The organism is Roseomonas sp. AR75 (genome assembly GCF_005222815.1).
Lineage (GTDB): Bacteria > Pseudomonadota > Alphaproteobacteria > Acetobacterales > Acetobacteraceae > Falsiroseomonas.
The window spans coordinates 1-57,098 of the sequence record NZ_STGB01000004.1; the positions used below are offsets into that span (position 1 = coordinate 1).

The 57,098-nt window shown below is 72.3% G+C and carries 46 protein-coding genes and 2 pseudogenes (1 of these 48 running past the window's edge); 24 read left to right on the top strand and 24 right to left on the bottom strand.

Annotated elements, in window-relative coordinates; all coding sequences use genetic code 11:
* Positions 1–142: 142 nt before the first annotated feature.
* From infB to E4T13_RS13945, 7 genes and pseudogenes are all read right to left on the bottom strand, one after another.
* Positions 143–2,747: pseudogene (infB, locus tag E4T13_RS13920) on the bottom strand (translation initiation factor IF-2); the annotation flags it as partial.
* A 347-nt stretch (positions 2,748–3,094) separates the two neighbouring features.
* Positions 3,095–3,295 (bottom strand): annotated as a pseudogene (locus tag E4T13_RS31050) (translation initiation factor IF-2 associated domain-containing protein); the annotation flags it as partial.
* Positions 3,270–3,977 (bottom strand): RNA-binding protein, encoded by a 708-nt coding sequence (locus tag E4T13_RS13925; RefSeq protein WP_240791205.1) that lies wholly within the window; start codon positions 3,975–3,977, stop codon positions 3,270–3,272. The pseudogene E4T13_RS31050 and the gene E4T13_RS13925, both read right to left, overlap by 26 nt.
* A gap of 1 nt (position 3,978) precedes the next feature.
* Positions 3,979–5,592, bottom strand: a complete 1,614-nt coding sequence (gene nusA / locus E4T13_RS13930) for a transcription termination factor NusA (RefSeq protein WP_137178926.1) — start codon at positions 5,590–5,592, stop codon at positions 3,979–3,981.
* Between the two features lies 1 nt (position 5,593).
* The gene (gene rimP, locus E4T13_RS13935; RefSeq protein WP_137178927.1) at positions 5,594–6,202 is read right to left on the bottom strand and encodes a ribosome maturation factor RimP; all 609 of its coding nucleotides are present in this window, start codon (positions 6,200–6,202) and stop codon (positions 5,594–5,596) included.
* A 126-nt stretch (positions 6,203–6,328) separates the two neighbouring features.
* Entirely contained in the window at positions 6,329–6,844 is a 516-nt protein-coding gene (locus E4T13_RS13940) for a hypothetical protein (protein WP_137178928.1), read from the bottom strand.
* Between the two features lie 51 nt (positions 6,845–6,895).
* On the bottom strand, positions 6,896–8,368 hold the full coding sequence (locus E4T13_RS13945) for a TonB family protein (protein WP_137178929.1): 1,473 nt from the start codon (positions 8,366–8,368) through the stop codon (positions 6,896–6,898).
* Between the two features lie 168 nt (positions 8,369–8,536).
* Between E4T13_RS13945 and E4T13_RS13955 the strand changes: the two genes are divergently transcribed.
* Both E4T13_RS13955 and E4T13_RS13960 read left to right on the top strand, forming a co-directional pair.
* Positions 8,537–10,477 (top strand): alpha/beta hydrolase domain-containing protein, encoded by a 1,941-nt coding sequence (locus tag E4T13_RS13955; RefSeq protein ID WP_137178930.1) that lies wholly within the window; start codon positions 8,537–8,539, stop codon positions 10,475–10,477.
* A 13-nt stretch (positions 10,478–10,490) separates the two neighbouring features.
* Positions 10,491–12,440: an alpha/beta hydrolase domain-containing protein gene (locus E4T13_RS13960; protein ID WP_137178931.1), complete on the top strand. Its 1,950-nt coding sequence runs from the start codon at positions 10,491–10,493 to the stop codon at positions 12,438–12,440.
* Positions 12,441–12,472: 32 nt separating this feature from the next.
* Here the strand turns inward: E4T13_RS13960 and E4T13_RS13965 are convergent, their stop codons facing one another.
* The 4 genes from E4T13_RS13965 to E4T13_RS13980 all read right to left on the bottom strand — a co-directional run bounded on the left by E4T13_RS13965 (position 12,473) and on the right by E4T13_RS13980 (position 16,981).
* Positions 12,473–13,933 (bottom strand): M20/M25/M40 family metallo-hydrolase, encoded by a 1,461-nt coding sequence (locus E4T13_RS13965; RefSeq protein WP_170984991.1) that lies wholly within the window; start codon positions 13,931–13,933, stop codon positions 12,473–12,475.
* Positions 13,934–14,007: 74 nt separating this feature from the next.
* Positions 14,008–14,814 carry an IclR family transcriptional regulator gene (locus E4T13_RS13970; RefSeq protein ID WP_137178933.1) on the bottom strand — a complete coding sequence of 269 codons (807 nt, stop codon included), beginning with the start codon at positions 14,812–14,814 and terminating at the stop codon, positions 14,008–14,010.
* Complete coding sequence (locus tag E4T13_RS13975; protein ID WP_137178934.1) at positions 14,811–16,025, bottom strand: CaiB/BaiF CoA-transferase family protein; 1,215 nt, start codon at positions 16,023–16,025, stop codon at positions 14,811–14,813. The genes E4T13_RS13970 and E4T13_RS13975 overlap by 4 nt, the downstream gene beginning before the upstream one ends.
* Positions 16,022–16,981, bottom strand: a complete 960-nt coding sequence (locus tag E4T13_RS13980) for a MaoC family dehydratase N-terminal domain-containing protein (RefSeq protein ID WP_240791132.1) — start codon at positions 16,979–16,981, stop codon at positions 16,022–16,024. The genes E4T13_RS13975 and E4T13_RS13980 overlap by 4 nt, the downstream gene beginning before the upstream one ends.
* 81 nt (positions 16,982–17,062) lie before the next feature.
* Here E4T13_RS13980 and E4T13_RS13985 point away from each other — a divergent pair, with 81 nt between their 5' ends.
* A complete protein-coding gene (locus E4T13_RS13985) occupies positions 17,063–18,070 on the top strand; it encodes a tripartite tricarboxylate transporter substrate binding protein (protein WP_137178935.1) in 1,008 nt (335 codons plus the stop codon).
* A 3-nt stretch (positions 18,071–18,073) separates the two neighbouring features.
* Here E4T13_RS13985 and maiA read toward each other — a convergent pair whose 3' ends face one another.
* Entirely contained in the window at positions 18,074–18,754 is a 681-nt protein-coding gene (maiA, locus tag E4T13_RS13990; RefSeq protein ID WP_240791133.1) for a maleylacetoacetate isomerase, read from the bottom strand.
* 168 nt (positions 18,755–18,922) lie between these two features.
* Here maiA and E4T13_RS13995 point away from each other — a divergent pair, with 168 nt between their 5' ends.
* From E4T13_RS13995 to E4T13_RS14020, 6 genes are read left to right on the top strand one after another with little or no spacing between them, the layout of a single operon-like run.
* Positions 18,923–20,035, top strand: a complete 1,113-nt coding sequence (locus tag E4T13_RS13995; protein ID WP_206030179.1) for an ATP-NAD kinase family protein — start codon at positions 18,923–18,925, stop codon at positions 20,033–20,035.
* A 20-nt stretch (positions 20,036–20,055) separates the two neighbouring features.
* The gene (gene gcvPA, locus E4T13_RS14000) at positions 20,056–21,447 is read left to right on the top strand and encodes an aminomethyl-transferring glycine dehydrogenase subunit GcvPA (protein ID WP_206030180.1); all 1,392 of its coding nucleotides are present in this window, start codon (positions 20,056–20,058) and stop codon (positions 21,445–21,447) included.
* Entirely contained in the window at positions 21,444–23,006 is a 1,563-nt protein-coding gene (gcvPB, locus tag E4T13_RS14005; protein ID WP_137178937.1) for an aminomethyl-transferring glycine dehydrogenase subunit GcvPB, read from the top strand. Before gcvPA ends, gcvPB begins: the two co-directional genes overlap by 4 nt.
* Entirely contained in the window at positions 23,003–23,887 is an 885-nt protein-coding gene (locus E4T13_RS14010; protein WP_240791134.1) for a polysaccharide deacetylase, read from the top strand. The genes gcvPB and E4T13_RS14010 overlap by 4 nt, the downstream gene beginning before the upstream one ends.
* Complete coding sequence (locus tag E4T13_RS14015; RefSeq protein ID WP_170984992.1) at positions 23,880–25,601, top strand: FAD-dependent oxidoreductase; 1,722 nt, start codon at positions 23,880–23,882, stop codon at positions 25,599–25,601. Before E4T13_RS14010 ends, E4T13_RS14015 begins: the two co-directional genes overlap by 8 nt.
* Entirely contained in the window at positions 25,598–26,764 is a 1,167-nt protein-coding gene (locus E4T13_RS14020; protein WP_170984993.1) for an FAD-binding oxidoreductase, read from the top strand. Before E4T13_RS14015 ends, E4T13_RS14020 begins: the two co-directional genes overlap by 4 nt.
* Before the next feature lie 140 nt (positions 26,765–26,904).
* Here E4T13_RS14020 and E4T13_RS14025 read toward each other — a convergent pair whose 3' ends face one another.
* The gene (locus tag E4T13_RS14025; protein WP_137178941.1) at positions 26,905–27,741 is read right to left on the bottom strand and encodes an IclR family transcriptional regulator C-terminal domain-containing protein; all 837 of its coding nucleotides are present in this window, start codon (positions 27,739–27,741) and stop codon (positions 26,905–26,907) included.
* A 184-nt stretch (positions 27,742–27,925) separates the two neighbouring features.
* Here E4T13_RS14025 and E4T13_RS14030 point away from each other — a divergent pair, with 184 nt between their 5' ends.
* Genes E4T13_RS14030 through E4T13_RS14060 form a run of 7 tightly spaced genes read left to right on the top strand, consistent with a single transcriptional unit; the run spans position 27,926 to position 34,590 of the window.
* On the top strand, positions 27,926–29,254 hold the full coding sequence (locus E4T13_RS14030; protein WP_137178942.1) for an ABC transporter substrate-binding protein: 1,329 nt from the start codon (positions 27,926–27,928) through the stop codon (positions 29,252–29,254).
* 57 nt (positions 29,255–29,311) lie between these two features.
* The gene (locus E4T13_RS14035) at positions 29,312–30,241 is read left to right on the top strand and encodes a carbohydrate ABC transporter permease (RefSeq protein WP_170984994.1); all 930 of its coding nucleotides are present in this window, start codon (positions 29,312–29,314) and stop codon (positions 30,239–30,241) included.
* Entirely contained in the window at positions 30,238–31,068 is an 831-nt protein-coding gene (locus E4T13_RS14040; protein ID WP_137178944.1) for a carbohydrate ABC transporter permease, read from the top strand. The genes E4T13_RS14035 and E4T13_RS14040 overlap by 4 nt, the downstream gene beginning before the upstream one ends.
* Entirely contained in the window at positions 31,065–32,168 is a 1,104-nt protein-coding gene (locus E4T13_RS30785; protein ID WP_137178945.1) for an ABC transporter ATP-binding protein, read from the top strand. The genes E4T13_RS14040 and E4T13_RS30785 overlap by 4 nt, the downstream gene beginning before the upstream one ends.
* 10 nt (positions 32,169–32,178) lie before the next feature.
* Entirely contained in the window at positions 32,179–33,084 is a 906-nt protein-coding gene (locus tag E4T13_RS14050; RefSeq protein ID WP_170984995.1) for a dihydrodipicolinate synthase family protein, read from the top strand.
* 1 nt (position 33,085) lies between these two features.
* Complete coding sequence (locus tag E4T13_RS14055; protein ID WP_137178947.1) at positions 33,086–33,868, top strand: SDR family oxidoreductase; 783 nt, start codon at positions 33,086–33,088, stop codon at positions 33,866–33,868.
* Positions 33,868–34,590, top strand: coding sequence for an SDR family oxidoreductase (locus E4T13_RS14060; protein ID WP_240791135.1), 723 nt, complete (start codon positions 33,868–33,870; stop codon positions 34,588–34,590). The genes E4T13_RS14055 and E4T13_RS14060 overlap by 1 nt, the downstream gene beginning before the upstream one ends.
* Before the next feature lie 11 nt (positions 34,591–34,601).
* Here E4T13_RS14060 and E4T13_RS14065 read toward each other — a convergent pair whose 3' ends face one another.
* A complete protein-coding gene (locus tag E4T13_RS14065; protein WP_170984996.1) occupies positions 34,602–35,759 on the bottom strand; it encodes an FAD-binding oxidoreductase in 1,158 nt (385 codons plus the stop codon).
* A gap of 28 nt (positions 35,760–35,787) precedes the next feature.
* On the opposite strand from E4T13_RS14065, the gene E4T13_RS14070 reads away from it, so the two are divergent.
* Both E4T13_RS14070 and E4T13_RS14075 read left to right on the top strand, forming a co-directional pair.
* Positions 35,788–36,636, top strand: a complete 849-nt coding sequence (locus tag E4T13_RS14070) for a sugar phosphate isomerase/epimerase (RefSeq protein ID WP_170984997.1) — start codon at positions 35,788–35,790, stop codon at positions 36,634–36,636.
* Positions 36,637–36,648: 12 nt separating this feature from the next.
* Positions 36,649–37,593, top strand: coding sequence for a dihydrodipicolinate synthase family protein (locus E4T13_RS14075; RefSeq protein WP_137178950.1), 945 nt, complete (start codon positions 36,649–36,651; stop codon positions 37,591–37,593).
* Between the two features lie 9 nt (positions 37,594–37,602).
* Here E4T13_RS14075 and E4T13_RS14080 read toward each other — a convergent pair whose 3' ends face one another.
* Complete coding sequence (locus tag E4T13_RS14080; protein WP_170984998.1) at positions 37,603–38,355, bottom strand: SDR family NAD(P)-dependent oxidoreductase; 753 nt, start codon at positions 38,353–38,355, stop codon at positions 37,603–37,605.
* 126 nt (positions 38,356–38,481) lie between these two features.
* Here E4T13_RS14080 and E4T13_RS14085 point away from each other — a divergent pair, with 126 nt between their 5' ends.
* Genes E4T13_RS14085 through E4T13_RS14095 form a run of 3 tightly spaced genes read left to right on the top strand, consistent with a single transcriptional unit; the run spans position 38,482 to position 41,303 of the window.
* Entirely contained in the window at positions 38,482–39,003 is a 522-nt protein-coding gene (locus tag E4T13_RS14085) for a TRAP transporter small permease (protein WP_240791207.1), read from the top strand.
* Positions 39,004–39,006: 3 nt separating this feature from the next.
* Positions 39,007–40,278, top strand: a complete 1,272-nt coding sequence (locus tag E4T13_RS14090; protein WP_137178953.1) for a TRAP transporter large permease — start codon at positions 39,007–39,009, stop codon at positions 40,276–40,278.
* A 29-nt stretch (positions 40,279–40,307) separates the two neighbouring features.
* Positions 40,308–41,303: a TRAP transporter substrate-binding protein gene (locus tag E4T13_RS14095; RefSeq protein ID WP_137178954.1), complete on the top strand. Its 996-nt coding sequence runs from the start codon at positions 40,308–40,310 to the stop codon at positions 41,301–41,303.
* 40 nt (positions 41,304–41,343) lie between these two features.
* Here the strand turns inward: E4T13_RS14095 and E4T13_RS14100 are convergent, their stop codons facing one another.
* From E4T13_RS14100 to E4T13_RS14135, 8 genes are all read right to left on the bottom strand, one after another.
* Complete coding sequence (locus E4T13_RS14100; RefSeq protein ID WP_137178955.1) at positions 41,344–42,108, bottom strand: SDR family NAD(P)-dependent oxidoreductase; 765 nt, start codon at positions 42,106–42,108, stop codon at positions 41,344–41,346.
* A 108-nt stretch (positions 42,109–42,216) separates the two neighbouring features.
* Positions 42,217–42,933, bottom strand: a complete 717-nt coding sequence (locus E4T13_RS14105) for a cytochrome c biogenesis protein CcdA (protein WP_137178956.1) — start codon at positions 42,931–42,933, stop codon at positions 42,217–42,219.
* A gap of 1 nt (position 42,934) precedes the next feature.
* The gene (locus E4T13_RS14110; RefSeq protein WP_137178957.1) at positions 42,935–43,327 is read right to left on the bottom strand and encodes a thioredoxin family protein; all 393 of its coding nucleotides are present in this window, start codon (positions 43,325–43,327) and stop codon (positions 42,935–42,937) included.
* A gap of 210 nt (positions 43,328–43,537) precedes the next feature.
* A complete protein-coding gene (locus tag E4T13_RS14115) occupies positions 43,538–44,137 on the bottom strand; it encodes an NADPH-dependent FMN reductase (protein WP_137178958.1) in 600 nt (199 codons plus the stop codon).
* Positions 44,138–44,139: 2 nt separating this feature from the next.
* Positions 44,140–45,318 carry a JmjC domain-containing protein gene (locus E4T13_RS14120; protein WP_137178959.1) on the bottom strand — a complete coding sequence of 393 codons (1,179 nt, stop codon included), beginning with the start codon at positions 45,316–45,318 and terminating at the stop codon, positions 44,140–44,142.
* 30 nt (positions 45,319–45,348) lie between these two features.
* Positions 45,349–46,038, bottom strand: coding sequence for a hypothetical protein (locus E4T13_RS14125; RefSeq protein WP_137178960.1), 690 nt, complete (start codon positions 46,036–46,038; stop codon positions 45,349–45,351).
* Between the two features lie 89 nt (positions 46,039–46,127).
* Positions 46,128–46,562: an OmpA family protein gene (locus E4T13_RS14130; protein ID WP_170984999.1), complete on the bottom strand. Its 435-nt coding sequence runs from the start codon at positions 46,560–46,562 to the stop codon at positions 46,128–46,130.
* Complete coding sequence (locus E4T13_RS14135) at positions 46,559–47,785, bottom strand: JmjC domain-containing protein (protein ID WP_137178962.1); 1,227 nt, start codon at positions 47,783–47,785, stop codon at positions 46,559–46,561. The genes E4T13_RS14130 and E4T13_RS14135 overlap by 4 nt, the downstream gene beginning before the upstream one ends.
* A 99-nt stretch (positions 47,786–47,884) precedes the next feature.
* On the opposite strand from E4T13_RS14135, the gene E4T13_RS14140 reads away from it, so the two are divergent.
* Complete coding sequence (locus E4T13_RS14140) at positions 47,885–52,597, top strand: NAD-glutamate dehydrogenase (RefSeq protein WP_240791136.1); 4,713 nt, start codon at positions 47,885–47,887, stop codon at positions 52,595–52,597.
* 138 nt (positions 52,598–52,735) lie between these two features.
* A complete protein-coding gene (locus tag E4T13_RS14145) occupies positions 52,736–53,977 on the top strand; it encodes an MFS transporter (protein WP_137178963.1) in 1,242 nt (413 codons plus the stop codon).
* 17 nt (positions 53,978–53,994) lie between these two features.
* On the opposite strand, the gene E4T13_RS14150 is transcribed toward E4T13_RS14145, so the two are convergent.
* Positions 53,995–56,088 carry a calcium-binding protein gene (locus tag E4T13_RS14150; protein ID WP_137178964.1) on the bottom strand — a complete coding sequence of 698 codons (2,094 nt, stop codon included), beginning with the start codon at positions 56,086–56,088 and terminating at the stop codon, positions 53,995–53,997.
* A gap of 255 nt (positions 56,089–56,343) precedes the next feature.
* On the opposite strand from E4T13_RS14150, the gene E4T13_RS14155 reads away from it, so the two are divergent.
* Positions 56,344–57,098, top strand: partial view of a beta-glucosidase gene (locus E4T13_RS14155; RefSeq protein ID WP_240791137.1) — the 5' portion only. 394 nt of this gene lie beyond the right edge of the window; the window shows 755 of its 1,149 coding nt (coding positions 1–755); the start codon lies at positions 56,344–56,346; its stop codon lies beyond the right edge, outside the window.

A 57,098-nucleotide genomic window follows, 5' to 3' on the forward strand; every position in this document is an offset into this window, starting at 1 on the left:
CCATATCCCCCTCATGGGGGAGAGGGTTGGGTGAGGGGGACGCGCAGGCTGCGGAACGCGCTCCGCAACCGGCACGCCCCCCTCACCCCGGCCCTCTCCCCCCTGCGGGTGGAGAGGGAGTGTCGGTCCCGGGTGGCGCGGGTTAAAGCTCCGCGGCCACCGTCTCCGTCTCGTAGCACTCGATCTGGTCGTCCACGCGGATGTCGTTGTAGTTCGCGAAGGACATGCCGCATTCGTAGCCGCTGGTCACTTCCTTCACGTCATCCTTGAAGCGGCGCAGCGTGCTGAGCTCGCCCTGGTGGATGACCACGCCGTCGCGCAGCAGGCGCACGCCGCAGCCGCGGCGTACCACGCCTTCCGTCACGCGGCAGCCGGCGATGTTGCCGAGGCGCTTGACCTCGAACACCTGCAGGATCTGCGCGTAGCCCAGGAACTTCTCGCGCTGCACCGGCGCCAGCTTGCCGCGCACCAGCGTCTCGATGTCGTCCGCCACCTGGTAGATGATCGAGTAGTAGCGGATGTCCACGCCCTCGCGCTGCGCCAGCTCCCGCGCCTGGGTGGTGGCGCGGACGTTGAAGGCGACGATCACGGCATCCGACGCCTTGGCGAGCTGCACGTCGGATTCGGTGATCTGGCCCACCGCGCTGAGCAGCACGCGGACCTTCACCTCGTCATTGCCGATCTTGCCGAGGGTGACGGCGATGGCTTCGGACGAGCCCTGCACGTCCGCCTTGACCACGACGGCCACTTCCTTCTGCGCGCCGGCCTGGATGCGGGCGAGCATGTCGGTCAGGTTGCCGCGCAGCGCCGCGCTGGCGGCGACCTGCTTCTCCCGCAGCTTGCGCTGGCGGAATTCGCTGATCTCGCGGGCGCGGGCCTCGTCGTCGACGACCACGAAGGTCTCGCCGGCGCCGGGCACGCCCGACAGGCCGAGGATCTCCACCGGGGTGGAGGGGTCGGCTTCCTTCAGTTGCCGGCCCTTGTCGTCGAGCATGGCGCGGATGCGGCCCCATTCGGCGCCGGCCACGACGATGTCGCCCTGGCGCAGCGTGCCGCGCTGGACCAGCACCGTCGCCACCGGGCCGCGGCCGCGATCGAGCTTGGACTCGATCACCGTGCCCTCGCCCTGGCGCTCGGGGTTGGCGCGCAGGTCCAGGATCTCCGCCTGCAGCGTGATCGCCTCGAGCAGCTTGTCGAGGTTGATCTTCTGCGTGGCCGAGACCTCGATCTCCTGCGTCTCGCCGCCCAGGCTCTCGACCACGATCTCGTGCTGCAGCAGTTCCTGCCGCACGCGGTCGGGCTTCACGCCCTGCTTGTCGATCTTGTTGATCGCCACGATCAGCGGGACGTTGGCCGCCTTGGCGTGGCTGATCGCCTCGATCGTCTGCGGCATCACGCCGTCATCGGCGGCGACGACCAGCACGACCATGTCGGTCACGCTGGCGCCGCGGGCGCGCATGGCGGTGAAGGCGGCGTGGCCGGGCGTGTCGATGAAGGTCACGCGGTTGCCGTCCGGCATCGCCACCTGGTAGGCGCCGATGTGCTGAGTGATGCCGCCGGCCTCGTGGGCGGCGACATCGGCCTTGCGCAGCGCATCGAGCAGGCTGGTCTTGCCGTGGTCGACATGGCCCATGATGGTCACCACGGGGGGCCGCGACAGCAGCTCCTCCTCGGTGTCCTCCACCCCTTCCAGGCCCATCTCGACGTCGCCTTCCGCCACGCGGCGGACGCGGTGGCCGAATTCCTGCACGACGAGTTCCGCCGTGTCGGCGTCGATGGACTGGGTCAGGGTCGCCATCACGCCCATGCGGAACAGCGCCTTCACCACCTCGCCGCCACGGGCGGCCATGCGGTTGGCGAGTTCCTGCACGGTGATGCTTTCCGGCACCACCACGTCGCGGACCACGCGCTCAGCGCCGGAGCGCAGGCGGGCGAGTTCCTGCTGCCGCCGCTCACGCTCACGGGCACGGCGGATGGAGGCGATGGAGCGCGTGCGCTCGTCCTCGCCCTCGATCGCGGCGCCGATATCGATACGGCCTTCGCGGCGGCCAGGGCCGGTGAGCGTGTTCTTCTTGGCCGGAACCGGCGTGCCGCCCTTCTTCGCGTCGGGACCGAGGCGACGATCATCGTCACGTCCGGTGCGCGGGCGAAGGGTGAGCTTGGACGGCGTGTCGGCCGAGGGCGGCGCCATCGGCGCGCCGGGGCCGCCGGGGCGACGTGGACCGCTGAAGCCGGTCGGCACCGGGCCGGGGCGGCCGCTGCGCAGCGGCGCACCCCCGCCGGGGCCGGCCGGGCGCGGGCCCATGCCGGGGCCGCCGGCGGGACGGCCATAGCCGCCACCGCCACCGGCCGGGCGCGGACCATCGCCATAGCGCGGCGCGCCACCCGGGCCGTCGCGGCGGGGGGCGCCGGCCGGGCCGTCGCGGCGCGGGCCGTAATCGCTGCGCGGGGCACCGCCGGGGCCGTCGCGACGCGGCGCGTAATCGCCGCGCGGCGCGCCGCCGGGCGCGCCGGCATCACGCCGCGGCGCGTAGTCGCCGCGCTGCTGGTAGTCGCCGCGCGGCGGATAGTCGCCTCGGGCGGGTGGGGCGGCCGGGCGCGGCGGCGGGGCCTGCGGCGCCGGGCGCGGCGGGGCCTCGGCGGCGGGCTGCGCCACCGGCGCCGGCGGCGGCTCGGCGGCACGGGGCGCTTCCGGCGCGTCGGCCTGGGGTGCGGCGGGCGGGGGAGCGGAACGCGCTTCGGCCGCGGCGCGACGCGCCTCGGCGGCGGCACGCGCCTCCTCCTCGGCCTGCTCGGCGCGGCGGCGATCCTCCTCCTCCGCGCGGCGCGCGGCTTCCTCGGCGGCGGAGCGCACCATCAGCGCCTGGCGCTCGCGCTCCTCGCGCTCGCGCTGGGCCTGGGCCTTGCGCTGCTCGTCGAGCACGCGCTGGCGCGTGGCGATCTCGGCCTGGGTCAGCGGGCGTCCCGCCGTGGCTCCCTTGCCTTGCTGGGCAGGCGCGCCGCCGGGCTTCGCCCCGGGCGCGGCCGGCTTCGCAGCCGGCGCGGGTGCGCCGGGCTTGGCGGCCGGCGCGCCGGGTGTCGCGCGCTTCTTCAGCACCTCCACCTGCACGACCTTGCTGCGGCCGTGACTGAAGGACTGACGCACGCTACCCGCATCCACTGTCTTGCCCAGGTCGAGGCGTCCGCCCGGCCGGAGCGAGAGCCGGCCCTTGCCTGCATCCTGGTCGTTCTGGTCGCTCATCCGCCGATCCGAACCCGATCTCTTCCAATCAACCCGTTGCGCCGGCCGCGCCATCGCGACCGTCGTCTCTCGCGTCCGGTCGGGCGCGATCCTCCGCCGGATCCCCGCCCGGCTTGCGGGAACCGCGCGAGGGCGCGGTGCCCGAGCGGAGGGTGACCCCCTCCAGCCTCGCGGCCTCGGCCGCGATCCTTTCCGCCAGCCGCCCGGGGGCGACGGCGACATGGACGGCCCGGTCGCGGCCGAAGAGCACCCCCAGCGCGGCCGCGTCGAGCGGCCCCACAACGGGCACCGTGCGGTGGCCGACCAGCCGGGCCTTCTCGGCCGGGCTGCCATCCGCCGCCTGCACCAGCAGACCGGCGCGGCCGGCCTGCAGCCATTCCCTGGCCGCCTGCCACCCGCTGACCGCCTGCCCCGCGCGCCGCGCGAAGCCGACAAGGTCCCGGATGCGCCCCCGCAGGCCATCCTCGATCGTCGCGCGAAGGTCGGGGGGCACATGCACCTCGCCGCGGGCAGCCTTCGCAAAGGCCCCGCGGCGCGCGGCCTGTTCTAACACATCGGCCCTCGCGCTCAACCACATTCCCCGCCCCGGCAGTTTTTCCGCCAGATCGGCGATCACCGTGCGGTCCGGGCCGAGCACGAAGCGGATCATCGCCGCCTTCGGCTGGCTTTCGCGCGTGACGAGGCAGCGCCGGAACGGCCCGCGTTCCGGCTCATCCTCCTCCGCCTCGGGGAGCAGTTCAGCCGGCGCGCTCGTTGTCCGTCTCCCCTTCGCCCGCCTCGGCGCCTGCCTCGGTCTCGGTCTCGGCCTCCGTCTCGGCATCCTCGACGACCGGCTCGTCGCCGAACCAGCCCGCCGACTGGCGCGCGGCCATGATGATGGCGTTGGCGCTTTCCTCGTCCACCGCCTCGGTGCCGAGGATCTCGACCAGCTCGTCGCCGGCGAGGTCCGCCAGGTCCTCGAGCGATTTCACGCCCTTCTCGCCGAGCTGGACCATCATCTGCGGCGAGAAGCCGCCGACCTCGGCCAGCACGTCCTCCACGCCCATCTCGCGGCGCTTCTCGTCGAGCTCGCCGTCGCGCTTCTCGATGAAGGCGCTGGCGCGGCGCTTGAGCTCGGCGGCGATGTTCTCGTCGAAGCCCTCGATGCCGGCGAGCTCCTCGTCGTCCACGGCCACGATCTCCTCGATCGAGCCGAAGCCCTCGGTCACCAGCAGGCCGGCGATGACGTCGTCCACGTCCAGGCCCTCGACGAAGAGGCCGCTGCGCTTGCGGAAATCCTCCTGCCGGCGCTCGCTCTCTTCGGCCTCCGTGAGGATGTCGATATCGTAGCGCGTGAGCTGCGATGCAAGGCGCACATTCTGGCCGCGGCGGCCGATGGCCAGCGAGAGCTGGTCGTCGGGCACCACCACCTCGCAGCGGCGGCCATCCTCGTCGAGCACCACCTTGGTGACCTCGGCCGGGGCGAGGCCGTTGACGATGAAGGTGGCGCTGTCGGGCGACCAGTTGATGATGTCGATCTTCTCGCCCTGCAGCTCCTGCACCACGGCCTGCACGCGGGAACCGCGCATGCCGACGCAGGCGCCGACCGGGTCGATGCTGCTGTCGCGGCTGATCACCGCCATCTTGGCGCGGCTGCCGGGATCGCGCGCCACCGCCTTGATCTCGATGATGCCGTCGTAGATCTCCGGCACTTCCTGCGCGAAGAGCTTGGCCAGGAAGCCGGGATGCGTGCGGGAGAGGAAGATCTGCGGGCCGCGCGGCTCCTCGCGCACGTCGTAGATGTAGGCGCGGACGCGGTCGCCGTTCTTGAAGGCCTCGCGCGGGATGGTCTCGTCGCGGCGCAGCAGCGCCTCGGCGCGGCCGAGATCCACCATCAGGTTGCCGTACTCGGTGCGCTTGACGATGCCGTTGATGATCTCGCCGACGCGATCCTTGTATTCGTGGAACTGCTTGCTGCGCTCCACCTCGCGCACGCGCTGCACGATCACCTGCTTGGCGGTCTGGGCTGCGATGCGGCCGAAATCGATCGGCGGCAGCGGGTCCACGATGAACTCACCGATGCCGATGCCCGGCTTGATCTTCTGCGCGATGCGGACGGGGATCTGGGTGGCCTCGTTCTCCACCGGCTCCTGTTCCACCACCTCGGTCCAGCGCGAGAGCTTCACCTCGCCGGACTTGCGGTCGATGACGGCGCGGATGTCCTTCTCGTGGCCGTATTTCGCGCGGCCGGCCTTCTGGATGGCCTGCTCCATCGCCTCGAGCACTTCCTCGCGCTCGATCATCTTCTCGCGCGCGACGGCGTCGGCGACCTGCAGCAGCTCCGGGCGTGCGATGGCGACGTCGAGGGCCATGTCAGTGTTCCCTGGGTCTTGTTGGCCCATCGGATTCACGCTCCGCGCCCTCGGCGCCGAGCGATCCGCTGGGGGCGGCGGTCGCCGCGATCAGTTCATCGGTGAGCACGAGCTGCGCCTTGCGGATGTTGCCGCGCGGGAACTTCTCCTCCGTGCCGTCTTCCAGCCGGAGCGTGGCGGTCTCGGCGTCGGCGCCAAGGGCGATGCCCCGGAAACGCTTGCGGCCGTTCTGCGGCACGACGAGTTCCACGCGCGCCTCATGCCCGGCGTAGCGGTTCCAGTCCTTGGCGCGGGTCAGCGGGCGGTCGATGCCGGGGGAGGAAACCTCCAGCGTCCACTCGCCGCGGATCGGATCCTCGACGTCCAGCACCGCGCCGATCACGTGGCTGATCGCCTCGCAATCCTCGACGCGGAACGGGGCCTCGTCGGCGCGGTCGGCCATGATCTGCACGACCGGCCGTTCCTTGCCGCTGACCTGCACGCGCACGAGCTCGTAGCCGAGCTGGCGCAGGCTGGGCAGGATGGTGGCGGCGATGCGGGCCTCCAGCCCTTCGAGGTGAGGGAGGTCGTCGTCGGTCGGCAGGGTCTGGGCGGTGTCGCGTTCGGTCATGCGCTCTGTCTCGCAGTACCAGCCAACAAAAAAGGTGGCCCTTTCGGGCCACCTTCCGTCAAGCTCGGAAAGCGATCTCTGCGCTCATATAGCCTCGTGCCGCGGCGGCTGCAAGCAGCGCGGCGGCTATCCCGCGCCGGGCGGCGCGGGCACGCGCGCCAGATGCGTCACCCTGCGCCGGCCATGCGCGCGGGCAGAGAGCGGGGCGGCGTGCAGGCGGTTGTCGAAGACCCGCGCCGCGCCGCAGCGCGCCACGTCCAGCAGGCAGAAATGGTCGGTGACGCGGGCGAGCCACCAGCCCTCCGGCAAGCCCTGCCGCACCGCCTGGCAGAGCGTGGGATTCCCTTCGACGGCGCGCGGCTCCGCGGCGAGGCCGAGCGCATCCAGCGCGCCGATCAGGTCGCGCCACCAGGCGGTGACGATCTCCTGGCCCGCCGGGTAGCGCTGCGGCGCGACGCGGCTCAGCAGGGCGCAGGCGCTGGCATAGGAAAGCCCGGCGGCGGTGGCGAGCACCGTCGGTCCGCACCAGGGCGCGGCGCCGGCGCGCTCGCCGGCGAAGTCGGCGGGGCGGCGCAGGCGGGGCAATCGGTCGTTGGCGGGAGGCAGCATCGCGATACCACGGGCGGGAAGAGCGTCGCTCACGATACCGTGATGTATACGATAGAACAACCCTGCCGGTCCCCCCGGCGACGGTCAGCGCCGCATGATCAGGATGTAGTTCACCGTCAGGTCGATGGTGACACTCGGCTCCGCCGGCGGCGGGAAGGCCGGAAGCTGCGCGCCGGAGAAGGGGAAGGTCGTCCCGGTGTTCAGCGAGGGCGAGGCCGAGGGCCCGACCAGCCGCACTTCCCGCACCCGCCCGTCCGGTCCCGCGATGATCTGCACGCGGACGGTGCCCATCTCCCGGTTCTCGATGGCGCGGCGGGGGTACTGGATGTTCTGGTCCAGCCAGCGCCGGAACGCCGCGCGCCAATCCGCGCCGACATTGGCGCCGGAGACCCGGACATTGGGGTCCGCCGCGGCGCGGCCCTCCGACAGGCGCGGATCGACGCGCAGGTCCATGCCCTGCGATTGCGGCCGCCCGGAAGGCAGCGGCGAGGAGGGGGAGGGCGCGGCCGGGCGGGACGGCCTGCCGCCGAGCTGCACGCCGCCGGGCAGGAAGACGGTGCCGGGCGGGAAGGCGGGCGCCGCCTCCTGCTGGCGCGGGCTGGGCACCGGCTGCGGCGGACGCGCGGGCGCGGCCTGGCGACGCGGCGGCTCGCGCGGGGGTTCCGGGGCGGGCGCTGGGGGCGGCGGCACGGGCAGCGCGGCGATGGGCGGTGGCGGGGCCGGTGGCGGCGGCTCCGGCAGGAGTTCGGGCGGCGGCTCCTCGCTCGGCCGCGGCGCGGCGGGCGGGGAGGGTGCGGCGAGTTCGGGCAGCGGCGGGCGCGGTGCGGCCGGGGCGTCGGGCGGCGGCTCCGGCCGGGGAGGCGGGGCGGCGAGACGCGGCGTGTCCGGCGTCGGCTGCGGCGCATCCGGCGCGGCGACGGCCGGCGGGCGGGGCGCAAGCGCCGGCGCGGCGGGCGGCGGTGCGGGCACGGGCGGGACCGGCGCGGGGCGCGGCACAGCCAGGGGCGGCGCGGTGGAGGCGAGCGGCGGCGGGGTGGGCTGCGGCGGCGGCGCATCCGGCGCGGGCGGCGGCGGTGGCAGCGCCTCGGACGCCGGCGGCAGGGGCGGGGCGCTGGCCTGCGGCGGCTGCGGCACCAGGCTGGGCACGGGCGGCGCGGGGGGCGGCGCCGGCGAGCTGGTGGCCTCCGGCAGGGACGGCTGCGGCGGGGCCGGCGCGACCTCCAGCCCCTCCGGCGGCTCGGCCAGGGCGCGTTCGGGCTGCCCGCCCTCGAAGACGATATCGAAGGAGGGGGGCGGCAGATCCTCCGGCGCCGGCGGATGCCGCCCGGCCCACCACAGAGCGGCGAGCAGGATCGCGAGATGCGCCGCGATGGAGACCGGCACCCAGGGGCGGCTGCCCCCGCGGCGGTCCACCGGCCAGCGCTGCGCCGCCAGCGGCGGGGCGGGCGGCAGGCGCGTGGGCGGCAGCGAAGGCTCCCGGCGCGTCGTCGCGCGGCGTCGCGCCAGCAGGCGGGACGGTGTGCGCGGGCGCGGATTGGGGCGGAGGGTCTCGGTCACGTGACGCAGGCGGGATAGACGATCCCGCGCGCCCCGGCGAGCGCTTCCAGGGCGCCGTTGCATTCCGCAAACCCGCGCGATCCAACACGGGAATCGCGCCGGCGCGCCGCACCCTCCGATTGAACCGCGCCGGGATTCGCGCAAGCCTCCCTGGCGGAGGGAACATCCATGCGACGCACAGCCATCCTGGCGGGGGCCATCGCCCTCGCGCAGCCGGCCGCGGCCGAGGTCACGCGCTTCGAGCCGGCGGGGCCGCCACGGCCGGCGCTGGAAGGCCGGAGCTTCGGTACGGTCGGCCCCTATGTGGAAATCCGCGGCAAGGCGACCATCGCGCTCGACCCCGCCGATCCGCGCAACGCGGTGATCGCCGACATCGACCGCGCGCCGCGCAACGCGCAAGGCCGCGTGGAGGCGGTGGCGGATGTGGTGATCCTGCGGCCGGCCGATCCCGCGCGCGGCAACGGCACGCTGCTGGTGGAGCCGCCGAATCGCGGGCGGCGCATCATCACCCAGTTGCTGAACGACACCAGCGCGGCGCAGACGCCGCGGCTGGAACGCGCGGAGGATGCCGGCAACGGATGGACCTTCCGCCAGGGCTACACGCTGGCCTGGATCGGCTGGCAGGGCGACTGGACGCCGGGGCAGGGGCTGCGCGTGCAGGTGCCGCGGATCGAAGGCGTCACCGGTCCCTCGCGCGAGGAATTCGTCTTCGACAACACGACGAACCCCGCCATCGGGCGCCTGACCTATCCCGTCGCCGATCCCGCCAGCATCGTGCTGACGGTGCGCAACCGGCAGGAGGATGCGCGGCAGCGGCCCGCGGGGCTGACATTCCGGCTGCTGGACGGCGACCGCATCGAGATCACGCGGCCTGCCGGCTTCGATGCCGGCGCGGTCTACGAACTCACCTACACCGCGCGCGACCCGCTGGTGCTGGGCATGGGCTTCGCCGCGGTGCGCGACGTCACCGCCTTCCTGCGGCGCGACGGCACCGACGCCAATCCACTGGCGCAGGGCGGGCGCAGCACGGTGCGCATGGCGACCTCGCTCGGCGTGTCGCAATCCGGCCGATTCCTGCGCGACTTCCTATACCAGGGCTTCAACGAGGACACGCGCGGCCGCCAGGTCTTCGACGCGCTGGTGCCGCACATACCGGGCGCGCGGCGCACCTTCCTCAATGCGCGCTGGGCGCAGCCGGGGCGCAACCCGTCCGACCACAGCGACCGGCTGTTCCCCGCCGACCAGTTCCCCTTCGCCTATGCGATCTCGACCGATCCGCTGACCGGCGCGCGCGACGGGCTGCTGCGCGCCTGCCGCATCAGCGCGACCTGCCCCAGGATCTTCCAGACCGACAGCGAGTTCGAGTTCTTCGGCGCCCGCGGGTCGCTGACCTACACGGATGCCGCAGGGCGGCACCTGGATCTGCCGCCGGAAGTGCGCGGCTTCATGATGACGGGCCATCCGCACTACGCGACGGCGCAGGCCACCGCGACGCAGGGCGCGCTGTGCCAGGCGCCGACGAATCCGTTGCAGGCCGGCGCGCCGATGCGCGCGCTGATGGTCGCGCTGGAGGCCTGGGTGCGCGAGGGCGTGGAGCCGCCCGCTTCCCGCGCGCCGATGGTCGCGCATGGCACGCTGGTGCCGGCGGCGTCCTATGCGGCGATCCCGGGCCTGCCGGCCTTCACCTCCTGGACGCCGGCGCCGCTGCTCGACCTCGCGAAGAACCCGCCCGAGGTGACGGGGCGCTACACGATCCTGTTCCCGCGCGTGGACCATGACGGGCTGGCGATTGCCGGCATCCGCCTGCCGGTGATCGAGGCGGCGCGTGCCACCTACACCGGCTGGAACCCGCGCAAGGCCGGCTTCGGCGAAGGCGCGCTCTGCACCAACCAGGGCGGCGTGGTGCCCTTCGCGGCGACACGGGCGGCGCGCATGGCGGCGAACGACCCGCGGCCCTCGATCGAGGAGCGCTGGCCGGACCAGGCGGCCTATGTCGCCGCGGTGCGCGAGAGCGCGGCGCGGCTGGTCGCCGAGCGCCTGCTGCTGGCGGAGGACGCCGCGGCGATGGAAGCCGCCGCCGCGGCCAACACCCTTGCCCGCCTGCCTTGAGGAGAGACGACCCATGCGCCTCGCCGCAGCCCTGCTTGCCAGCGCCATCGCGCTGCCCGCCGCCGCCCAGGTGACCCGCTTCGAGATCACCGAGGACGTGCCCGCCTTCGAAGGCCGCAGCTTCGGGCAGGCGGGAACCTATCGCCGCATCACCGCGCGCGCGACCATCGCGCTGGATCCGGCCGATCCGCGCAACGCGGTGATCGCCGACATCGACCGTGCGCCGCGCAACGCCGAGGGGCGGGTGGAGGCGGTGGCCGACGTGGTGATCCTGCGCCCGACCGATCCCGCGCGCGGCAACGGCACCCTGCTGCTGGACGTGCCGAATCGCGGCCGCAAGCTGATGCCGGTGCTGTTCGACGATTCGCCCGCGCCGGGATCGAACAATGCCACGGCCGCGGCGGATGCGGGCCGGGGCTTCCTGCATGGCCGCGGCATGACGATGCTGTGGGTGGGCTGGCAGGCCGACATCCCCTCCCGCCCCGGGCAGCTTGCCTTGCAGGCGCCGGTGCTGCGCGGCGTGACGGGACCGGTGCGCGCCGAATTCGTGTTCGACAACACGCGCAACCCGGTCACCGCCACCCTGCCCTACGAGATCGCCGATCCCGCGAGCCTGTCCATCACGGTGCGCCAGGCCTGGCCGGATGAGCGCCAGCAGCCGCCGGGGCTGGCCGTGCGCGCGGTGGATGCGGAGCGGATCGAGGTGACGCGGCCGGCGCAGGGCTTCGACGCCGGAGCGCTCTATGAGGTGACCTACACCGCGCGCGACCCGATCGTGCTGGGCATGGGTTTCGCCGCGACGCGCGACGTCGTCGCCTTCCTCCGCCGCGACGGCAGCGCGCAGAATCCGCTGGCGGTTAACGGGCGCAGCACGATCCATCGCGCGATCGGCTTCGGCATCTCGCAATCCGGGCGCTACCTGCGCGACTTCCTCTATCTCGGCTTCAATGAGGACCTCTCGGGCCGCGTCGTGTTCGACGGGCTGATGCCGCATGTCGCGGGCGCGCGGCGCATGCCGACGAATGCGCGCTTCGGCCAGACCGGGCGCAATGCGCGGCATCCGCAGGACCCGTCCTGGCTGGCCGACGCCTTCCCCTTCACCTATGCCGTGATGGACGACCCGCTCTCCGGCCGCCGGGACGGGCTGCTGCTGCGCTGCCGCCTGTCGAACACCTGCCCGAAGGTGATGCAGACCGACAGCGAGCATGAATGGTGGGCGTCGCGCGCCTCGCTGGTGGTGACCGACGTGGCGGGCAATCACATCGACCTGCCGCAGGATGTGCGCATCTACATGCTGGCCGGCACGCCGCATGACGAGCAGCCGACCGCCGTGCAGCGCCGCATCCAAGCCGCCGCCTTTCCGACCAACCCGACGCATAACGGCCCGCCGATGCGCGCGCTGCTGGCGGCGATGGAAGCCTGGATCGCGGAAGGCGTGGAGCCGCCGGCCTCCCGCGCGCCGATGCGGGCGCATGGCACGCTGGTGCCGGCGGAGCAGGCGATGCCGGTTGCCATTCCCGGCCTGCCCTATCGCGCGCTGCACACGCCGGCCGCGTTCTCCGATCAGACGGTGATGCCGCCCCGGCAGATCGGCACCTATCCGGTCTTCGTCCCGCGGCTGGACAAGGACGGCAACGCCATCGCCGGCATCCGCGCGGTGCAGATCGCGGTGCCGCGCGCGACCTACACGGGCTGGAATCCGCGCGCGGAGGGCTTCGGGCCGGCGGTGCTGTATCCGCTGCAAGGGACGGTGCTGCCCTTCGCACCGACGCGGGAGGCACGGCTGGCGGCGGGCGATCCGCGGCTGTCGATCGCCGAACGCTATGCGGATGATGCGGCCTATGTCGCGGCGGTGCGCGCGGCGGCGGCGCAGATGGTGGCGGAGCGGCTGCTGCTGGAGGAGGATGCCGCGGCGCTGGTCGCGCAGGCGGAGGCGGGCAGGCTGGGCGCGCTCACGCGCTGAAGGCGAGGGGCGCGGTGGCGGCGCACCGCGCCCTACGCCGCCCCGGTCTCCGCCACGGCCTGCAGCAGGTCCACGAAGTAGAGCTCGAGGCCAAGCAGCCCCGCGACGGCCTCGGTGCCCTGCAGCACGAAATACTCGTCGCTGGCCGTGGCGCGCGCGCCATGGCCGGGCGCGGCGCCGAACAGGGTGGGGATGCCGAGCGTGCGGGCGTAATGCGCCCAGGGGCCGCCGAAGGGCTGCATCGGCCAGATCGTCGCCTCGCAGCCATGCGCCGCCAGCGTTTCCAGCGTGGCGCGGACCAGGCCTGCGTCGATGGCGGTCTGGTTCCAGTCATAGGCGCAGGCCGTCTCGATCGCGATGTCGGCGAAGCCCTGTGCATCCAGATGCGCGCGGATCATCTGCAGAAGCTGCGTGCCCGGGACCTCGCTGATCACGCGCATGTCGATGGTGGCCGTCGCTTCCTCGGGCAGCAGGAAGGTGCGGCTGCCGGGGCCGGTGTAGCCGGCGCGAAGGCCGGAGATGTTGAAGGAGGGTCCGTAGAGATAGTCCTCCAGCAGCGCGCGGCCTTCGGCGCCATCGCGGAACCGCGCGACCTTGGCCTGCGGCGAGAGGCCGGGCAGCACCGCATCCGGGCCGGCCTTGGCCATGCGGGCGGCGATGGCGCCGAGCAGCGGCTCTTCCCACGCCGCGATCGGCTTGCGGGCGGCCAGGGCCTGTTGCAGCGCGGGCACTCTCGGTCCCGCGGTACCGCCCAGGCAGGCGAGCGCCTCGATCAGGCGCCAGGCCGGGCTGTCCACCGCCGCCTGGCTCGCGCTGTGCAGCGCCGCGCCCTGCGGGCCGCGCCCCCAGGCCGTGCCGCGCGCGACCAGTTCGAAGAGCGCGAGGCCCTTGTAGCCCAGGGTGACCAGCACCCGGCCCTGCGCATCCTGCGTCGCGCGCGGGCCGTAGATGGCGGTGCAGCGGTCGAGATCCGCCTGGTGCGCGGCGGCGAGGGCGGGGAAGTTCGGGCTGCCGAGGATCTCCGCGCCCTCGATGAGGAACACCAGGTTGACCGGCAGGCGGCGCAACCCGTGCAGCGCCTGCACGGCGTTCAGGAAGGCGAGCAGCGGCCCCTTTGTCGCCGCGCCGCGACCGAAGACGACCTGCGGGAAGTCGCCAGCGGTGCCGATCTCGGCGCCGAAGGGGTCGCGGGTCCAGCGTTCGGGCCCGGCGGGGCGCACGTCGTAATGGCCGTAGATCAGCAGCGTCTCCGCCGCGCCGACATCAAGCTTGCCCCAGACGCCGGGGAAGCCGTCCTTCAGGTCGAGGATCGCCGCCTCGTCGCAGCCGCAGCCGCGCAGCGCGTCCAGCACGAAGGCGGCAGCGCCTTCCAGGCCGCGCCGTTCCGGGCTGACGCTCGGTTCCCGCACGAAGTCACGGATGCGCGCGACATGCGCGTCCTGCCGTTCGGCGAGCCAGGCTTCGGCGGATCGGCGGAGCGATGCATCGGGCAAGGTGGCGTCTCCGGCTGCGTGGCGCAGGCTCGATCATGCACGGCCTGCGCGTCAATGGCACGCCACGTCGCGGCTCATTGCTGCTGCCGCGCCAGCGCCTCGCAGGTGGCACGCAGGGCGGCGATCATCTCGGCGCGGGCGCGCCGCACGGCCTCCTGCCGGCCGCCGAGCCCGACCGCGAGCGGCGGGTGCCCGCGCAAGGCGGGGAGCGGCATGGCGATCACGCTGGCGCCGGGCACCACGCGGCCGCAGCTCTCGACCCAGCCGCGGGCGCGGCCTTCCGCGAGTTCGTCCAGGAGGGCCGGGATGGAGACGCGCAGCGACGGGTCGCGCTCCTCGGCATTCGCGCGGCGCGCCAGGCGCGCCACGTCGGCATCCGGCAGGCCGAGCAGCAGCGCCAGGCCGACCGCCGCGCGGCAGAGCGGCTTCAGCAGGCCCGCGCGCTGTTCCTGCGGCACCATGCCGCGCGGCGAGCGGAGCGTGAGGATGTACTGCACATGCGCCTGCTGCCGCATCCCCAGCAGCACGGCGAAGCCGCTGCGCCGCCGCAGCTCCTCCAGCAGGCGCAGCAGGTGCGTGTCGCCGAACAGCGCCTCCTGCTGCCAGGCGCCGAGCAGCAGCACGCGCAGCGTCGGCCGGTAGCTGCGTGCCGCCGCGTCGAATTCGAGATAGCCGAGCCGCGTGAGCCCGCCGAGCAGGACGGAGGTGCTGGATTGCGGATAGCCGAGCGCGCGGGCCACCTCCATCACCGTCGCGGGGCGGTGGGTGACGGCGAAGAACTCCAGGACTTCCAGCGTGCGCTTCGCCGACTTGATCCGCCGCTCCGCCGCCTCCGCCACCGGCACTGCTGCCCCCTCCCGCGGCGCCGCCTCCGTCGTCACGCCGGCGGCAAGGATGCCTCGCGCGCCGCGCCGGCGTCGAGCAGCGCGGCAATCGCGGCGTCGTCGTAGCCGGCCTCGTGCAGCACCTCGCGCGTCTGGGCGCCAAGGCGCGGGGCGGGCAGCGCATCCGCGCGCTCGCCGCCGCCGAAGCGGTTCGGGTTGGCGGTACGATGCAGGCGGCCTTCCGTCGGGTGGTCCTCCGGCACGATGAAGCCGACATCGCGCAGGTGCGGGTCCTGCGCCAGGTCGTCGATGCGGTTATAGGCCGCCACCGGCACGTCGGCGGCTTCCAGGATCGCCAGCCATTCCATGGTGCCGCGCTGCGCCAGGCCTTGCGCGCGCACCTCGAAATAGGCGGCGGCATTCGCCGTGCGGGCCTGCGCACTGCTGAAGCGCGGATCGTCGCGCAGTTCCGGCCGGCCGATCGCGTCGAAGAAGGCGAAGGCCTGCGCATCGGTGTTGGGCGAGACGGTGATCCAACCGTCCTTCGTGGGCAATGGCCGGTAGAAGGGGCTGAGCTGGCGCAGGTCGCCGCTCGGCCCCGCCGGCGGGTCGAAGCTGGCGGCGCCGAGATGTTCCGTCATGACGAAGCTCGCCATGTTCTCGAACATCGGCACCTCGATCGCCTCGCCACGGCCGGTGCGTTCGCGGCGATAGAGCGCGAAGCCGATGCATTGCGCGGCGATCAGGCCGGTGGTGTGGTCGGTCATCACCATCGGCACGAAGCGCGGTTCGCCCGTCGCGCGCTCGAAGGTGCCGGCGATGCCCGAGAGGCTCTGGATGATCGGGTCGTAGGCCGGCCGGTTCGCGTAGCGGCCGCCGGTGCCGAAGGCGAGGATGGCGCAATGGATCAGCCGCGGGTTGCGCGCCGCCAGGCTCGCCGCGTCGAGCCCCAGCCGTGCCAGCGCGGCGGGGCGGATGTTGCTGACGAAGATGTCGGCGCCGTCGAGCAGGCGGTGCATCGCGGCCATCGCCGCGGGCTGCTTCAGGTCCAGGCAGATGGAGCGCTTGTTGCGGTTGAACTGGATGAACTTGCCGGGCATGCCGGGGCTGCGCGCGCCGACCGCGAGGTTGCGCAGCAGGTCGCCTTCCGGCGGTTCCACCTTGATCACGTCGGCGCCCTGGTCGGCGAGGACCCGCGTGCAGATCGGCCCGACCACGACGGAGCTGAGATCCACCACCCGCACGCCGTCCAGCGGTCCGCCCGTCATGCCGCGAACTCCAGCGTCATCGCGGCGGCCTGCGCGCCATGCGTGTCGATCACCCAGGCCTGCATGCGGCCCTCCGCCATGGCGCTGCCGCAGAACCGCGCGGTGTCGCCGACGAAGAGCGGGCGCATCAGCCGCGTCTCGTAGCCGACCAGCCGCCCGCGCGCGTGGCGCAGCGCGGCGTCGAGCAGCAGGTGCATGGTGAGCCCGCCATTCATCACCGCCGCCGGGTAGCCCTCCTCCCCGCGCGCATAGTCGGCGTCGTAGTGGATGCGGTGGGCGTTCCAGGTGATGGCGCCGTAGCGGAACACCTGCGTCGGATCGAGCGGCCGCGCCTCCTGCCAGGCGTGTTCGGCCGGCGGTGCGGTGGGCGCGGTGGCGACGGTGGCCGCACCGGGTGCGACGGCGGCGCGGTAGATCGCATCGAACTCCTCCACCGCCAGCACCGCGCCGCGCGCGGCGATGCTGCTGCGCATGGTCAGGACGCAGATCGGTCCGGTGCGGGCCGCCTTCGGCTGGATGGCGGCGACCTCCGTGCGCTTCGTCGCCGCGTCGCCCACGCGCAGCGCGCCATGCAGCCGCACGCGCCGTCCCGCGCCCATGCGGCGCGGCAGCGGGATCGGCGGCAGGAACTCGCCCTTGCGTGGATGGCCATCCGGGCCGAGCGCCGACTGTTGCGCGATGTCCGCGAAGAACAGGTTGAACCAGTGCGGGGGCAGGGCGCTGCCCACGACGAAGTCCCACGGATCGAGGTCGAAGGTCGCGGCGATGCGGCGCACGGCGCCGAGCGCGATCGCCTCCTCCGCCACGCGCGCGCGGCCGATCCAGCCTTGCAGCGCGGGCATCGCCGCATCGAGCGCGGCGGCGGCATCCTCCAACACGCGGTCCTCCCCTGGCATCGCGCCCAGCCTAGCGCGGCGCCGCGGCCGGCAGCCCATCACCCCGGTGATATTCGGCATCGCGCGCGATCCCGGCGGTGACGCGCATGCGCGGGCTGTGATCTGGTCGGCGCGATCAGAACGCGCAGGGAGGAAGTCCGCATGCAGGAGAGCACGAACCGCAGGTCGCGGCTGCCATTGGCCGTCGGGCGGCGGGCCATGCTGGGCGGCGCGCTGTCCGTGCTTGCGGCACCGTCGCTGCGGGCGCAGGGGGAATGGCCGGGCGACCGCGTGACCATCATCGTCTCGCTGCCGGCGGGCGCGACGACGGACATCACGACGCGCATCTATGCCGACCAGCTCGCGCGCGTCTGGGGCCAGCCCGTGGTGGTGGACAATCGCGGCGGGGCGAATGGCGTGCTGGCGGCGCAGGCCGTGGCGCGTGCAAGGCCGGACGGGCTGACGCTGCTCGGCACCTCCGCGATGACGCATGCGGCGAATCCGTGGCTCGTCGCGCGCCTGCCCTACGACCCCATCGCCGATTTCGACGCGGTGGCGATGTTCAGCGCCTCGCCCTTCGTGGTGATCGCCAACAAGGCGCTCGGCACGCCGACGCTCGCGGCGTTGACGGAGCGGCTGAAGGCGGAGCCCGGGCGGCACAATTTCGGCACCGGCACCGTGCCGGGCCGGATGGTCGCGGCGCTCTACCAGCAGCTTGCCGGCGTGGACGCCGTTTCCATCGCCTATCGCGGCAACCAGGCGGGCTTTCCCGACCTGCTTCAGGGCCGCATCTCCTTCATGGCGCTGGATGCGCAGGCAGGGAAGGTCCTGATCGACCGGGGCGACGTGCTGGCGCTGGCGGTGACGGACGACCAGCGGCATCACGGCCTGCCGCAGGTGCCGACCGGCGCGGAGGCGGGCCTGCCGGGCTTCCGCTTCACCACCTGGTCCGGGATCTACGCGCCGAAGGGCACGCCGCGCGAGATCGTCACGCGCATCCATGCCGACATGGTCCGCATCTACGAGATGCCGGAGGTGCGCGCGCGCATCATGGCCAATGGCGGCGCCCGCCAGCCGCCGGCCGGGCCGGACGCGTTCCAGGCGACCACCGCCGCGACCAAGGCGGCGTGGGGCGAGATCATCCGCCAGGCCGGGCTGAAGCTGGACTGAGCCTCACGCGCCGCGCACCGCATCGGGGTGCGCGGCGCGGAAGGCCGGCAGCGCCGCGCAGGCGGCCTCGGCGCGCAGCAGCCTTGGATAGGGATCGAGCGGCGCGCCCCACAGCCTTGCATTGAACAGCTGCGGCACCAGGCAGATCTCGGCGATGCCCGGGTCGTCGCCGACCAGGAAGGGGCCGCGCGGATCGGCCAGCGCCTCGAGTGCCGCGAGCCCCTCGCCGAGCCAGTGATGCTGCCAGGCGGCGTGGCCCGCCGGCTCGGCGCCGAAGCGGTCGGTCAGTTCCGCCACCACCGTCTGCTTGCACAGCGGATGCATGTCGCAGGCGACGATGTTGGCCATCGCCAGCGCGCGGGCGCGCGGCAGATCGGCCTCGGGGATCAGGCGCGGCTGCGGGAAGCGGCGATCCAGCCAGTCGATGATGACGAGGCTCTGCATCAGCGCCATCCCGTCCACCTCCAGCGTCGGCACGCGCCCCTGCGGGTTCACCGCGCGATAGGCGGCCGCGTGCTGCATGCGCTGCCGGAGATCGACCGCCATGCGGCGATAGGCGACGCCCTTCAGGGCCAGCGCGATGCGGACGCGCCACGCCGCGGAGGAGGTGGGATGGTCGTGCAGCGCGATGTCCATCGAGGGCATGCTGGAATGGTGCGGCAGCGCCGGCAAGGCGACAGCCATGCGCCGGCCTTGGCCGGAACCGGCAGCGTCGGCTCCGACTTTCCAGGGTGGTGCGGAGGCGCGGCTTTCGCCTAGAATGGGCGCAGGGCGATCCGAAGTTCGGATGGCGCACAATCGATGTCGGGACGGATGCGGCGGGAGGCTCGGCGGCAGAGGCTCGGGGTAGTGGTGAACCCGATCGCGGGGCTTGGCGGGCGCGTCGGCCTCAAGGGCACCGACGGGCCGGAAGCGCTCGCCCGGGCGCGCGCCCTGGGCGCGGTGCCGACCGCCGTGCCGCGCTGCGCGCTCGCCCTGCAATCCCTGCTGCCGCTCGCCGACCGCATTGAGGTGCTGGCGCCGCCCGGGCCGATGGGGGCTGACGCCGCGACCGATGCCGGCCTTCGGCCACGCCTTCTCGCGGGGCTGCCGCCGCTTCTCGGCGATGGCACCGACACAAGCCGCGCCGCCGCCAGGATGCTGGAGGAAGAGGTGGACCTGCTGCTCTTCGCCGGCGGGGACGGCACGGCGCGCGACGTCGTCGGCGTGATCGGCACGCGCATCCCGGTCCTTGGCGTGCCGACAGGGGTGAAGATGCACTCCGCCGTCTTCGGCACCAGCCCGCGCGCCGCCGGGCAGATCGCCGCAAGGCTGCTGGGCGGCGACGCCGCGGTGCGGCTGCGCGAGGCGGAGGTGATGGACCTCGACGAGGCGGCGCTGCGGGAGGGCCGCGTCAGCGCCAGCCTGTTCGGCGTGGCGCATGTCCCGCATGTCCGTGGCCTGGTGCAGGCCAGCAAGGCCGGCGCGCGGCCGGATGACGAGGCGGCGCTGGATGCGCTGGCGCGCGTGATCCTGCGGGAGTGGCCTGCCGACCGGCTGATGATCCTGGGCTGCGGCACCACGACGCGGCGCATCAAGCGCGCCATGGGGTTCGACGGCACGCTGCTCGGCGTGGACGTCGCGCTGGGCGGGCGGCTGATCGCGGCGGATGTGAACGAGGCGCAGCTTCTGCGCCTGCTGGACCGCGCCGGGCCGGGCGGCGCGGGCATCCTTGCTTCCGTCACGGGCGGCCAGGGGTTCCTGTTCGGCCGTGGCAACCAGCAGATCAGCGCCGCGGTGATCCGCCGCGTCGGGCGGGGCAACATCCAGGTGGTCACGGGCGCGGCGAAGCTCGCCACCCTCGATCCCGCCGTGCTGCATGTGGACACCGGCGAAGCCGATGTGGACGCGATGCTGGCCGGCTACATGCAGGTACACACCGCGCCGGGGCAGCGCATGGTCATGCGCGTCGCGGCGCCCCACTGAACAGCGAACGGGAGAGGCGTATGGGACATCCCTGGATGGCGAATGCGACGCCGGAGGCGAAGGCGGCGATGCTGCGCGCCATCGGCGCGCCCGATATCGAATCGCTCTTTGCGCAGATCCCCGCGGAGCATCGCTTCCGCAGCAAGCTCGACCTGCCGCCGGCGCTGTCCAGCGAGGTCGCGCTGAAGCGGCACATGCTGTCCCTGCTGAAGAAGAACCGGGATTGCGAGCAGACCCTGTCCTTCCTCGGTTCCGGCATCTGGCAGCATCATGTGCCGGCGATCGTGGACGAGGTGGTGGGGCGCACGGAATTCCTCACCAGCGTCTGGGGCACGCCGATGTCGGACCATGGCCGCAACCAGGCCTGGTTCGAGTTCTGCTCGATGCTGGGCGAGCTGGTCGGCATGGAGTTCGTCGGCCTGCCCGTCTATTCCTGGGGCTGCGCCCTCGGCAATGCGGTGCGCATGGCCGCGCGGCTGAACGGGCGGCGCGAGGTGCTGGTGCCGGCCGGCGTGGACCCTGAGCGCCTCGATGTGCTGCGCCAGTATTGCGAGCCGGAAGGCAGCCAGGGCCACATCGCCGTGGTGCCGGTGGCCTGGGAGGCGGCGAGCGGCTTCCTCGACCTCGATGACCTGAAGGCGAAGCTCAGCGAGAAGACCGCCGCGGTCTACATCGAGAATCCCGGCAGCTTCGGCGTGATCGAGGCGCGCAGCGCGGAGATCGGCAAGCTGGCGCGGGCGAAGGGCGCCGAGTTCATCGTGGGCGTCGATCCGATCTCGCTCGGCGTGCTGGCGCCGCCGGGTGAGTATGGGGCGGACATCGTCGTGGGCACGATCCAGACGCTGGGCGCGCATATGCTGGCAGGCGGCGGCGCGGGCGGCTTCATCGCCAGCCGCGACGAGGAACGCTATGCGCGCGAATACCCGACGCTCAACATCTCCATCGCGCCGACGGAGAAGCCCGGCGAGCACGGCTTCGCGCTGTCGCTCGCGCACCAGTCCAGCTACGGCATGCGGGAGGAAGGCAAGGACTGGACCGGCAACTCGGTCTACCTGACCACGATCGGCTGCGCCGCCTATATGGCGCTGCTCGGCCCGAAGGGTTTTGCCGAGATCGGCGAGGTGATCGTGCAGCGGAGCCACCATGCGGCGAAGTCGCTGGCGGCGATCGAAGGGCTGCGCATCGGCTTCCCCTGCGGCTTCTTCAAGGAGTTCGTTGTCAACTTCGATGGCACCGGGAAGACCGTGGCGGCGGTGAACGCGGCGCTGCTGACGAAAGAAATATTCGGCGGGCGTGACCTGTCGGCGGACTTCCCCGCGCTCGGCCAGAGCGCGCTCTACGCCGTGACGGAAGTGCACACCGCGGAGGACATCGCCCGGCTTGCCGGCGCGCTGAAGGAGATCGTGGCATGAGCGACGTGACGCCCCGCGAATACCACCAGGCCCGCTGGAACGAGCCTGTGGTGATGGAACTCGGCGCGCCGGGACGCCGCGGCATCACCTTCGCCGCGCCGGACAGTGCATCCGCGGTCGGCGCGGCGGCCGACCTGCTGCCGCAGGCCATGCGCCGCAGGACGGCGCCGGTGCTACCGGAGATGACGGAGCACGACACGCTGCGCCACTACGTGCGCCTGTCGCAGCAGGTGCTGGGCATGGTCGGCATCAGCCTGTTCGGCACCTGCACCATGAAGTACAACCCCCGCCTCAGCGAGGCGCTGTCGCTGCGGCCGCAAATGGCGGAGATCCACCCGCTGCAGGACCCCTCCACGCTGCAGGGCCTGCTCGAGATCGTCTGGAACTTCGAGCAGATCCTGAAGGCGCTGTCCGGCATGGACCGCTTCACCTTCCAGGCGGCGGGCGGCGCCGACGCGGCCTATACCCATGTCTGCGTCACGCGCGGCTGGCTGGAGGCGACGGGGCAGCTTGGCCAGCGCGACGAGATCGTCACCTCGATCCAGGCGCATCCCTGCAATCCCGCCACCGCCGCGGCCGGCGGTTTCAAGGTGATCACCCTGCCGCTGGAAGAGGGCGGCTATCCCTCCGTCGAGGCGCTGAAGGCGGCGATCGGGCCGCGCACCGCGGCGCTGATGATCAACAACCCCGACGACATGGGCATCTACAACCCGCACATGAAGGAATGGGTGCGGCTGGTGAAGGAGGCGGGCGCGCTCGCCTTCTACGACCACGCCAACTTCAACGGCGTGATGGGCAAGATCCGCGCGCGCGACCTCGGCTTCGACGCCTGCATGTTCATGCTGCACAAGACCTTCGGCGGTCCGAAGGGCGGCGGCGGTCCCGCCACCGGCGCCTATGGCTGCACGGAGGAGCTGGCGCGCTTCCTGCCGAAGCCGATGGTGCAGAAGACCGCGTCCGGCTTCACGCTCGACGTGCCGGCGAACAGCGTCGGCAAGGTGCGGGAGTTCATGGGCAATTTGCACATCGTCATGCGCGCCTATGCCTGGGCGCGGGGCATGGGCGCGGAGGGCATCCACGAGGCCTCCGACATCTCCGTCCTGGCGAACAACTACATGGAGAAGGGCCTGCTCGCGATCCGCGGCGTGTCGAAGTCGCATCCCGACATCGGCGGGCCGCGCATGGAGATGACGCGCTACTCCCTCGGCACGCTGAAGGAGGAAACGGGCATCGGCGTCGGCGAGGTCGCGAACCGCATGACCGATTACGGCGTGGACGCGCCCTGGCTGGCGCATGAGCCCTGGCTGTTCCCGGAACCCTTCACGCCGGAAGCCGGCGAGCTGTGGTCGAAGGAGGACATCGACACCTGGGTCGCCGTGGTGCGCAAGGTCTGCGAGGAAGCCTATGCGAACCCCGAGCTGGTGAAGTCGGCGCCGCACAACGCCGCCATCGCCAAGGTGGACGGCGCGGGCTGCGAGGACCCGGCGCGCTGGGCGACCACATGGCGGGCCTATCTGCGCAAGCATCGCGGCGGCGCGGCGCAGCAGGCGGCGGAGTGAGCCAGCCCTCCTGGACCTGGCCCGAGGAGACATGGCGCGGCCTCGTCGGCCGCGTGCGCGCGGGGCGGCGGCTGCGGCCGCCATCCTGGCCCGGGGGCGCGCGCTGCGCCGTCGCGCTTTCCTTCGATTGCGACCACGAGACCTTCGAGATGGGCGCGGGCGGGGAGGCGATCGGGCGCCTCGCCTGGGGCGAGTTCGGCCGCCGCGTCGGCGTGCCGCGCATCCTCACGCTGCTGGAGCGGCACGGCGTGCCCGCCAGCTTCTTCTGCCCCGCCGTCGCCGCGCTGATCGAGCCTGACGAGGCGCGGCGCATCGCCGCTTCCGGCCATGAGATCGGCATCCATGGCTGGATCCACGAGAACACCTCGCTGCTGGACGAAGCCACGGAGCGCGAGTTGATGCTGCGCGCGCGCGACACGCTGGCGACGCTTTCCGGCCGCGATCCGGTCGGGCATCGCGCGGCGAACTGGGACACCAGCCGCAACACCGTCGCGCTCGTGAAGGAACTCGGCCTGCTCTACGACAGCAGCCTGATGGCCGACGAGGAGCCCTACGAACTTCTGCTGGATGGTGCGCCGACCGGTGTGGTGGAGATTCCGGTGGAGTGGCTGCGCGACGACGCCGTGTATTTCCTGTTCAACCGCAACCCCGCCACGCGCCCCTACGCGACGCCGGAGGACGTGCTGCGCATCTTCCTCCGCGAATTCGATGCGGCATGGGAGGAGGGCAGCGTCTTCCAGCTCGTCCTGCATCCCTTCGTGATCGGCTACCGCAGCCGGATCTGGATCCTCGACGAGATCATCCGCCACGCCGTCGCGAAGGGACGCGTCTGGTTCGCCACCCATGCCGATGTCGCCCGCCATGCCCTCGCCCATGCCTGAGCCGGCCCTCACCTGGCACGATGCCGATGGCGCGCCGCGCGGCATTCCCTTCCATCCCGGCCAGAGCGTCGCCGCCGCGCTGACCGCCGCCGGCGTGCGCGACCTGCGCGCGACGCGGCGTGGGCTGGATGGCGAAGGGCGCGGCCTGCATTGCGGCATGGGCGTCTGCCAGGACTGCCTGGTGGAGGTGGATGGCACGCCCAACCTGCGGGCCTGCGTGACCAAGGCGCTGCCGGGCATGCAGGTGCGCCACCAGGATTTTCCGGGCGTCGCCCGCCTGCCCCTTGGCCCGGTGCCGGTTCCCGATGATGCGCCGCTGCCCGCGCAGGAGGTCGTCGACCTGCTGATCCTCGGCGGCGGCGCGGGCGGGCTCTCCGCCGCCATCGCGGCGCGCCGTTGCGGCCTGGACGTGCTGGTGGTGGAGGAGCGCACCGCGCTCGGCGGGCAGTACTACAAGCAGCCCGCGCCCGGCCTCGGCGCCGCGGCGCTGGATGCGCAGCAGGCGGAGGGCGCAGCGCTGGCCGCGACGGCGGAAGCCTCCGGCGCGCGCATCCTGCGCGGCGCGGAGCTGTGGGGCGCCTTCGACCTAGACCGGATCGCGCTGTTCGATGGCGCGCGCACACGGCTGCTCGCGCCGCGCGCGATGATCGTCGCCGCCGGTTCCTATGAACGCCCGCATGTCGTGCCGGGATGGACGCTGCCGGGCGTGATGACGACCGGCGCGGGGCAGACGCTGTGGCGCAGCCATCGCGTGCTGCCGGGAAGGCGCGTGCTGGTGGCGGGAAACGGCCCGCTGAACATTCAGGTCGCCTGCGAGCTGGCGGAGGCGGGCGCGGCGGTGGTGGCGGTGGCGGAGGCCGCGGCTCATCCCGCGACCCGGCCGCGCGCCGCCCTCGCCATGGCGGCGGCTGACCCCTCCCTCGCCATCAAGGGCGGACGATACGTGGCGGCGCTGCGCCGGCGCGGCGTGCCGCTCCTGCATGGCACGGTGCTGACGGCCATCGCGCGCGCACCCGATGGCGCGCTGCGCGCAACCTTGCGCGGCCCGCGCGGCGAGACGACGCAGGAGGCCGATGCGGTCCTGCTCGGCTACGGCTTCCTGCCGAGCCACGAGACGCTGCGGGCGTTGGGAGCGGAATGCCGCTTCGATGCGGATCGCGGCCAGTTCGTGCCGCTGCGCGATGCGGCGTTGATGACGACGGTGCCGGGCCTCTACGCCGTGGGCGATTGCGCCGGCCTGGGCGGCGCGCCGGCCGCGCGGGAGGAAGGCATCCTCGCCGCCCTCGCCGTGGCGCGCCAGCTCGGCCGCGCGGTCGCGCCGGATGTGGCGGCGGAGGAATCGGCGGCGCGCGGGAGGTTGGCGCGGCACCGGCGCTTCCAGGCCGCGCTCTGGGATCTCTTCGCCGCGCCGCGCGCCGGCCTGTCGCTGGCCACGCCGGACACGGTGGTGTGCCGCTGCGAGGAAGTGACGCGGGGCGAGATCGAGGCGGCGCTGGCCGATGGCGCGCCCGCGCTCGGCGAGCTGAAGCGGCGCACGCGCTGCGGCATGGGGCGCTGCCAGGGCCGCTATTGTGCGCAGCTCCTTGCGGAGCATCTGGCCGCGACGCAGGGCAGGCCGCTCGACAACCTCGCGCTCTTCGCGCCGCGCGCGCCGGTGAAGCCGATCGCGATCGCCGACATCGTGGCGCTCGGAACGCCGGAACGCTTGCCGTGACCCTGCCGCGCGAGGTGGACGTCGCCGTGATCGGCGGCGGCATCGTCGGCCTGTGCACCGCGCTGGAGCTGGCGCGCGCCGGCACCGAGGTGCTGGTGCTGGACGATGCGGCGCGGCTTGGCGGCACCACCGCGAACGCCGGCAGCCTGCATGTGCAGATGCAGAGCCGCTTCATCCGCCTGTATCCGGACCAGGTGCCCGGGCTGGAAGCCTCGCTGCCGCTCTATGTCGCTGCCGCGCGCCGCTGGGCGGAGCTGGAACAGGAGCTGGGAACCGGTTTCGAGCGGAAGGCCTCGGGCGGCCTGATGGTCGCGGAGACGCCCGAATCCTACGAGTTCCTCGCGCGCAAATGCGAACGGGAGAAGCGGCTCGGCCTGCAGGTGGAGATGCTCGGCCGCGCGGAGCTCGCGCGCATCGCGCCCTATCTCGGCGAGGCGGTGATCGGCGCCGAGTTCTGCGCCGAGGAGGGTAAGCTCAACCCGCTGCTGGCCAACCAGGCGGTGCGCCGCGCGCTGCAGGCGCTGGGCGGCGCCCTGCTGCCGGAGACGCGCATCGAGCGCCTGGAAGCCGATCCGCGCGGCGGATGGACGCTGCACGCCGGCACGGGGCCGCTGCGCGCTGGCCGTGTCGTGCTGGCGGCGGGCGCGGGGACCGGCGCGCTGCTCGCGCCGCTCGGCCTCGTCGTGCCGACCGTGGCGGAGCCGCTGCACATGAACGTCACGGAGGCGACGGCGCCGCTGATCGGCCATCTGGTGCAGCATGCCGAACGGATGATCACGCTGAAGCAGCTCTCGGCCGGGCAATGCGTGATCGGCGGCGGCTGGCCGGCGCGGCTGCACGGCCCGCAGCAGCATCCGACGGTGGAGGCATCCAGCCTGATCGGCAATCTCCGCCTGGCGAGCCACATCGTGCCGCGGCTGGCGCGGCTCAGGCTGATCCGCGCCTGGGCCGGTGTGAACACAACGGTGGACGGACGCTGCGTGCTGGGCGCGGTGCCGGGCCATGCCGGGCTGTTCACGGCGGTGCCGGGCGATGCCGGCTACACGCTCGGCCCGCTCGTCGGGCGGCTGGCGGCGGGCGCGGTGCTCGGCCGCCGCGACCTCGATTTCGACATCGCGCCCTTCTCGCCGGTGCGCTTCGCGGGCGCGGCGGCGCTGGCCTGACACCGGGCGCATGAAGGTTTCACCTTCATGCCCTCAATCGCCGGCGCTGCGCCTGGCTCGCCGCACTTGCGGCGGGCCGCATTCGCGGCCTCGGCCGGCGGCGCCGGCCGCAGGTCTGACCTTCGTGCGCCGGGTATGATCTATTCGAGCGCGGCCTGGATCACCGCGGACGCTTCGAGCAGTTCCCCAAGGAACTGCGTGCGCAGTTCCTCCAGCGAGACGCGGGAAGTCGGTCCGCAGACATTCAGCGCACCGACCGTCACGCCGCTGCGCCCGCGCAGCGGCACGGAGAGCGAGCGCAGGCCCAGTTCCAGCTCCTCGTCCACGATGGCCCAGCCCTGGGCGCGCGCCTGGTCTATCGCGGCCAGCAGCGCCGCCTTGTCGGTGATGGTGTTCGGCGTGCGCGGCTCGGGGCGGGAGGCAGCGATCAGGCGCTCCGCCGCGGCCGGCGTCAGCCCCGCGAGCAGGACGCGGCCGACCGAGCTGCAATAGGCCGGGGTGCGGCTGCCGACGCGCAGGTCCACATTGATCAGGTGCCGCGCGCTCGGGATGTGCAGCACGTAGAGCACCTCCACCCCGTCGAGCACGGCGCCGTAGCAGGATTCGCCCAGCCGCTCCGACAGCCCGGCCAGCACCGGACGCGCAACATCCCACACCGAGGACGAGGCCATCACCGCATGGCCCAGTTCCAGCAGCCGCGGCGTCAGCGCGAAGCGCTTGCCGTCGGTCTCCGCGTAGCCGGCATGCACCAGCGTCAGCAGGAAGCGCCGCGCGCTCGCCCGCGTCAGGCCGGTATGCTCGGCCACCTCGCTCAGCGTCATCCGTGGCCGGTCGCGCCGGAAGGCCTTCAGCACCTCGAACAGGCGCAGCGCGGAATGGACCAGTTCGCGATCCGCGCCGGCACGCGGCGCGCCGTCCTCGAAGGACAGGGTCTCGACATCCAGCGTATCCCGCAGCGCCGAATCCTCCGTGACCATCGCCGGCTTCCCATCGATTCCGGCTTCACCCTGCCGCGCGTTCGCTTTGCGAACAAGAGGGGCGGAAGTGTGCGGCGTGCGGATGCCCCCTTGCTGGCGGGCCGGCAATCCTGTTCACTCTGCGTAAGCCTGTTCGCAGAGCAGCAAAGTCCCGCGCAGGCGCACCGTCAGGGGAGATTCAGGTATGTCCAACGGGAGCATGAGCAGCCTCGGCCGGCGCGCCCTTCTCGGCGGGTCGCTGGCGGTCGGCGTCGGCGCGCCGCTGGTGGCGCGCGCGCAAGGCCAGCAGACGCTGCGCTGGTGGTCGCCGCAGACCGCGCCGGCGCAGCGCGAGGCCTACAACTTCCAGATCCGCACCTTCGAACAGGCCAATCCGGGCGTGCGCGTGGTGTTCGAGGCGACGAGCGACGAGGGCTACCCCGCGCAGATGGCCGCCGCCTTCGCCTCGCAGCAGGTGCCGAGCGTCGTGACGCACCTGCCTTCCTTCGCGCTGGCGACCTACTGGCAGAACGGCCTGCTGGAGCCGATGAACGACGTGATCCAGGCGGTGGGGCCGCAGAACTACTACGAGGGCGCGAACCGCATCTACGAGATCACGCCCGGCCAATACGCCGGCACCGGCATCGGCAACTCGGCCGCCAACATGCTGTGGCTGCGCACCGACCTGATGCAGCAGGCCGGCATCTCCGCCCCGCCGCGCACCTGGGACCAGCTGCGCGACGCCTGCCGCCGCATGCAGGGCCGCGGCGTGTTCGGCGCGCCGCTGCCCTATGGCCGCAACTCCATGACGAGCCTGATCTTCATCTGCTTCGTGCATGGGGCGGGCGGGCAGATCTTCACGCCGGACCTGCAGGTGGCGGTGGACAGCGACGCCTTCCGCAACGCGCTGGAATTCTACAAGTCCATGCGCGAGCTCTGCCCGCCGGGCGCCACTGGCTATTCCTGGGGCGAGAGCCTGACGGCCTTTGTTTCCGGCGCGACGGCGACGGGCATCTACACCGGCCGCGTGCTGGCGAATGTGAACGCGCAGAACCCGCGCATCGCCGACCACATCACCTGCCTGCGCTACCCGACGGTGTCGGCGGATGTGCCGTTCTGGACCTTCAACGACTTCCCCAGCGTGATGATCCCGAAGGTGGCGCCGAACATGGCGCTGGCGAAGCGCTTCGCGGCGCATCTGTTCCAGGCGGACGGCTACATCCGCCAGCTGCATGCGGCGCCCGGCCATGTGCTGCCGGTGCTCAAGACGATCTCGGCCATGCCCGCCTATCAGGACAACCCGATCATCAACAAGTATCGCGCGCAGGTGGACCTGATGGCCGAAAGCGCCGCGGCCGGGCACAACCTGGGCTGGGAGAGCACGCGCCACCGGCCGAACACGCGCGCCGGCGCCATCATCGCGAGCCACGCGCTGTCGGAAGCGGTGCAGCGCTATGTCATCAACAACGAGCCGATGGCCCAGGTGGTCTCCACCACCGCGCAGCGGCTCGAGCAGTTGATGCGCGCGTCCTGATCACGACGGGACGGCGGGAGGATGGCGTCGCGCGGCGGTCCCGCCGCCGGTGAAGGCATGGCTGCGTCGGGCGTGACCGCGGCGGATCGCGCCGCGGCCAACCCGCTCGACCGCGGCTATGCGTTGCTGGGGATGCTGCTGATCGCGCCGACCGTGCTGATCTTCTGCGCCGTCATCGTCTATCCCCTGGTGTCGGCGATCTATCTCAGCCTGTTCTCGATCTTCACGCCGACGCTGTCCGGCAGCTTCGTCGGCCTGCGCAACTATGCGGAGCTGGCGGAATCACCGGAGTTCTGGCGATCGCTGCTGAACACGCTGGTCTGGACGGTGCTGACGCTGACGCTGCAGGTGGTGCTGGGGATCGCGGCTGCGCTGATGCTCAACCAGGCGATGGTGTTCCGCAGCCTGGCGCGCAGCCTGATCCTGTTTCCCTATTTCGTCTCCACCGTGGTCGCGGTGCTGGTGTGGCGGTGGCTGTTCAACGATCTCTACGGGATCCTGAACCATACGATGATGTGGGCGGGCCTGCTGGACATGCCGCTCGACTGGCTCGGCTCCATGCCGAACGCGATGGCCAGCGTGGTTCTGGTGGGTGCGTGGAAGTATTTCCCGTTCGTGGTGATCGCGGTGCTGGCGCGGCTGCAGACGATCCCGGAGCAGCTTTATGAAGCGGCGACCATCGACGGCGCCGGCGCCTGGGGCCGCTTCACGGATGTGACGCTGCCGCAGCTGCGCGACGTGCTGGTGGTGGTGGTGCTGCTGCGCGCGATCTGGGACTTCAAGGAGTTCGACCTGATCTACCTGCTGACCGGCGGCGGCCCGATCATCGGCACCCAGACCCTGCCGCTGATGGTCTACAAGGAAGCCTTCGGCCTGAACGAGATGGGCCGCGCCTCCGCCGTCGCGGTGGCGATGATGCTGGTGATGCTGGTCTTCATGCTGCTCTACTTTCGCGTGCTGCGGGCGCGTGGGGAGGAACCGCGATGAAGAGGGCTATCGGCCGGATCGCCTTCAACCTGTTCGCCTGGACCGTTGTGCTGATCACCGCCTTCCCGCTCATCTGGATGGTGATCACCTCGGTCAAGCCGCAGTTCGAGCTGTTCCGCATCCCGCCCACCTTCTGGCCGGAACAGATCACCTTCGAGCACTACGCCCGCCTGCTGTGGGACACACCCTTCCTGCTGTACATGCGCAACTCCCTGCTGCTGTCGAGCGCGACGACGCTGCTGGTTGTGACCGTGGCGACGCTGGGCGCGCACAGCCTGGTGCGCTTCCGCTACCGCGGGCGGGAGAGGCTGGCGCAGCTGGTGCTGTTCACCTACCTGCTGCCCTCCGTCGTGCTGATCCTGCCGCTGTATCTGATGATGGTCTGGATCGGCGTGGCGAATTCCCTGCTGAGCCTGGTGATCGCCTACACCACCTTCGCGCTGCCCTATGCGCTGTGGCTGCTGCGCAGCTTCATGCAGGGCATCCCGGACGACCTGGAGAATGCAGCGCTGGTGGATGGCGCAACGCGCATGGGCGCCTTCTTCGACGTGATCCTGCCGCAGGCGCTGCCGGGCATCATCAGCACCTCCCTGTTCACCTTCATCCTGTCCTGGAACGAGTATCTCTACGCGCTGGTATTGGTGAACACGGACGAGGCGCGGCCGCTGACCACGGGCGTGATGAACATGCTGATCAGCGCCTTCAACATCGAATGGTCGCTGCTGATGGCGGCCTCCGTCATGATGAGCATCCCCTTGATCATCATCTTCGCCTTCCTGCAGAAATTCCTGACGCGCGGCTTCGGTGCGGGGGGCGTCAAGGGATGAGCGCGAGCGATGCCCGCCGGGCCGAGGGCGAAGTCCGCTTCGAGAAGGTGCGCAAGGTCTTCGGCACGAACGTGGTGGTGCGCGAGCTCGACCTCGCCATACGCGGCGGCGAGTTCCTCAGCCTGCTCGGGCCATCCGGCTGCGGCAAGACCACCAGCCTGCGCATGCTCGCCGGCCTGGAGTTCGCCACCTCGGGCAACATCTCCATCGGCGGTCGCGTGGTGAATGAGGTCGCGCCGGGCGCGCGCGACGTGGCGATGGTGTTCCAGTCCTACGCGCTCTACCCCCACATGACGGTCGCGGAGAACATCGCCTATCCGCTGAAGAAGCGCGGCGTGCCGCGGGCGGAGCGCGAGGAGCGCGTGAAGCGCGCCGCCGAATCGCTGCACCTGACGGAGCTGCTGCCGCGCAAGCCGCGCCAGCTTTCCGGCGGCCAGCAGCAGCGCGTGGCGCTGGGGCGCGCGCTGGTGCGCGATCCCCGCGTGTTCCTGCTGGACGAGCCGCTTTCCAACCTGGACGCCAAGCTGCGCGCCCATATGCGCGCCGAGTTGATCGAGCTGCACCAGCGCGTGCGCCGCACCTTCGTCTATGTCACGCATGACCAGCTCGAGGCGATGACGATGTCCGACCGGATCGCGGTGATGCACGAAGGCGTGCTGCAGCAGGTCGGCACGCCGGCCGAGGTGTACAACCGGCCGGCCAACCTGTTTGTCGCCGGCTTCATCGGCGCGCCGAGCATGAACCTGCTGCGCGGCCGTGCGGAAGCGGGCGGCTTCATCCATCCCGCGATCCGGCTGGGCCTGGCCGGCGCGCATGCCGGCGAGCTGGTGCTCGGCCTGCGGCCGGAAGACATCGTGGTGGGGGAAGGGCCGTTCGAGGCGCGCATCCGCCTGGTGGAACCGCATGGCCATGAGCAGATCGCGCAGCTCGACATCGCCGGCGGCGACGTGCTGACCATCCGCGCCGACGCCGCCCTGCCGCTCACCGCGGGGCAGGTGTTGCACTGGGGCGTGCGCGCGCCGCGGCTGCATGTATTCGATGCGGCGACGGGGCTGCGGCTGGACGCCGCCTGCACCGCGCCGCCGGCCCTCGCGGCCTAGGAGGACGGGGATGGATCGCAACAGCGTGGACTGGTCGGGCCCGATGCCCGCGGTGACGACGCCCTTCGATGCGCAGGGCCGCGTGGATTCCGCCGGCTTCCGCGCCAACATCGCGCGCCTGATCGAGGAAGGCGCCACCGGCGTGGTCGCCTGCGGCTGCACCGGCGAGTTCTGGTCGCTGGCGATGGAAGAGCGCAAGGCGCTCTATCGCGATGCCGTCGCCGCGGGGAAGGGGCGCGGCACGGTGATCGTCGGAACGGGCTGCGTCGGCGCCGCCGACACCGTCGCGTTGGCCCATGCGGCGAAGGAAGCGGGCGCCGACGGAATCCTGGTGCTGCCCCCCTATTTCGTGAAGCTGACGGACGACGAGATCTTCGCGCATTTCCAGGCGGTCTCGGATGCGTCGCCGCTTCCGATCGTCGCCTACAACATTCCCGGCAACGCGGTGAACGCGATCTCCCCGGCGCTGGCCGTCCGGCTCGCCGCGCTCGACAAGGTGGTGGCGATCAAGGAGAGCAGCGGGGACTGGAACAATTTCTACGCGACGCTGCTGGCGGTGAAGGACTCCCTGCGTGTCTTCTGCGGGCCGTCGAGCGTGTTCGGCGTGCCGGCCATCCATGCCGGCGCCGACGGCACGGTGGACTGCTTCCCCAATGTCTGGCGCGGCACGACCGAACTCTGGTACGCCGCGCGCGACCCGTCGCGTCAGGCGGAAGCCGAACGACTGCAGGCGACCAGCCGGCGGCTGACCGACCTGTTCGTCACCGGCGGCCGCACGCTGTATCCCGCGACCAAGGCGGCGATGGACCATCTCGGCTACCCCGGCGGCGGCGTGCCGCGCCCCCCGCTCCAGCCGCTGAAGGGCGAACCGCTCGAAGGCCTGAAGCGCGGGCTCCAGGAACTCGGAATCACCTGACATGGATCTCGGCATCCGCGGCCGCCACGCGATCGTCTGCGCCGCAAGCCAGGGCCTCGGCCGCGCCTGCGCGGAGAGCCTGGCGCGGGAGGGTTGCGACCTTACCATCATGGCGCGCACGCCCGGCCCGCTGGAGGAAGCGGCCGAGGCGATCCGCCGCGCGCATGGCGTGCGCGTCACCGCCGTTGCCGGCGACGTGAACAGCGATGCGGGGCATGATGCGCTGCTTGCGGCGTGCCCTGCGCCCGACATCCTCGTCACCAGCCCCGGCACGCGCCAGGTTCCCGGCGATTTCCGGACATGGGACCGCGCGGAGTGGACGCGCTGGTGGAACGAGCATTTCTACACGGCGGTGGAACTGATCCGCCGTACCGCGCCGGGCATGTGCGAGCGGAAGTTCGGGCGCATCGTCAACATCAGCGTGTCGTTCATCAAGTTCCCGCAGGTGGGCTTCGCGCACAGCCATTCGGCGCGCGCGGGCCTGTCGGCGGCGATCGCGTCGATGGCGCGCGAGCTGATCCCGCACAACGTCACGGTGAACAGCGTCTGCCCGGGCCTGTTCGACACGGAAGCGCTGCGCGTGAACCTGCATGGCCATGCGAAGCGCGGCAACACGACCTACGAGGCGATCGTGCAGGACCGGCTGAAGACCTGCCCCGCGGGACGCTTCGCCGACCCGTCGGAATGCGGCGACCTCGTCGCCTATCTGTGCAGCGCGCAGGCGGGCTTCATGACCGCGCAGAACATCGTCAACGACGGCGGCGTGTACCAGGGCCTGTTCTGATGGATGCGCTGCTGCCCGCCGCCGGCCGTGTCGTCGCCATCTCCGGCGCCGGGCGCGGCCTCGGCGCGGCCATCGCGCGGCGCCTGCATGCGGAGGGTTATGCGCTGGCCTGCGGCGTGCGCGATCCGGCACGCAAGCTCGCGCTGCCCGAAGGCGCGCGCGTCACCTGGCATCGCTACGACGCGACGCAGCCGGACAGCGCGGCGCATTGGATCGAGGAGGCCGTCGCGGCGCATGGTCGGCTCGACGCGCTGGTGAACAATGCCGGCATCCTGCAGCGCTTCACGCTGGAGGAAGGCGACGAGTCGGCGCTGGATGCGATGTGGGCCGTCAACGTGAAGGGCCCGTTGCGCGCGATCCGCGCGGCCATGCCGCATCTGCGCGCGGCGGGCCATGGCCGGCTGGTGAACATCGCCTCCACCGACGGCAAGCGCATCCGCGATCCCTCCGCGCCGCTGGGCTACGCGATGACGAAGCATGCGCTGATGGCGCTGACCCATGCGGCGCGCTTCGCGGGCCATGCCGATGGCGTGCGCGCCACGGCGCTCTGCCCCGGCGCCATCGACACCGAGCTGATTGCGCATCTGCCCGGCGCCACGCCCGCCGCGGGCCGCATGCAGCCCGACACCATCGCGGAGATCGTCAGCCTGCTGCTGCGCCTGCCGGACCAGGCGCATGTCGCGGAGCTGATCGTCAACACGCGGCTGGAATCGACGCTGTGAACGGCCTGCGCTCAGGCCAGCGCGCCGGGTGCGAAGCCCGCGATCTCGGGATCGTCCAGGCGGCGACGGCCGAGCGCGCATTCCGCCACCAAACGCGCGACATGCGGCCCCGCTGTGAATCCCATCCAGGGAAAGAAGCAGAGGAAGACGCCCTCCGCGCCCGGCAGCGCACCGAGGATCGGGCGCCAGTCCTGCGTGCCATTGACGATGGCGGCCCAGCTTCTCACCACGCGCAGCCGCGCCACCGCCGGCACCGCGGCGATGGCCAGCCGCAGGTTGGGCAGCAGCGAGTCCGCATCCACCACCGGCAGGCCGGTCAGCGGATGCAGCCGTGCCGGCCAGCCGCCGCCGATGATGACGCTGCCCTGCGCGGTCTGCTTCAGGGAGAGCCGGTCCGCGGCGGAATAGACCAGGTGCGGCACCAGCGGCGCGACGCGCTCCGTCACCGTCACCTGGATCGGATGCGCCTCCACCGGCAGGTCGAGGCCGAGCCAGCCCGCGACCACGCCCGCCGCCGCGCCGGCGCAATTCACCACGCGGCGCGCACGCACCGGGCCGGCTTCCGTCCGGACCAGCCATGCGTCGCCGTCCCGCGCGATGCCGGTCGCGGCGGTGCGGCGCAGGATGCGCGCGCCGTGGCGCTCCGCGGCGCGGGCGAAGGCGAAGGTGGCCATCAGCGGGTTCGCCTTGCCCTCGATCGGGCAGAAGGTGCCGCCGATGGAATCCGGCGAGAGATAGGGCGCGATGCCCAGCAGTTCCGCGCGATCCAGCAGCCGCACTTCCAGCCCCTCGGCCCGTTCGATGGCCGATTTCCGACGCAGCATCGCGAGTTCGCCGGGCCGGCGCGCCACCATCAGCCCGCCCTTCGCGCTGACCTCCAGTTCCGGCGCGTCGAGCTCCGCGGGCAGTTCCATCCAGCGTGCGATGCCGGCCATCATCAGGCGCAGCGTGGGGGCGAAGCGTCGCGCCCAGCCCTCGCCCTGATTCAGGAAGGGCTCGACGGGGATCTGCGCGTGGAAGCTGCCGGAATTGTTGCCGGAAGCGGCGGCGTTCAGCTCGCCCTGCTCCAGCAGCAGCACATCGGCGCCGCCGTCGCGCGCCAGGTGGTAGGCCACTGCGCATCCCGCCAGCCCGCCGCCGATGACGACGAAATCCGCGTGCCCGCGCACGCCGTCCCTCGCAGAGGAGTCACCCGCCATGGCTGAGCTTCGCGTCGCCGCCTCGACCTTCCCGTTCCTGTATTCGCATTCCGGCCTCGGTGCCCTCAAGCACCTTGCCGCGCAGGGCTACCGGAATTTCGAGCTGATGATCTTCCCGCCGCATCTCTGGCCCTCCTCCATGTCGCCGGCGGAGAAGAGCGAGCTGAAATCCTGGCTGGACGGCAACGGCTTCCGCATCACCAGCTTCTGCTATCCGCTGCTCGACAACAACCCGAACAGCACCTGCCCGATCATGCGGCGCTACACGCTGGACCGCTACAAGGAGGCGATCGACCTTGCCGATGCGCTGGATTGCCCCTTCGTCTGCGCCATCCCCGGCCCAGTGAACTCGCTGATCAACCCGCCGGTGCCCTGGATGCGCGACTGGTTCGTGCAGGGCATGAAGGAACTGGTCGCGCATGCGAAGGGATCGCGGACGGAGATCATCCTGGAGAACGTGCCCTTCACCTTCCTGCCAACGGCCAAGGACATGCTGGACGTCGCCAACGACATCGATGCCTCGGTCGGCATCAACTTCGATGTCTGCAACAGCGCCTACATCAAGGAAGATCCGGCGGCCGCGATCCGCATGCTCGGCAAGCGGGTGAAGAACGTGCACATCAGCGACAGCGGCTACGAGGTGTTCAAGCATGATCGCCTCGGCACCGGCATGGTGCAGCCCGGTCCGGCGGCGGCGGCGCTGCAGGAGGTAGGCTATGATGGCCTGACGGTGCTGGAGATCATCACCGATGCCTGCCAGCCCGGCACCGATCCCGATGGCGACCTGGCCGCCAGCCACGACATCCTGGCCGCGAACGGCTGGGAGAAGCGGCCTGCGAAGAAGTAAGGAGAGAGCGTCATGGCCCAGCAGTTCCGCGGCTGCCACACCGTCACCGTCACGCCCTTCACCGGGGATGGCAGCGCGCTCGACATCCCCGCGCTGAAGCGCTTCCTGGACTGGCAGCACGCCTCCGGCGTGCCCGGCGTGATCATCCTCGGCACCACCGGCGAGTTCCTCACCGTCTCCGACGCGGAGCGCGAGCAGTATGTGGCGGAGACCGTCGCGCATTGCCGCGGGAAGATGACGGTCATGGTCGGCGCCACCAACGCCCATACGCCCACCGCCGTGCGCTACGCGAAGATGGCGGAGCGCCTCGGCGCCGACGGGCTGATGATCGCGCCGCCCTACTACTACACCGTCACCGAGGACGAGATCTTCGCCTATTACGCCGCGATCTCGGAGGCGGTGGCCATTCCCATCATGCTCTACAACAACCCCTTCACGACGCATGTGGACATCAAGCCGCATCTGGTCGCGAAGCTGACGAAGCACCTGCCGAACATCCGCTACATCAAGGAAGCCAGCATGGATGTCGGCCGCGTCTTCGACATCGTCGAGGCGACGGAGGGCGTGATGAACGTCTTCGCGGGCGAGCGCGTGGTGGAGAGCTTCAAGCTCGGCGCCGTCGGCTACGTGGACCCCTATGGCAACTACGCGCCGCGCGCCTCCACCGCGCTGTTCCCGCTGCTGGAAGCCGGGCGCGTGCGGGAAGCCACCGCGATCCAGCATGTGCTCGACGAGATGACCAACATCATCAAGGAAGGCCACCCGCTCTATGGCCACCAGTGCTACTCGAAGGCGCTGGCCGCGGCGGCGGGCTATCCGGTGGGGGATGTCCGCCCGCCCATCACCACCTTCGCCTCGCTGGGCGAGGAAGGCCGCGCCAAGGTGAAGGTGCTGCACGCGCTGATGCAGAAGCTCGACCGCATGATGGACGAGTTCACCGCCAGCAAGGCGGCATAACGCGGGGTATCACTCCAGCCCGCCATCCACGCGCAGCAATCGGCCCGTGACGGCGGAGGCGAGGTCGCTGGCCAGGAACAGCGCGGCCTTGGCGACCTCCTCCTCCGTCGCCGCGCGGCCGAGCGGCGTCTCCGCGTCATGGGCCGCGAGCGCAGCCTCGGGCGCCGGACCCAGCCCGCTCGCGGCGCGCGCGGCGACGCGGCCGCGCAGCGCCTCGGTCGCCACGGGCCCGGGGCCGAGGGCGTTCACGCGGATGCCGCGCGGCCCGAGTTCCTGCGCGGCGACGCGCACGATGCCCAGCACGGCGTGCTTGGTGGCGTTGTAGAGCGCCTGCCGCGCCGCGCCGCGCTCCGACATGATGGAGCCCATCGCCACCACCGCGCCGCCCGCCGGCATCAGCGGCACCGCGTGCTTGAGGCAGAGCGCGACGCCGCGGACATTCACGGCGAAGACGCGGTCCCACTCCGCCATGTCCAGCGCCGTCAGTTCGCGCCAGGGCGGCACCAGGCCGGCATTGGCCACCAGCACGTCCAGCCTGCCATGCCGCGCCGCGATGCCGGCGAAGGCCGCGGCGACCTGCGCTTCCTGCGTCACGTCGCAGGCGATGTCGCCACCGGCGATGTCGAGCGTGACGACACTGGCGCCCTCCTGCCGGAAGCGGCGGGCGATGGCGGCGCCGAGGCCCTGCGCGCCGCCGGTGACCGCGGCGATCCGCCCCGCCAGAAGCCCGCCCCCGGCATCCGCCCCGGTCGCGTCCTGCATGACCCCTCCTCGGCCTCGCAGGGCCGCCACGTTCGCATCGCGAACTTCCAGCCCCGTTGCGCACAGCATCGCAGCATGCCTAGTCTCACCACAAGGGTTGCAGGGGGACGAGGCGGCTTGCGGGCGGTGCTGTGGCTGGTGGACCGGCTGAACCTGCTGCTGACCTACGCCATCGGGCTGCTGCTCGCGGTGATGACCATCGCTGTCTTCACGCAGGTGACGGTGCGCTTCGTGCTGACCGCGGCCGGCATCAACATCTCCGCCGCCTGGACCGAGGAGGTGGCGCGCTACGTGCTGATCTGGATCGTCTTCCTCGGCGCCGGCATCGGCTGCCGGAAGCGCCAGCTCATCTCGCTCGAATTCATCGTGCGCGCGCTGCCCGCTTTGCCGGGGCAGGGGCTGGTGCATGCCGGGCTGCTGCTCTGCCTCGGCTTCTTCGGGCTGCTGATCTCGGTCGGCCTCGCCTTCATGGAACTCGGCGCGGTCGAGACCAGCCCGGTGATGCAGATCCCGAAAGCCTGGGTCTATGCCGCGATGCCCGTGGGCGCCGCGCTGATGATCCTGAACACCGCCGCGCTGATGACGGAGGCGCTGCTGGACCGGCGCGACATCCGCAGCATCGGCGCGACCGCCGAGGGCGTGGAATAGGCGATGGGCGGCGCACTCCTGCTGCTGGCGGCGCTGTTCCTGGGCGGGCTGCCGATTGCGCTCGCGCTCGGCATCGCGCCGCTGCCGACCATGATCGGCCTGGGGATCCCGCTGATCGCGATCCCGCAGGTGGTGTTCGAGAGCCTCGACAGCTTCGCGCTGATGGCGCTGCCGCTCTATGTGCTGGCGGGGCGGCTGATGCAGGTGGGCGGCATCGCGCAGCGCCTGGTCGGCTTCGCCATCGCCGTGGTCGGCGTGCTGCCGGGCGGGCTGGCGGCGGCGGTGGTGCTGACCTCGATGCTGTTCGCCACGATCAGCGGCAGTTCCGCCGCGACGGCGGCGGCGATCGGCGGCGTGCTGATCCCGGAGATGGAACGCCAGCGCTACCCGCGGCCCTATTCGGCCGCCGTCGTCGCCTCCTCCGGGGAGCTCGGCGTCATCATCCCGCCCTCCGTGCCGATGGTGATCTATGCCGTGCTGACGGGCGTCTCGATCACCGACCTCTTCATCGCGGGCGTGCTGCCGGGCCTGATGATCGGCCTGTCGCTGATGCTGACGGCGAGCCTGATGGCGATGGTTGCCGGCCATGGCGAGCGGATGCGCATGAGCCTGCCGGACTATGCCGCCAACCTCCTCGCCGCCTTCCGCCGCGCCTTCCTGTCGCTGCTGATGCCGGTGATCATCCTCGGCGGCATCTATGGCGGGCTGTTCACCCCGACCGAGGCGGCCGTCGTCGCCGTGGTCTATGCGCTGATCCTCGGGATCTTCGTCTATGGCGAGATCCGCATCGCGGAGGTGCCGCGGATCTTCGCCGATGCCGCGCTGACCTCCTCCGTCGTCATGATCATCGTCGGCTTCGCGGCGATGTTCGGCTTCGCGCTGCAATTGCTGCAGGCGCCGCAGGCCATCGCCGCGCTGCTCTCCGGCGTCTCCTCGGACCCGCTGGTGTTCCTGCTGCTGGTCAACCTGTTCCTGCTGGTCGTCGGCATGTTCATGGAGACCTTCGCGGCCATCATCATCCTGGCGCCGATCCTGGCCCCGGTGGCGCAGGCCTTCGGCATCGACCCCGTGCAGTTCGGGCTGATCGTCATCGTCAACCTGGCGGTCGGCATGGTGACGCCGCCGGTCGGCGTGAACCTCTTCGTCGCCTGCGGCATCGCCAGGATCAGCATGGAGCAGCTGATGCGGCCGCTTTCCGTCTTCCTGGCGGTGCTGCTGCTGAACCTCATGATCATCACCTACGTGCCCGCGCTGAGCCTCACGCTGGTGCGCTAGACCTGAACAACGGGAGAGGAGAAGACCCCATGACCAGCATCACCCGCCGCGGCCTGGGCCTTGCCGCCGCCGGCGCGGCGCTTGCCGTTCCCGGCGTCGCGCGCGCGCAGGCGATCACCATGACCCTCGGCCATGTGCTGAGCGCCACCAGCGCCTACCAGGTGATCTTCGAGCGCTTCAAGGAGCTGGCCGCGCAGCGCACCAACGGGCGCGTCACCGTCAACATCCAGGGCGGCGGCGCCGCGGGCAATGAGGGCCGCCTCATCCAGTCGCTGCGCACCGGCGTGATCGACGGCGCCTTCGTCGGCGGCTCCTCGCTGGAGACGGTGGTGCGCGACTACCGCGTGCTGTCCCTGCCCTACATCTTCGACGACCACCCGCAGGCCAACCGCGTGCTGCAGGGCCCGGTGGGCACCGAGATGCTCGGCCTGCTGGAGCCGCTGGGCATGATGGGCCTCGGCTTCGGCGCGATCTTCGAGCGCAACATCGCCGGCCGCCGCGCCATCCGCACGCCGGCCGACCTGCAGGGGCTCAAGATCCGCGTGCTGCAGACGCCGGGCTTCGTCGAGGCCTATCGCGTGCTGGGCACCCAGCCGACGCCGATGGCCTATGGCGAGGTGTTCCTGGCCCTGCAGAACGGCGTGGTGGACGCGCTGGAGATCAGCAACGACGCCGTGGTCGCCGACCGCTTCGTGGAGGTGATCCAGAACTACGCGCTGACCAAGGTGCACCAGTCCACCACCGTCTTCGCGGTCAGCGGCGTGCGCTTCCGCGCCCTGCCCGCCGATGTGCAGGCCACGCTGCGCACGGCGGCGAAGGAGGCGATCCAGCACGGCCTCGGCATCCATGACCGGCTGAACGTGGAAGGCCTGGCGCAGGTGCGCGCGCGCGGCGTGGCCGTGACGGAGCCCGACCTCGAGCCCTTCAAGGTGATCGCGCGGCGCAGCTACGACACCATCCTGGCCGAGGCGCCGAACGGCCGCGCCTGGGTCGAGAAGATCAACGCGGCCAAGCGCCCGGCCTGACCCTTCCGCGGGGTGCCGCCATGCGGCGGCGCCCTGCGGCTCAGCGCAGGTAGCTGGCCCCGTTCACGTCCAGCGTGGCGCCGGTCATGTGGCGCACGCGGCCGTTGGCGAGGAAGGCGACGAGCTCCGCCAGTTCCTCCGGCGGCACCCATTCGCCCATGGCGAGGCCGGCGGTGACCTTCTCCTCCCCGCCCGCGATCGCCGCCGCATCCACGCTCATCTGCGTCCGCACCACGCCGGGCGCGACGATGTAGGAGAGCACGCCGGCCCCGGCATAGTGCCGCGCGACGGTCTGCGCCGCCGCCTTGACCGCCGCCTTGCTGGCCGCATAGGCGATCGTCGCCTGGCTGCCGGAGCCGCGCTGCGCGGTCCAGGAGGACATCGTCACCAGCACGCCGCCGCCCTTTTCGACGAAGTGATTCACCGCATGCTTCATCAGCCGCGTGGGCGAAGCGACGTTGACGCGCCACTGCGTCTCCCAGGCATGCTCCCACGCCCCCATGCCGTCCTCGATGCCGCCGGCATTGAGGAAGACCGCGGCGTTGAGCACGACGCAGTCGATGCGCGGCACGAGGTCCAGGGCCTGCTGCCAGAGCCGGTCCATCGCGCGCGGGTCGCCCTGGTCGGCGGCGAGCACATGGCCGCGCTCCGGCGGCAGGCCGGCGAGCGCTTCGCGGGCGCCCGCGAGATCGGTGTTGCAATGGGCGATCACCGTCGCGCCATCCGCCCCGAGCTTGCGCGCGATGGCCGCGCCGATCCCCTTCGAGGCGCCCGTGACCAGCACCGTCCTGCCCGCGAGTTGCACGCCCGTCCTCCCGACCTGGCCGCAGGGCGCGGCGTCGTCACAGGGGCCCCTCGCCCCGGCCGCATCGTGCGGCCGGACGGGGCTGGCACGCCAGTGGGCGCGCGGCGGTCAGAAACGCACGATCAGGTTGACCCAGCCTTGCGGCAGCGCCTCCGTCGCGGCGGTCTCGATGCGCTTGTCGAGGCCGGTGAGCACCAGGATCCCGAACAGCGCCAGCGCGGCGCCGAGCGCCGGCCGCGCGATGCCGCCTGCATCCCCCAGGCGCCGCCGCATGGCCGGCATCGCGCCGCGCGCGGCATAGCCCAGCGCGAGCAACGGCATGGAAGCCCCGAGCGCGAAGACCAGCATGGTCGCGGCGGCGATCCCCGCCGTGGCGGCCTGCGCCGACAACGCGATGGCCGCGCCCAGCGCCGGCCCGGTGCACGGCGCCCAGGCGAGGCCCAGCACCGCGCCGAGGGCGAACTGCCCGCCCGCCCCGCGCGCGGACATGCGCGCGGCGAAGGCGGTCACCGGCTGCAGCGCATGCTCGGCCGCGGCCGAGAAGCGCGCGGCGAGGCCCGAGGCCAGCAGCGCCGCCCCGGCCAGAAGCATCAGCAGCGCCGCGCCGATGCGCAGCACCTCCGCATCCAGGCCGAGCGCGAAGCCCGCGAGGCCGAGCACCATGCCGGCACCCGCGAAGCTCACCGCCAGGCCGGCCGCCAGGGCGAGCGGTCCCATGCGGTGTTCCGACCCCGCGGCGGCCAGCACGATCGGCAGGATCGGCAGCACGCATGGCGACAGGCTGGCGAGGATGCCCGCCAGCCCCGCCAGCAGCAGCGAGACCATGTTACAGGGCGCGCAGCAGCAGCGCGCGGATCGCCTCCGGATCGGTGATGCCGGTCGCGCGGCCGCGCTCCTCGGCGCCGCGGAAGGCGATCAGCGTGGACTGGCTGCGCACCTGAAGCTGCCGCAGCACGTCCTTCTGGCTGTCGAAATCCACGGTGAAGAGCACGCCCTCGCGCAGGCGCGGATCGGCCGCCACGGCGTCCACATGCGGCCGCTGCGCGCGGCAGGTGGGGCACCAGGGCGCGGTGACCTCGATCAGGATCGGCCTGCCCGCTGCCTGCGCCGCGGCGAAGGCCGGCGCCGTGAACGGGGCGCGCTCGGCAGCATGAACGGCCGGGGCAGACATGACGGCGATGCCAGCCGTGATGGAGCCGAGCAGGAGGCGGCGACGCATGGACGGGATCTCCGGGCAGGGTTGCGACGGCCCTGCTTCGTCCGATGCGGCGCGAAGGTTACGCGCCGACATCGTCCGCCATGCCTAGAGCAGCGCCCGTTCGAGTGGAACCGCTCCGCGGTTCCGCCGAACGGGCATAAGCTGCTCTAGAATCAAGTTTCCTAGAGCACGACCTTCCGATCGACTGATTCCAGTCGATCGGAACGTGCTCTAGGGCGCCTTGGCCCCTGGCGTTCCGACCAGGCGCGCCCAGTCCGCCAGCGCCGCCACCAGCTTCGCAACCGCCGCCAGGCTGCGCTCGTCGGTCAGCTCGCCATCGGTGAAGCGCGTGCCGGCGCTGCCGACATAGACCTCGGGCAGGGGCAGCACGCGCATGCCGGTGTTGAGCAGCACCGTGCGCAACTGCTGCTGCGACCGCGCCGTGCCGAGCGAGCCCGGCGTCGCGCCCATGATCGCAACCGGCAGGTCCTCCAGCGGCGTCTTCCGGGCCTCGCCCTCGGGCGCGGTGCGGCCGCCGATGCCTTCCGCGCGGGAAGCCCAGTCGATCGCGTTCTTCAGCGGCGCGGGCATGCCGGCATTGTATTCGGGCGTGGCGATCAGCATCGCCTGCGCCGGCCACAGCGCGCGGCGGAATGCCTGCACCGACGCTGGCCATTCGGGCTTCTCCAGATCCTGGTTGATCAGCGGCAGCGCGCCGATCTCCACCACATCCAGCGTCACCCCCGCCGGCAGGCGCGCGGCGGCGGCGCGCAGGAGGGCGCGGTTGAAGGAGGCGGCGCGCAGGCTGCCGCAAAGGCCGACGATCTTCATGCTCAGGGCTCCCGGACGACGAGACCGCGTCGCACAAGTCTCTGGCAGAAATCCAGCGCGCCATCCCCGAGTTCCCTGGGCGTCGCGCCTTCCGCGAGGCGTTCCATCCAGGCGGCCTGCCGCGCATCGAGCCGCATCTCCGCACCGACCCAGCGGAGCGAGGCGCCGCCATCGGTCTCCGGCACCAGCACATGCAGCACGCCGGGCGCCAGGCGCAGCCGCGTGTCCGCCTGCGGCGGCGCGACGAACAGACCGCGGCCGAGCAGCGCCGGGCGATCCGCCGCCAGACGGTCGAGCAGTTCCAGCGCCGTGCGCTCCAGCGCCGCCGGCTCCGCGAGGCGCGCCGCAAGCGGCCGCGCCAGTTCCGCCAGCCGTCCCGGCCCCTCGGCCAGGCGCCATGTCGGAAAGGTCTCGCGCAGCGCCGGGTCGGTCTCCTCCAGCAGGTCCACGGCCAGGCGCAGCACGGCGGCGAAGGAGGGGTCCATCAGCCCGATGGTGATGTGCAGCGAGGGTGCGTCGCCGTCCTGCGCCGCGGCATCGTGCATCACGCCGCGCGGGACATAGAGCGTGTCGCCGGCACGCAGCGTCAGCGTTGCCGGCTCCCCGCTGGCGGAGAGGTTGCCGGGCCAGGGGGTGCGGCGTGTCGGGCGCGGCACGGGCTGGTCGGGGAACAGCCGCCAGCGCTTCTCGCCGGTCACCTGCAGCACCAGCACGTCATGCGTGTCGTAGTGCACCCGGAACCCCTGCGCGCCGGGCGGCGTCAGGTAGATGTTGGCCTGCACGCCATGCAGGAAGACCTGCTCCAGGCCGCGGCAGAAGCGCATCAGCGGCGGGTGCATCTCGTGGAACTGCGAGACCACCAGCGTCGCGCCTGCATCGAAGGCGCCGAACAGGCCCGGCAGGTCCACGCGGTCATCCTCGCGCAGGTATTCGTGGCGCGGCACGGCCGCGCTGCCCTCCCGCCGGCTGTCGGCCATGGAGACGCGCGGCGCGCGCGCCGCATCGGTGGCCAGGAAGGCGTCGAGATCGGCGACGGACAGCAGCGGCGCGTGGTGACCGGGCGCGGGGCCGGGCAGGTGGCGCCATGCCGTGCCCTCGCGCAGCGCGAGACCCTCCTCGATCGGCAGCGCGCCGAAGGCTTGCCGCCAGGCTTCTTCCGCCAGGGTGGGATCGCTCGTCATCGCCGCGAGCCTATCGGGCCGGCCGAGGCCTCACCAGCCGCGCCGGCCGCGGCCCGGCGGGTCACTCGGGTCGTTGTCGCTGAGCCCGGTACGATAGACCGGCCCGCGCACGCCGCCGCGCCCGCCGCCCGGCGGGTCGCTGGGATCGTTGTCGCTCACGCCGGTCCGATAGACCGGCCCGCGCACGCCGCCGCGACCGCCGCCCGGCGGGTCGTTCGGGTCGTTGTCGCTGAGCCCGGTGCGGTAGGCCGGCGCCCGCGCGCCGCCGCGGCCTCCGCCCGGCGGATCATTCGGATCGTTGTCGCTGAGCCCAGTGCGATAGGCCGGCGCCCGCGCGCCGCCGCGGCCGCCGCCCGGCGGGTCGCTCGGATCGTTGTCGCTGAGCCCAGTGCGATAGGCCGGCGCCCGCGCGCCGCCGCGGCCGCCGCCCGGCGGGTCGCTCGGATCGTTGTCGCTGAGGCCGGTGCGGGTGGCCGGCGCGCCATAGCCGCCGCGGCCGCCACCCGGCGGATCGCTCGGGTCGTTGTCGTTGATGCCGGCATAGCCGGCGCCGCGCGGCGGATAGCCCGGCGAAGGGGGCACGAAGGCGCCCGGTGGCACCGGCGCGACGCAGCCGGCAGTCGCGCTGCCGGCGCCGCCCAGCGCGACCAGCCGCAGCACGAACAGCCGCCGGCGCAGCGGCGCATGACCCTGCGCGCCTTCTTCGTCCGACTCCGCCATGGCTTCCTCCGCGGGGCCGTGGCGGCCCCGGCTGCGCAGACTGACAACGAATCATGGCGGCCCGATGAAGATGCCGGGCGGTGCCGCCCTCAGCGCTGCGCCTCGCGCGGCGCCGCGGGCATAACCACGATGGTCACGGCGCGCGCGCCGGGTTCCTGCACGCGGCCACTGAAGGCGGTCACGCGCGCCTCGGCGCGGATGCGGTCGCGTTCCACGCCGCGCTCCGACAGCGCCTGCGACACGGCGCGCGCGCGTCGCGCGGCAAGCTGGGTGGAGCTTTCCGCCCCCAGCCTGCGGTCGGCATGGCCCAGCACGCAGATGTTGCGGTGCGGCTCCGCCTTGGCGAGCGCGGCGGCGGCCTCGATCCCGCTGCGCGCGACGTCGCGCAGCCGGTCGGAGCCCTGCTGGAAGGGGACGGCGAAGACATCGTCCTCCAGCGCCTCCGCGCCGACGCAGGAGAATTCGCGCGGCTGCCCCAGCGCCAGGCCGGGCCAGAGCAGCGCAAGGGCGAGGATGCGCCTCACGCGGCCGGCGCCAGCAGGCCGGCGCCGGCCAGCTTGCCCAGCAGCGCGTCGGCCTCCACCGCCGGATGCGCCTTCGCGAGTTCCGGCGCCGTCACGTCGTTGCGCGCGAGCAGCCAGCCGGCGGCCTCGGCCTCCGGCCCGGTGAGCGGCAGCGCGCCGGCGGCGGTCTTCACCACCCATTCCGCGCCGCGCCGCACCGGCTTCGCGCCGGCCGCCACCACGCGGAAGCTCGGCGCGCCGTCGGCGGCCTCGGCCGGCTGCTCCCCGCCGCCGATGCCGCGCGCGGCCAGGATGTCGTAGCCGCCGCGCGTGAAGTGGTACTGGGCGACGAATTGCGCCAACGCTTCCATCACCTTCGGCTCCTTCGCGAATTCCGCGATGCGCTGGCCGAGCAGGCCCGCGCGTTGCGTCAGCGCGAATTTCGCGGGCGAAGTTCCATCCTGGCGCGGAAGCGGCCTGCGGAATTCGGGATCATGCAGGGCACGCTCCAGCAGGATGTTCAGCAGGTCCATCCCGAGCGGCGCGTGCACGCCATAGGCGATGTGGACGCTGGACGGCGCCTCGGCCAGCGCGTCGTGGTACCAGCCGCGCGGCAGATACAGCAGGTCGCCCGGCTTCAGCGTCACCACGCCGCGCAGCGTGCCGCGCGCCTGGTCGTGATGCGCCTGCGGCAGGCCCTTGAAGACCGGATGCGGGATCGGCCACTCGGCGCGGCCTTCCCAGATGTTCCAGTCCTTCTCACCCTCGACCTGCACGGCCCAGACGTCGTGCGTGTCGTAATGGGTCTTGAACGCCTTGTGGCTCTGCCAGGAGATGTAGACATTGGCCTGGCTCTTCCCGAGCCCCGCCTCTTCCAGCGCATGGGAGACGGAAGCCAGGCCCGGCGTCAGGCTGTCCACGTCGTTCATCACGACCGAGGCACCCTTGGCGATCCAGGCCTGCACCAGCTTCGCATCCGGCTGCAGCACCTGCGCGCCGTCGCGGCCGAGCGCGCGGGTGCAGAACTGCTCCGGCGGGATGGTCTGGCTGTCCAGCACCATCTTCAGCGAGGTGCCGGTCCAGATATGCGTCATGTCGAGCAGCCGGTTGATCTGCCGCCAGGACAGGACCTGGGCGAATTTCCCGGGCGTGCCGCGCACATGCAGGGGCTGCCGGTCGTAGTATTCGGCGAAGAAGCGCTCCGGCGTCATCGGGGCGAGGAGGGCGGCGAGGTCGGCGATCATGCCCCCTTCCTACCATTCCGCGCAGTGCCGTGACACGGGGCCGCGCTTGCGGATGGGGTGGTCCTGCCGGCACCCTGGACGGAACGAGGAGGCGCCACGATGACCGACGCACCGACGATGGGAACCCCGCCCGCCGGCCAGGGCGGGGATGGCGTGCGCCCGGGCGTGCTGGAAGCGGCGGAGGCCGCGCTGCATCGCGCCGCGCCCGCGCTGCCACCCGCCGCCACCGCCCTGCTGCAGCGGCTCTATGCCGCGGTGCCCACCGCCGAGCTTGCCGCCACGCCGCCGGAAGCCCTGGCCGAGGGCGCCGCCAGCCTGTTCGCCTTCGCCGGGCAGCGCCGCCCGCGGGAGGCGAAGCTGCGCGTGCTGCCGGCCGGGCCCGGCCGCGGCGCGCTGCCGGTGGTGGAACTTGTCGTGGACGACATGCCCTTCCTGGTGGACAGCGTGCTGGCCGCGCTGGCGCTGCGCGGCCGCACCGTGCGGCAGTTGCTGCACCCGATCGTTCCAGTGCGCCGCGACGCCGACGGGCGGCTGCTCGACATCGCCGATGGCGGCGCGGCCGCCGGCATGACGCGCGAGAGCATGATGCGCATCGCGCTCGCCCCCGGCGCCGCGGTGACGCTCGGCGCGGGCGACCAGCCGCCGGCCGCCGACCTCGCCACGCTGGAAGCCGCGCTGGCACGGGCGATGGCCGATGTGCGCCTGGCGGTGACGGATTTCGGCGCGATGCGCGCCCGACTCGCCGCGGCCGAAGCCGAGGTTGGCGACGAGGAGAGCGCCGAGTTCCTGCGCTGGATGGCGGAGGACAATTTCGTCCTGCTCGGCCATCGCCGCCTGGAACTGCACGAGGACGGCACCGCGACCGTGGTGGAGGCGGAGAATCTCGGCCTGCTGCGCGATGCGCGCCTGCCGGTCTTCGACGCGCTGCGCGACCTGCCGCGCCTGCCGCAGGCGGTGCGCGACAACCTGCTGCGGATGGGCGCGATCACCGTGGCCAAGGCCAACATGCGCTCCACCGTGCATCGCCCGCAGCATGCCGACGTGGTGATCACGCGCATCCGCAACGCCGCGGGCGAGCCGGTGGGCGGGCGGCTGTTCCTCGGCCTCTTCGCCGCCGCCGCCTACAACCGCAACCCGCGCTCCATCCCGATGCTGCGGGAGAAGGTGCTGCGCATCCTGGCGCGCGCCGGCGTGGAGCCGGAGACGCATGACGGGCGCGCGCTGCGCAACATCCTCGACACCTGGCCGCGCGACGAGCTGTTCCAGGCGCCGGAGGCGGAGATCCTGCGCGGCTGCCGCGTGGCGCTGGATCTCTCGATCCGGCCGCGGGCCGCGCTGGTGCTGCGGCGCGATCCCTTCGAGCGCTTCGTCTCCGCCATCGCCTGGCTGCCCCGCGACACCTTCGACACGGCGATGCGCGAGCGCATCGGCGGGCTGATCGCGCGCGCCTTCAGCGGCCGGCTCTCGGCCTTCTACACGCTGCTGGGCGACGCGCCTCTGGCGCGCGTGCACTACGTGATCGGCACCACGCCCGGCGCGCTGCCGGCAGTGGACGAGGCCGCGCTGGAAGCGGCGCTGGTGCAGGCCGCGCGCGGCTTCCGCGACCGGCTGGAGGAGGCGCTGACGCAGGAGCGCGGCGAGGCCGAGGCGGCGGAGCTTCTCGCCCGCTGGCGCGAGGCCTTCCCGAACGGCTACCGCCAGGCGGAGACCGCGTCCCAGGGCATCGCCGACATCCACCTGGCGCAGGAAGCCGCGGCGAGCAGGCGGCCGCAGGCGGCGCTGCACCGCGCGCCGGGCGCCGATGCGCGCACGCTGACGCTGCGCCTGGCGAATCCCGGCGGGCCGCTGCCGCTGGCCGATGCGCTGCCGCTGTTCGAGAGCCTGGACCTCCGCGCCGTCGAGGAGGTGCCGTATCGGCTGGAGCCGGCCGGCGGGCCGGAGGTGGTGCTGCATGTCTATCGGCTGGAGGCGCGCGCCGATTGCCCGGAGGACCGCCTGCCGCTGGTGACCGGTGCGCTGCACGCGCTGCTGCGCGGCTGGGTGGAGGCCGATGGCTTCAACCGCCTGGTGCTGCGCGCCGACCTGTCCTGGAAGGATTGCTGGCTGCTGCGCGCGATGTATCGCTGGCTGAAGCAGGTCGGCTTCCCCTTCGCGCAGGAAAGCGTGGAAGCGGCGCTCGCCGCCAACCCCGATGCCGCGCGCATCCTGGTGGACCTGTTCCATCGCCGCTTCGACCCGCAGATGGCCGACCGCGACGAGACGAAGCTGGACGCGGCATGGCGCACGCTGCTCGACGGCGTGGCCAATCCCGACGAGGACCGCATCCTGTCGCGCCTGCGCACCGTGCTGGACGCGATGCTGCGCACCAACTGGTATCAGGCGAAGGAGTACCTGTCCTTCAAGCTGGATTCCGCGCGCGCCGGCGACATGCCGCTGCCGCGGCCCTGGCGCGAGATCTTCGTCCATTCGCCGCGCATGGAGGGCACGCATCTGCGCGCCGGCGCGGTCGCGCGCGGCGGCATCCGCTGGTCCGACCGTCGCGAGGATTTCCGCACGGAGATCCTTGGGCTGATGAAGGCGCAGCGGCTGAAGAACGTGGTGATCGTGCCGACCGGGGCGAAGGGCGGCTTCATCCTGAAGCACCCGCCCCCCGCCTCGGACCGCGAGGCCTTCATGGCGGAAGGCGTCGCGGCCTATCGCACGCTGGTGCGCGGCATGCTCGACGTGACCGACAACATCACCGCCGCCGGCACGGTGCCACGCGAGAACGTCGTCCGCCGCGACGGCGACGATCCCTATATCGTCGCCGCGGCGGACAAGGGCACGGCGACCTTCTCCGACATCGCGAACGACCTCTCGGCCGAATACGATTTCTGGCTGGGCGATGCCTTCGCCTCCGGCGGATCGGCGGGCTACGACCACAAGGGCATGGCCATCACCGCGCGCGGCGCCTGGGTGATGGTGGACCGCCACTTCCAGGAAATCTTCGGCCGCTCCGTGCAGGATGCGCCCTTCACCTGCGCGGGCGTCGGCGACATGTCCGGCGACGTGTTCGGCAACGGCCTGCTGGTCTCGCGCGAGACGAAGCTGCTCGCCGCCTTCGACCACCGGCACATCTTCCTCGACCCCGATCCCGACCCGGCGATCTCCTATGCCGAGCGCGAGCGGCTGTTCAGGTTGCCGCGCTCCTCCTGGGCCGACTACGACGCGCGGCTGCTTTCGGCCGGTGGCGCGGTGCTGCCGCGCAACGCGAAGTCGCTGCCGCTGTCCGAGCAGGCGCGCGCGCTGCTCGGCATCGAGACCGAGCGGGCCGAGCCCGCGGCGATCATGCGCGCGATCCTGACGCTGCCGGTGGACCTGCTCTATTTCGGCGGCATCGGCACCTATGTGAAGGCGAGCACGGAGACGCAGGCCGAGGCCGGCGACCGCGCCAACGATGCGATCCGCGTGGACGGCGCCGCGCTGCGCGCGCGCGTGCTGGGGGAGGGCGCCAATCTCGGCGTCACCCAGGCCGGCCGCATCGAGGCGGCGCGGCACGGCGTGCGGATCAACACCGATGCGCTCGACAACTCCGCCGGCGTCTCCACCTCCGACCACGAGGTGAACATCAAGATCCTGCTGGCCGAGGCGGAGCGCGACGGCACGCTGACGCGCCGCCAGCGCGACGAGCTGCTGGCGGAGATGACGGACGAGGTCGCCGCGCTGGTGCTGGCCGACAACACCGCGCAATCCATCGCCGTCAGCCTGGAGGCGATGCGCGCCGCGGAGGACCTCGCCGCGCATGGCGCGCTGATGCAGCGGCTGGAGACGGAGGGCGTGCTGGACCGCGCCGTGGCGGGGCTGCCCGATGCCGCCGCGCTGCGCATGCGTGCCGCGGCGAATGAGGGCCTGACGCGGCCGGAGATCGCCGCGCTGCTGCCCTTCGCCAAGCTGTGGCTGACCGAGGCGATCGAGGGCAGCACGCTGCCGGACGATCCCGCGCTGGCGCCGATGCTCGTCGCGTATTTTCCGACGCCGCTGCGCGAGCGCTTCGGTGCGTATATCCCGCGCCACCGCCTGCGGCGGGAGCTGGTGGCGATGCTGCTGGCGAACATGGTGGCGAACCGGCTCGGCGTGGCGGGGCTGTCGCGCCTGCTCGGCGCCTCCGGCGACGGCGTGACGGTGGCGCGCGCGGCCTGGCTGGCGGATGCGCTGTTCGGGCTGGATGCGGCGGCGGCCGAGGCCGATGCGGCCGAGGCGCCGGCGGTGACGCGGCTGGCGGTGCTGCTCGGCCTGCGGCGGCTGCAGGAAGCGGCCGCGCGCGAGATGCTCGGCGGCGAGGGACCGCTCGATGCGGCGCGCGACGCGCTGGCGCCGGGCGTCGCGACGCTGGTCGCCGCGGCGGAGGCATCGCCCTGGCCGGAAGCCGGCGTGCTGACGGAGGCCGGGGTCCCGCTGCGCGCCGCGATTCTCGCCGTGGCGCCGCGGCTGGCCGCCGCGCCGGCGGTGGTGCGGCTGGCGCAGCAGGCGGGCGTCGCGCCGGATCGCGCTGCGGAATCCTGGGCCGCCGTGGGCGAGGCCTTCGCGCTGGACGCGCTGCGCGCCGCGGCGGAAAGCGCGCGCGCCACCGGCCCCTTCGCCGCGCGTGCGAAGGCCGAGGCGCTGGACGATCTCGGCGGGCTGCAGGCGAGCCTGGCGCGGGCGAGCCTGGCGGGGATGACGCCGGATGGCGCGGCGGCGGCGGAAGCGGCGAGCCTCGCCCGTGAAGCCGCGGCCGCGGGCGACCTGGTCGCGATCGGCGTCGCGGCGCGGGCCTTGCGGGGGCTCGGATAGACCCCACCCCGCCCTTGCAGGGGCTGGCTGGGTGGGGGAGACCGCTTCGCCGGAGATGCGCAGCATGATTCGGGCTCTCCCCCACCCCGACCCTCCCCCGCAAGCGCGGGGGAGGGAGAAGCAGGACAATCACCCGCGATGACCCGCAAGGCTTTGGCCTGGGCCTTCTATGACTGGGCCAACAGCGCCTTCCCGACGGTGGTCTCCACCTTCGTCATCGCCGCCTATTTCGCCCAGGGCATCGCTGCCGATCCGGCCACGGGCCAGGCCCAATGGGGCTGGATGCAGGCGATCGCGGGGCTCTGCATCGCGCTGCTCTCGCCGGTGCTCGGCGCCATCGCCGATGCGGGCGGGCGGCGGCGCGCCATGCTCGCCACCTTCACCGGCATCACCGCCATCGCCACCGCGATGATCTGGTTCGCGAAGCCCGATCCGGCCTGGGCGCTCTATGCGCTCACCTGCGTCGGCATCGCGACGATCGGCTTCGAGGTGGCGACGGTGTTCTACAATTCCATGCTGCCGCAGGTCGCGCCGAAGGAGCGGATCGGCCGCGTCTCCGGCCTGGCCTGGGGCCTCGGCTATGCCGGCGGCCTCGCCTGCCTGGGCGCCTGCCTGCTGCTGCTGGTGCAGCCCGATCCGGCGCTGTTCGGGCTGGATCGCGGGCAGGCGGAGCATGTGCGCGCGACGGCTCTGCTGGTCGCGGCCTGGCTCGTGGTGTTCGCCTGGCCGGCGCTGGTGGTGCTGGCCGATCCGCCGGGTCGCCGGCCGCGCTGGCGCGATGCGGCGGCGGAGGGAATGGCGGACATCCTGGCCGTGCTGCGCAGCCTGCCGCAGCAGCGCGACCTGCTGCGCTTCCTCGTGGCGCGGCTGTTCTACACGGATGGGCTGAACACGCTGTTCGCCTTCGGCGCGATCTATGCCGCCGGCGTCTTCGGCATGGGCTTCGAGCAGATACTGCTGTTCGGCATCGCGATGAATGTCGCGGCCGGCGCGGGCGCCGCCGGCTTCGCGCTGATCGAGGACCGCGTCGGCTCGCGGCGCATGGTGCTGATTGCGCTGATGGCGATCATCGTGCTGGGCACGGGGCTGCTGCTGGCGCCGGACGAGACCTGGTTCTGGGCGATGGCGCTGGCGCTCGGGCTGTTCTTCGGCCCGGCCCAGGCCGCCAGCCGCGCCTTCATGGCCCGCATTGCGCCGGAGGGCGAGACTTCGGCCTGGTTCGGCCTGTTCGCGCTCTCGGGCCGCGTCACCGGCTTCTTCGGCCCCGCCGCGCTGGCGGCGGTGACGGCGATCACCGACAGCCAGCGCCTGGGGATGGCGACGGTGCTGGCGTTCCTGGCGCTGGGTGCGGCGATCCTGGCGACGGTGAAGGGCCGCTGAGCACGCGCCGCCCCATATCAAGCCAGGAAGGCGGACTCCGACGGCAGCGCGAGGCCGTTCAGCAGCAGCACGAAATCCGCCTCCGCATCCGCATCGGCGCCGTCCACCTCGACGCGCAGCTTGCGCAGCGTCAGGTCGCGTTCGATGCGGAGTTCGGCGACGCCGTCGCCGCCGGTGAAGGCCGCGGTTCCGATGAAGTCCAGCCCGCCGAAGGCGGTCAGGTCGATGCGGTCTGCGCCGCGCACGAAATCCAGGATCAGGTCGGGTGCATCGGGCGCGCTGTCGCCGGGGCCGAAGACGAAGATGTCGTTCTCCGCCCCGCCGCGCAGCGTATCGGCGCCGAGCCCACCGTCCAGCGTGTCTTCGCCGTCCTCGCCCAGCACGAGGTCGGCGCCGTCCCCGCCGCGGAGCAGGTCGCCTTCGCTGCCGCCGCGCAGCACGTCGTTGCCCGCGCCACCGTCCAGCGTGTCGGCGCCGGCCTCGCCGAGCAGCGAATCCTGGCCGTCCTCGCCCTGCAGCAGGTCGTCGTCCGCGCCAGCGCGCAGCAGGTCGGCATCAGCGCCGGCCAGCAGGCTGTCGGCGCCGTCGCCGCCGAGCATCGTGTCCGTCCCGGCACCGCCCAGCAGCAGGTCGTCGCCGCCGCCGGCGAAGAGCAGGTCGCCGCCCTCGCCGCCATCCAGCGTGTCGGCGCCCTCATCCTCGATCAGCGTGTCGTTGCCGGCCTCGCCGAGCAGGCGGTCGTTGCCGCCCTGGCCCCTGAGGTTGTCGTTGCCGCCGCCGCCGCTGAGCACGTCGTCGCCGGCGCGGCCGAGGATCGTGTCGGCGCCTTCGCCGCCTTCCAGGGTGTTGGCGCGCGCAGTGCCGAACAGCAGCAGCGCCGGCGGCTCCTGCACCTGGAAGCGGGCGGCGAGGATGCGGTAGTCGAAGCCGTTGAAGGTGTCCTCGAAGGCGGCGACCAGGCTGCCGTCGCCGGTCACCGCCATCTCCGGCCGCGTCTGCTGGCCCTGGGTGGTGAAGTCCATGCGGATGATGCCGCCGTCCAGCGTGCCGTCGGGATTGATGCGCTGGCCGTAGATGTTCGGATCGAAGCCGGAGGTGCCGAAGCCCGAGGTCGCCAGCAGGATGTCGCCGTCCGGCAGTTCCACGACTTCCTGGGTGCCGAAATCATTGTGCGGGAAGGTGACGTCGGTCGGCGTGCCTTCCTGCGCACCGGTCTCGTCCAGGCGATAGACGCGCAGCACCGAATTGCCGGGCGCGATGCTCAGCGCATGCGCCACCAGCAGCCCGCCCTCGGCGCGCGGGGCGAGCACGGGCTGGAAGCCGCTGGGGTTGTCCAGCAGGAATTCGGGTAGCGCCTCGCTGCCATCGAGGTTGCGGAACAGCACCTTCGGGGTCTGGCTGAAGCCGCTGAAGGTGCTGGCAGCGACCGCGATGATGTCCGCGTTCGGGCCCGCCAGCGCCGTCGCCGTATCGCGCACGCCAAGGCCCGCCACCCAGGTGGAACCGGCGGTGAGCAGGGTCGTGGTGGCGCCCGCGCTCCCGTCCGCCTCCAGGACCTGCAGGCGCAGCCGGTCGGGGCTGCCGCCGCCGTCCACATAGATCACGCCCGCCCGGCCGCCCGACAGCGCGACGATCTGGTGGAAGGTGACGCCTTCGCTGAACAGCGCGCCGGTCGCGACGCCCAGCTCGGCGCCCACCGTCTGGCCGGTGGCGGGGTCGAGGACCAACGCGCCGATGCGCGAGGCGCCGCCGGGCACGTCCGTCACGCCCCAGGCGGCCGCGACCAGGCCGTTGCCGAGCGTGACCAGGCCCGCGCCGTCGAAATTGCCGACGAGGTCGGCGCTGACCGGCCGCGCCGGCCCGCGCGCCACGCCATCCGCGCCGAAGACGCGGATCATCATGGTCACGCCGCCATCGGCGTCGATCGCATAGGGGTAGCCGGCCGGCGCCGCGGCGGCGGTCTGCGGCAGGAAGTCGTTCCAGAGGGCGACGAAGCCGCCATCCGGCAGGCCGGCGATGCGGGGCTGGTATTCCGCGCCGAAGCGGGAGGTGCCGTCCTCGGGCGACAGGACCAGGCTGGTCTGACCGGAAACCGGCGTCGTTGCAGCCATGAGTCAGCGTCCTCCCGTTGCGGCCTGTTATCTCGCCTTTTTCATGGAGACGGCCGACGGACAAGCAACCGCGAGTTGCGCTGACGTCAGGAATTGTCGGGGCGGCGCATGCGAGGTGGTCGCCCCTGCGATCCTCTCTTGCCTCGATTGCATACAATCGACGATAGAAGGGATGAGCCGCTCACGCGCGCGTGATCGGCAGGCGGGGAGCCTTCCACCCCCGATGCGTTACCTCCTGGCCGTATGGAGTTCCGCGTGAACGCGCATGCCCCGCTCTTCCGGTCCTTCTTCATGGCCGGCTTCGAATGTTCCACCCACCGCAACATGTCCCGCCGTCGGCTCGACATGATCGCCGCCACGCATCACGACATGCTGGCCTTCGAGGATTACAGCCAGTGCGCCGAGCACGGCATCCGCACCGTCCGGGACGGCGTGCGCTGGCACCTGGTGGAGACCGCGCCGGGCCAGTACGACTGGTCCTCGGTGCTGCCGATGCTGCGCGCGGCGGAGCGTGCCGGCACGCAGGTGATCTGGGACCTCTGCCACTATGGCTGGCCCGACGACCTGGATGTGTTCAGCCCGGCCTTCGTGACCCGCTTCGCCCGCTATGCCGCGGCCTTTGCGACGCTGCACCGGGAGGAGACGGGGCGGGCGCCGCTGGTCTGCCCGGTCAACGAGATCTCCTTCCTCGCCTTCGCCGGCGGCGACATGGAACGCTGCAGCCCGCATGCGCGCGGCCGCGGCATGGATCTCAAGCGCAACCTGGTGCGCGCCGCCATCGCCGGCACCCACGCGGTGCGCCAGGCGGTGCCGGGCACGCGCTGCGCCGCCATCGACCCGGTCATCAACATCGTCCCGCGCACCCCGGAGGAGGCCGAGGAGGTCCGGCTGCACAACGCCGCGCAATGGCAGGCCTGGGACATGCTGGCAGGGCGGGAGGAGCCCTCGCTCGGCGGCGCCGAGGAGATCCTGGATCTCGTCGGCATCAACTACTACTGGAACAACCAGTG

What these genes read in the sequence shown, in the direction of transcription:
- E4T13_RS14120 (WP_137178959.1), bottom strand. Translation starts at nt 45,318, where the DNA reads ATGACGAGCGATCCCACCCTGGCGGAAGAAGCCTGGCGGCAAGCCTTC.
- E4T13_RS14095 (WP_137178954.1), top strand. Translation starts at nt 40,308, where the DNA reads ATGACCAGCATCACCCGCCGCGGCCTGGGCCTTGCCGCCGCCGGCGCG.
- gcvPB (WP_137178937.1), top strand. Translation starts at nt 21,444, where the DNA reads ATGAGCGACGTGACGCCCCGCGAATACCACCAGGCCCGCTGGAACGAG.
- E4T13_RS14090 (WP_137178953.1), top strand. Translation starts at nt 39,007, where the DNA reads ATGGGCGGCGCACTCCTGCTGCTGGCGGCGCTGTTCCTGGGCGGGCTG.
- E4T13_RS14030 (WP_137178942.1), top strand. Translation starts at nt 27,926, where the DNA reads ATGTCCAACGGGAGCATGAGCAGCCTCGGCCGGCGCGCCCTTCTCGGC.
- E4T13_RS13975 (WP_137178934.1), bottom strand. Translation starts at nt 16,025, where the DNA reads ATGACGGGCGGACCGCTGGACGGCGTGCGGGTGGTGGATCTCAGCTCC.
- maiA (WP_240791133.1), bottom strand. Translation starts at nt 18,754, where the DNA reads ATGGCTGTCGCCTTGCCGGCGCTGCCGCACCATTCCAGCATGCCCTCG.
- E4T13_RS14040 (WP_137178944.1), top strand. Translation starts at nt 30,238, where the DNA reads ATGAAGAGGGCTATCGGCCGGATCGCCTTCAACCTGTTCGCCTGGACC.
- E4T13_RS14140 (WP_240791136.1), top strand. Translation starts at nt 47,885, where the DNA reads ATGACCGACGCACCGACGATGGGAACCCCGCCCGCCGGCCAGGGCGGG.
- E4T13_RS14060 (WP_240791135.1), top strand. Translation starts at nt 33,868, where the DNA reads ATGGATGCGCTGCTGCCCGCCGCCGGCCGTGTCGTCGCCATCTCCGGC.
- E4T13_RS13955 (WP_137178930.1), top strand. Translation starts at nt 8,537, where the DNA reads ATGCGACGCACAGCCATCCTGGCGGGGGCCATCGCCCTCGCGCAGCCG.
- E4T13_RS30785 (WP_137178945.1), top strand. Translation starts at nt 31,065, where the DNA reads ATGAGCGCGAGCGATGCCCGCCGGGCCGAGGGCGAAGTCCGCTTCGAG.
- E4T13_RS14125 (WP_137178960.1), bottom strand. Translation starts at nt 46,038, where the DNA reads ATGGCGGAGTCGGACGAAGAAGGCGCGCAGGGTCATGCGCCGCTGCGC.
- nusA (WP_137178926.1), bottom strand. Translation starts at nt 5,592, where the DNA reads ATGGCCCTCGACGTCGCCATCGCACGCCCGGAGCTGCTGCAGGTCGCC.
- E4T13_RS14110 (WP_137178957.1), bottom strand. Translation starts at nt 43,327, where the DNA reads ATGCGTCGCCGCCTCCTGCTCGGCTCCATCACGGCTGGCATCGCCGTC.
- E4T13_RS14105 (WP_137178956.1), bottom strand. Translation starts at nt 42,933, where the DNA reads ATGGTCTCGCTGCTGCTGGCGGGGCTGGCGGGCATCCTCGCCAGCCTG.
- E4T13_RS14075 (WP_137178950.1), top strand. Translation starts at nt 36,649, where the DNA reads ATGGCCCAGCAGTTCCGCGGCTGCCACACCGTCACCGTCACGCCCTTC.
- E4T13_RS14050 (WP_170984995.1), top strand. Translation starts at nt 32,179, where the DNA reads ATGGATCGCAACAGCGTGGACTGGTCGGGCCCGATGCCCGCGGTGACG.
- E4T13_RS14015 (WP_170984992.1), top strand. Translation starts at nt 23,880, where the DNA reads ATGCCTGAGCCGGCCCTCACCTGGCACGATGCCGATGGCGCGCCGCGC.
- E4T13_RS13985 (WP_137178935.1), top strand. Translation starts at nt 17,063, where the DNA reads ATGCAGGAGAGCACGAACCGCAGGTCGCGGCTGCCATTGGCCGTCGGG.
- E4T13_RS14145 (WP_137178963.1), top strand. Translation starts at nt 52,736, where the DNA reads ATGACCCGCAAGGCTTTGGCCTGGGCCTTCTATGACTGGGCCAACAGC.
- E4T13_RS14135 (WP_137178962.1), bottom strand. Translation starts at nt 47,785, where the DNA reads ATGATCGCCGACCTCGCCGCCCTCCTCGCCCCGATGACGCCGGAGCGC.
- rimP (WP_137178927.1), bottom strand. Translation starts at nt 6,202, where the DNA reads ATGACCGAACGCGACACCGCCCAGACCCTGCCGACCGACGACGACCTC.
- E4T13_RS13980 (WP_240791132.1), bottom strand. Translation starts at nt 16,981, where the DNA reads ATGCCGAATATCACCGGGGTGATGGGCTGCCGGCCGCGGCGCCGCGCT.
- E4T13_RS14080 (WP_170984998.1), bottom strand. Translation starts at nt 38,355, where the DNA reads ATGCAGGACGCGACCGGGGCGGATGCCGGGGGCGGGCTTCTGGCGGGG.
- E4T13_RS14070 (WP_170984997.1), top strand. Translation starts at nt 35,788, where the DNA reads ATGGCTGAGCTTCGCGTCGCCGCCTCGACCTTCCCGTTCCTGTATTCG.
- E4T13_RS13960 (WP_137178931.1), top strand. Translation starts at nt 10,491, where the DNA reads ATGCGCCTCGCCGCAGCCCTGCTTGCCAGCGCCATCGCGCTGCCCGCC.
- E4T13_RS14025 (WP_137178941.1), bottom strand. Translation starts at nt 27,741, where the DNA reads ATGGTCACGGAGGATTCGGCGCTGCGGGATACGCTGGATGTCGAGACC.
- E4T13_RS14055 (WP_137178947.1), top strand. Translation starts at nt 33,086, where the DNA reads ATGGATCTCGGCATCCGCGGCCGCCACGCGATCGTCTGCGCCGCAAGC.
- E4T13_RS14035 (WP_170984994.1), top strand. Translation starts at nt 29,312, where the DNA reads ATGGCTGCGTCGGGCGTGACCGCGGCGGATCGCGCCGCGGCCAACCCG.
- gcvPA (WP_206030180.1), top strand. Translation starts at nt 20,056, where the DNA reads ATGGGACATCCCTGGATGGCGAATGCGACGCCGGAGGCGAAGGCGGCG.
- E4T13_RS14150 (WP_137178964.1), bottom strand. Translation starts at nt 56,088, where the DNA reads ATGGCTGCAACGACGCCGGTTTCCGGTCAGACCAGCCTGGTCCTGTCG.
- E4T13_RS14115 (WP_137178958.1), bottom strand. Translation starts at nt 44,137, where the DNA reads ATGAAGATCGTCGGCCTTTGCGGCAGCCTGCGCGCCGCCTCCTTCAAC.